This window comes from Aeromonas hydrophila subsp. hydrophila ATCC 7966 (assembly GCF_000014805.1).
In the GTDB taxonomy this organism is placed as follows: Bacteria; Pseudomonadota; Gammaproteobacteria; order Enterobacterales; family Aeromonadaceae; genus Aeromonas; species Aeromonas hydrophila.
In genome coordinates this window covers 4,455,001-4,510,095 of record NC_008570.1, presented here as the reverse complement: position 1 = coordinate 4,510,095, position 55,095 = coordinate 4,455,001, and the positions used below count along the sequence as shown (strand labels likewise).

At 60.5% G+C, this 55,095-nt stretch carries 54 protein-coding genes and 3 tRNA genes (2 of these 57 cut by a window edge); 43 read left to right on the top strand and 14 right to left on the bottom strand.

Annotation, left to right across the window (positions count from 1 at the left end):
* On the bottom strand, positions 1-290 hold the beginning of the coding sequence (locus AHA_RS20575; RefSeq protein WP_017409782.1) for an outer membrane protein assembly factor BamD. 466 nt of this gene lie to the left of the window's left edge; only the first 290 of its 756 coding nucleotides appear in the window; it begins with the start codon at positions 288-290; the stop codon falls past the left edge of the window.
* A 117-nt stretch (positions 291-407) separates the two neighbouring features.
* On the opposite strand from AHA_RS20575, the gene rluD reads away from it, so the two are divergent.
* From rluD to AHA_RS20555, 4 genes are all read left to right on the top strand, one after another.
* Complete coding sequence (gene rluD, locus AHA_RS20570; protein ID WP_011707736.1) at positions 408-1,388, top strand: 23S rRNA pseudouridine(1911/1915/1917) synthase RluD; 981 nt, start codon at positions 408-410, stop codon at positions 1,386-1,388.
* Between the two features lie 118 nt (positions 1,389-1,506).
* Positions 1,507-2,244, top strand: a complete 738-nt coding sequence (pgeF, locus tag AHA_RS20565; protein ID WP_011707735.1) for a peptidoglycan editing factor PgeF — start codon at positions 1,507-1,509, stop codon at positions 2,242-2,244.
* 171 nt (positions 2,245-2,415) lie between these two features.
* Positions 2,416-4,989 (top strand): ATP-dependent chaperone ClpB, encoded by a 2,574-nt coding sequence (gene clpB, locus AHA_RS20560; protein ID WP_011707734.1) that lies wholly within the window; start codon positions 2,416-2,418, stop codon positions 4,987-4,989.
* A 60-nt stretch (positions 4,990-5,049) separates the two neighbouring features.
* Positions 5,050-5,874: an MBL fold metallo-hydrolase gene (locus tag AHA_RS20555; RefSeq protein WP_011707733.1), complete on the top strand. Its 825-nt coding sequence runs from the start codon at positions 5,050-5,052 to the stop codon at positions 5,872-5,874.
* A 209-nt stretch (positions 5,875-6,083) separates the two neighbouring features.
* Here the strand turns inward: AHA_RS20555 and asnA are convergent, their stop codons facing one another.
* The gene (gene asnA, locus AHA_RS20550; protein ID WP_016352287.1) at positions 6,084-7,076 is read right to left on the bottom strand and encodes an aspartate--ammonia ligase; all 993 of its coding nucleotides are present in this window, start codon (positions 7,074-7,076) and stop codon (positions 6,084-6,086) included.
* 153 nt (positions 7,077-7,229) lie between these two features.
* Between asnA and asnC the strand changes: the two genes are divergently transcribed.
* Positions 7,230-7,691: a transcriptional regulator AsnC gene (gene asnC, locus AHA_RS20545; RefSeq protein WP_011707730.1), complete on the top strand. Its 462-nt coding sequence runs from the start codon at positions 7,230-7,232 to the stop codon at positions 7,689-7,691.
* A 94-nt stretch (positions 7,692-7,785) separates the two neighbouring features.
* Here asnC and AHA_RS20540 read toward each other — a convergent pair whose 3' ends face one another.
* Positions 7,786-8,550 (bottom strand): substrate-binding periplasmic protein, encoded by a 765-nt coding sequence (locus tag AHA_RS20540; RefSeq protein ID WP_011707729.1) that lies wholly within the window; start codon positions 8,548-8,550, stop codon positions 7,786-7,788.
* Between the two features lie 85 nt (positions 8,551-8,635).
* Between AHA_RS20540 and AHA_RS20535 the strand changes: the two genes are divergently transcribed.
* On the top strand, positions 8,636-9,172 hold the full coding sequence (locus tag AHA_RS20535) for a DUF2301 domain-containing membrane protein (protein WP_011707728.1): 537 nt from the start codon (positions 8,636-8,638) through the stop codon (positions 9,170-9,172).
* On the opposite strand, the gene AHA_RS20530 is transcribed toward AHA_RS20535, so the two are convergent.
* Positions 9,169-9,573 carry a CBS domain-containing protein gene (locus AHA_RS20530; protein ID WP_011707727.1) on the bottom strand — a complete coding sequence of 135 codons (405 nt, stop codon included), beginning with the start codon at positions 9,571-9,573 and terminating at the stop codon, positions 9,169-9,171. The two genes, AHA_RS20535 and AHA_RS20530, sit on opposite strands and share 4 nt — an antisense overlap.
* 119 nt (positions 9,574-9,692) lie before the next feature.
* Between AHA_RS20530 and AHA_RS20525 the strand changes: the two genes are divergently transcribed.
* On the top strand, positions 9,693-10,397 hold the full coding sequence (locus tag AHA_RS20525) for an SDR family oxidoreductase (protein ID WP_011707726.1): 705 nt from the start codon (positions 9,693-9,695) through the stop codon (positions 10,395-10,397).
* Between the two features lie 3 nt (positions 10,398-10,400).
* Here AHA_RS20525 and AHA_RS20520 read toward each other — a convergent pair whose 3' ends face one another.
* Positions 10,401-10,916 carry a 2-amino-4-hydroxy-6-hydroxymethyldihydropteridine diphosphokinase gene (locus AHA_RS20520; RefSeq protein ID WP_011707725.1) on the bottom strand — a complete coding sequence of 172 codons (516 nt, stop codon included), beginning with the start codon at positions 10,914-10,916 and terminating at the stop codon, positions 10,401-10,403.
* Positions 10,917-11,045: 129 nt separating this feature from the next.
* On the opposite strand from AHA_RS20520, the gene cydH reads away from it, so the two are divergent.
* From cydH to AHA_RS20500, 4 genes are all read left to right on the top strand, one after another.
* On the top strand, positions 11,046-11,138 hold the full coding sequence (gene cydH / locus AHA_RS20515) for a cytochrome bd-I oxidase subunit CydH (protein ID WP_017409791.1): 93 nt from the start codon (positions 11,046-11,048) through the stop codon (positions 11,136-11,138).
* A 98-nt stretch (positions 11,139-11,236) separates the two neighbouring features.
* Complete coding sequence (locus AHA_RS20510) at positions 11,237-12,637, top strand: sensor histidine kinase (protein ID WP_011707724.1); 1,401 nt, start codon at positions 11,237-11,239, stop codon at positions 12,635-12,637.
* 8 nt (positions 12,638-12,645) lie between these two features.
* Positions 12,646-13,161: a hypothetical protein gene (locus AHA_RS20505; protein WP_011707723.1), complete on the top strand. Its 516-nt coding sequence runs from the start codon at positions 12,646-12,648 to the stop codon at positions 13,159-13,161.
* Positions 13,158-14,438, top strand: coding sequence for a sigma 54-interacting transcriptional regulator (locus AHA_RS20500; RefSeq protein WP_011707722.1), 1,281 nt, complete (start codon positions 13,158-13,160; stop codon positions 14,436-14,438). The genes AHA_RS20505 and AHA_RS20500 overlap by 4 nt, the downstream gene beginning before the upstream one ends.
* A 72-nt stretch (positions 14,439-14,510) precedes the next feature.
* Here AHA_RS20500 and AHA_RS20495 read toward each other — a convergent pair whose 3' ends face one another.
* Positions 14,511-14,993, bottom strand: coding sequence for a DUF1097 domain-containing protein (locus tag AHA_RS20495; RefSeq protein ID WP_011707721.1), 483 nt, complete (start codon positions 14,991-14,993; stop codon positions 14,511-14,513).
* Positions 14,994-15,363: 370 nt separating this feature from the next.
* On the opposite strand from AHA_RS20495, the gene msrP reads away from it, so the two are divergent.
* Both msrP and msrQ read left to right on the top strand, forming a co-directional pair.
* A complete protein-coding gene (msrP, locus tag AHA_RS20490; protein ID WP_011707720.1) occupies positions 15,364-16,365 on the top strand; it encodes a protein-methionine-sulfoxide reductase catalytic subunit MsrP in 1,002 nt (333 codons plus the stop codon).
* 19 nt (positions 16,366-16,384) lie between these two features.
* Positions 16,385-17,017, top strand: coding sequence for a protein-methionine-sulfoxide reductase heme-binding subunit MsrQ (gene msrQ, locus AHA_RS20485; protein ID WP_011707719.1), 633 nt, complete (start codon positions 16,385-16,387; stop codon positions 17,015-17,017).
* A gap of 44 nt (positions 17,018-17,061) precedes the next feature.
* Here the strand turns inward: msrQ and AHA_RS20480 are convergent, their stop codons facing one another.
* Entirely contained in the window at positions 17,062-17,307 is a 246-nt protein-coding gene (locus AHA_RS20480) for a PepSY domain-containing protein (protein ID WP_010635834.1), read from the bottom strand.
* A 63-nt stretch (positions 17,308-17,370) separates the two neighbouring features.
* Here AHA_RS20480 and AHA_RS20475 point away from each other — a divergent pair, with 63 nt between their 5' ends.
* From AHA_RS20475 to AHA_RS20460, 4 genes are all read left to right on the top strand, one after another.
* Positions 17,371-17,703, top strand: coding sequence for a PepSY domain-containing protein (locus AHA_RS20475; RefSeq protein ID WP_011707718.1), 333 nt, complete (start codon positions 17,371-17,373; stop codon positions 17,701-17,703).
* An 86-nt stretch (positions 17,704-17,789) separates the two neighbouring features.
* The gene (locus AHA_RS20470) at positions 17,790-18,446 is read left to right on the top strand and encodes a response regulator transcription factor (RefSeq protein ID WP_011707717.1); all 657 of its coding nucleotides are present in this window, start codon (positions 17,790-17,792) and stop codon (positions 18,444-18,446) included.
* A 37-nt stretch (positions 18,447-18,483) separates the two neighbouring features.
* Positions 18,484-19,833 (top strand): sensor histidine kinase, encoded by a 1,350-nt coding sequence (locus tag AHA_RS20465; protein WP_005306363.1) that lies wholly within the window; start codon positions 18,484-18,486, stop codon positions 19,831-19,833.
* Positions 19,834-19,874: 41 nt separating this feature from the next.
* Positions 19,875-20,336: a hypothetical protein gene (locus AHA_RS20460; protein ID WP_010635837.1), complete on the top strand. Its 462-nt coding sequence runs from the start codon at positions 19,875-19,877 to the stop codon at positions 20,334-20,336.
* Between the two features lie 142 nt (positions 20,337-20,478).
* Here AHA_RS20460 and torA read toward each other — a convergent pair whose 3' ends face one another.
* Together torA and AHA_RS20450 are read right to left on the bottom strand one after the other, a co-directional pair.
* Positions 20,479-22,959: a trimethylamine-N-oxide reductase TorA gene (torA, locus tag AHA_RS20455; RefSeq protein ID WP_011707716.1), complete on the bottom strand. Its 2,481-nt coding sequence runs from the start codon at positions 22,957-22,959 to the stop codon at positions 20,479-20,481.
* A 22-nt stretch (positions 22,960-22,981) separates the two neighbouring features.
* Entirely contained in the window at positions 22,982-24,112 is a 1,131-nt protein-coding gene (locus AHA_RS20450) for a NapC/NirT family cytochrome c (protein ID WP_011707715.1), read from the bottom strand.
* Positions 24,113-24,476: 364 nt separating this feature from the next.
* On the opposite strand from AHA_RS20450, the gene AHA_RS20445 reads away from it, so the two are divergent.
* Positions 24,477-26,447: a DNA topoisomerase III gene (locus AHA_RS20445; RefSeq protein WP_011707714.1), complete on the top strand. Its 1,971-nt coding sequence runs from the start codon at positions 24,477-24,479 to the stop codon at positions 26,445-26,447.
* A 42-nt stretch (positions 26,448-26,489) separates the two neighbouring features.
* On the opposite strand, the gene AHA_RS20440 is transcribed toward AHA_RS20445, so the two are convergent.
* Positions 26,490-26,924 carry a DUF417 family protein gene (locus tag AHA_RS20440; protein WP_011707713.1) on the bottom strand — a complete coding sequence of 145 codons (435 nt, stop codon included), beginning with the start codon at positions 26,922-26,924 and terminating at the stop codon, positions 26,490-26,492.
* Between the two features lie 13 nt (positions 26,925-26,937).
* On the bottom strand, positions 26,938-27,471 hold the full coding sequence (locus AHA_RS20435; protein WP_011707712.1) for a carboxymuconolactone decarboxylase family protein: 534 nt from the start codon (positions 27,469-27,471) through the stop codon (positions 26,938-26,940).
* Between the two features lie 100 nt (positions 27,472-27,571).
* Between AHA_RS20435 and AHA_RS20430 the strand changes: the two genes are divergently transcribed.
* Positions 27,572-28,399 (top strand): helix-turn-helix transcriptional regulator, encoded by an 828-nt coding sequence (locus AHA_RS20430; protein WP_011707711.1) that lies wholly within the window; start codon positions 27,572-27,574, stop codon positions 28,397-28,399.
* A 27-nt stretch (positions 28,400-28,426) separates the two neighbouring features.
* On the opposite strand, the gene AHA_RS20425 is transcribed toward AHA_RS20430, so the two are convergent.
* Both AHA_RS20425 and AHA_RS20420 read right to left on the bottom strand, forming a co-directional pair.
* On the bottom strand, positions 28,427-29,782 hold the full coding sequence (locus AHA_RS20425) for a TrkH family potassium uptake protein (RefSeq protein WP_011707710.1): 1,356 nt from the start codon (positions 29,780-29,782) through the stop codon (positions 28,427-28,429).
* Positions 29,779-30,432, bottom strand: coding sequence for a potassium channel family protein (locus tag AHA_RS20420; protein WP_011707709.1), 654 nt, complete (start codon positions 30,430-30,432; stop codon positions 29,779-29,781). The genes AHA_RS20425 and AHA_RS20420 overlap by 4 nt, the downstream gene beginning before the upstream one ends.
* Before the next feature lie 127 nt (positions 30,433-30,559).
* Here AHA_RS20420 and murB point away from each other — a divergent pair, with 127 nt between their 5' ends.
* Positions 30,560-31,597, top strand: a complete 1,038-nt coding sequence (gene murB, locus AHA_RS20415) for a UDP-N-acetylmuramate dehydrogenase (RefSeq protein WP_011707708.1) — start codon at positions 30,560-30,562, stop codon at positions 31,595-31,597.
* Positions 31,594-32,559 carry a bifunctional biotin--[acetyl-CoA-carboxylase] ligase/biotin operon repressor BirA gene (birA, locus tag AHA_RS20410; RefSeq protein WP_011707707.1) on the top strand — a complete coding sequence of 322 codons (966 nt, stop codon included), beginning with the start codon at positions 31,594-31,596 and terminating at the stop codon, positions 32,557-32,559. The genes murB and birA overlap by 4 nt, the downstream gene beginning before the upstream one ends.
* 75 nt (positions 32,560-32,634) lie before the next feature.
* Here birA and coaA read toward each other — a convergent pair whose 3' ends face one another.
* Entirely contained in the window at positions 32,635-33,573 is a 939-nt protein-coding gene (coaA, locus tag AHA_RS20405; RefSeq protein WP_011707706.1) for a type I pantothenate kinase, read from the bottom strand.
* 261 nt (positions 33,574-33,834) lie between these two features.
* Here coaA and AHA_RS20400 point away from each other — a divergent pair.
* The 22 genes from AHA_RS20400 to gmhB all read left to right on the top strand — a co-directional run.
* Positions 33,835-33,919, top strand: a tRNA-Tyr gene (locus tag AHA_RS20400).
* 38 nt (positions 33,920-33,957) lie between these two features.
* Positions 33,958-34,032: transfer RNA gene (locus tag AHA_RS20395), tRNA-Gly, on the top strand.
* A gap of 171 nt (positions 34,033-34,203) precedes the next feature.
* Entirely contained in the window at positions 34,204-35,388 is a 1,185-nt protein-coding gene (tuf, locus tag AHA_RS20390; protein ID WP_011707694.1) for an elongation factor Tu, read from the top strand.
* Positions 35,389-35,441: 53 nt separating this feature from the next.
* Positions 35,442-35,518: transfer RNA gene (locus AHA_RS20385), tRNA-Trp, on the top strand.
* 60 nt (positions 35,519-35,578) lie between these two features.
* Positions 35,579-35,950 carry a preprotein translocase subunit SecE gene (gene secE, locus AHA_RS20380; protein WP_011707705.1) on the top strand — a complete coding sequence of 124 codons (372 nt, stop codon included), beginning with the start codon at positions 35,579-35,581 and terminating at the stop codon, positions 35,948-35,950.
* A 9-nt stretch (positions 35,951-35,959) separates the two neighbouring features.
* Complete coding sequence (gene nusG / locus AHA_RS20375; RefSeq protein ID WP_005306318.1) at positions 35,960-36,511, top strand: transcription termination/antitermination protein NusG; 552 nt, start codon at positions 35,960-35,962, stop codon at positions 36,509-36,511.
* Positions 36,512-36,644: 133 nt separating this feature from the next.
* Positions 36,645-37,073 carry a 50S ribosomal protein L11 gene (gene rplK, locus AHA_RS20370; protein ID WP_005318556.1) on the top strand — a complete coding sequence of 143 codons (429 nt, stop codon included), beginning with the start codon at positions 36,645-36,647 and terminating at the stop codon, positions 37,071-37,073.
* A 4-nt stretch (positions 37,074-37,077) separates the two neighbouring features.
* Positions 37,078-37,779, top strand: coding sequence for a 50S ribosomal protein L1 (rplA, locus tag AHA_RS20365; RefSeq protein WP_011707704.1), 702 nt, complete (start codon positions 37,078-37,080; stop codon positions 37,777-37,779).
* Positions 37,780-38,035: 256 nt separating this feature from the next.
* A complete protein-coding gene (rplJ, locus tag AHA_RS20360; RefSeq protein ID WP_011707703.1) occupies positions 38,036-38,536 on the top strand; it encodes a 50S ribosomal protein L10 in 501 nt (166 codons plus the stop codon).
* A gap of 51 nt (positions 38,537-38,587) precedes the next feature.
* A complete protein-coding gene (rplL, locus tag AHA_RS20355; protein WP_011707702.1) occupies positions 38,588-38,953 on the top strand; it encodes a 50S ribosomal protein L7/L12 in 366 nt (121 codons plus the stop codon).
* 224 nt (positions 38,954-39,177) lie between these two features.
* Positions 39,178-43,206, top strand: a complete 4,029-nt coding sequence (rpoB, locus tag AHA_RS20350; protein ID WP_010635847.1) for a DNA-directed RNA polymerase subunit beta — start codon at positions 39,178-39,180, stop codon at positions 43,204-43,206.
* Between the two features lie 91 nt (positions 43,207-43,297).
* Positions 43,298-47,602, top strand: coding sequence for a DNA-directed RNA polymerase subunit beta' (gene rpoC / locus AHA_RS20345; RefSeq protein WP_011707700.1), 4,305 nt, complete (start codon positions 43,298-43,300; stop codon positions 47,600-47,602).
* Positions 47,603-47,799: 197 nt separating this feature from the next.
* A complete protein-coding gene (locus tag AHA_RS20340; protein ID WP_005306294.1) occupies positions 47,800-48,516 on the top strand; it encodes a helix-turn-helix transcriptional regulator in 717 nt (238 codons plus the stop codon).
* A 25-nt stretch (positions 48,517-48,541) separates the two neighbouring features.
* Entirely contained in the window at positions 48,542-48,922 is a 381-nt protein-coding gene (locus tag AHA_RS20335) for a RidA family protein (RefSeq protein ID WP_011707699.1), read from the top strand.
* Positions 48,923-49,008: 86 nt separating this feature from the next.
* Positions 49,009-49,401 carry a sulfurtransferase complex subunit TusD gene (tusD, locus tag AHA_RS20330; protein ID WP_011707698.1) on the top strand — a complete coding sequence of 131 codons (393 nt, stop codon included), beginning with the start codon at positions 49,009-49,011 and terminating at the stop codon, positions 49,399-49,401.
* 9 nt (positions 49,402-49,410) lie between these two features.
* Entirely contained in the window at positions 49,411-49,767 is a 357-nt protein-coding gene (gene tusC / locus AHA_RS20325; protein WP_011707697.1) for a sulfurtransferase complex subunit TusC, read from the top strand.
* A gap of 7 nt (positions 49,768-49,774) precedes the next feature.
* On the top strand, positions 49,775-50,053 hold the full coding sequence (gene tusB / locus AHA_RS20320) for a sulfurtransferase complex subunit TusB (protein ID WP_164927761.1): 279 nt from the start codon (positions 49,775-49,777) through the stop codon (positions 50,051-50,053).
* Between the two features lie 183 nt (positions 50,054-50,236).
* Positions 50,237-50,611: a 30S ribosomal protein S12 gene (rpsL, locus tag AHA_RS20315; RefSeq protein WP_005306278.1), complete on the top strand. Its 375-nt coding sequence runs from the start codon at positions 50,237-50,239 to the stop codon at positions 50,609-50,611.
* Between the two features lie 93 nt (positions 50,612-50,704).
* Positions 50,705-51,175: a 30S ribosomal protein S7 gene (gene rpsG / locus AHA_RS20310; protein WP_005306266.1), complete on the top strand. Its 471-nt coding sequence runs from the start codon at positions 50,705-50,707 to the stop codon at positions 51,173-51,175.
* A 75-nt stretch (positions 51,176-51,250) separates the two neighbouring features.
* Complete coding sequence (fusA, locus tag AHA_RS20305) at positions 51,251-53,356, top strand: elongation factor G (protein ID WP_011707695.1); 2,106 nt, start codon at positions 51,251-51,253, stop codon at positions 53,354-53,356.
* Between the two features lie 54 nt (positions 53,357-53,410).
* Complete coding sequence (tuf, locus tag AHA_RS20300) at positions 53,411-54,595, top strand: elongation factor Tu (RefSeq protein ID WP_011707694.1); 1,185 nt, start codon at positions 53,411-53,413, stop codon at positions 54,593-54,595.
* 112 nt (positions 54,596-54,707) lie between these two features.
* Positions 54,708-55,095 carry the 5' portion of a D-glycero-beta-D-manno-heptose 1,7-bisphosphate 7-phosphatase gene (gene gmhB, locus AHA_RS20295; protein ID WP_164927760.1) on the top strand. The gene runs 155 nt beyond the window's last position, so the window shows 388 of its 543 coding nt (coding positions 1-388); the start codon lies at positions 54,708-54,710; its stop codon lies beyond the right edge, outside the window.

Below are 55,095 nucleotides of genomic sequence, written 5' to 3'. Positions count from 1 at the left end.
ATAAAACGGTCGATATTGGCGATCGCCTGGGCAGTATCATCCTGCTTGTAGTAGGCGTAAATGAGGTCGAGCTGAACCTGGTTGGAGTAGGCGCCGAAAGGATAGCGCGAGTCCAAAGCTTCCAGTAACTCGATAGCATTCAGGTAGTTACCGGCATCCAGCTTGAGGCGTGCTTTCTGGTACAGGGTCTCCGGCGGTTCGTCCGGTACCTTGGGTTTGGTGCTGGAACAGCCTGTGATCAAGGTAGCGACCAAGGCGAGCGACATCAGCAGGTGAGACTTCTTTCCCATCAACAACATCCGGTCCATTTCCACGAAATTGGCAAAGTATCCGTTATGCTTGGCTAAAAGAAAAGCTAGAATACCCGGATTATTTCGAATTGATACCCCCCGCTCAAGAGACCATACATGAGCCAGCATATTGAACTGACAGGCGAATTCCAGGATCACCAATTCGGGCAGCGACTCGACCAGGCCCTGGCCGAATTGTTTCCAGACTACTCCCGCACCCGCATCAAGGAGTGGATTTTACAGGACAGAGTGACCCTGGATGGTCAGGTTGCCAATACCCCGCGCGAGAAAGTGCTGGCCGGGCAGAAGGTACATGTGGATGTCGAGCTGGCGGATGATACCCGTTGGGATGCCCAGAACATCGAGCTCAACATCGTCTATGAAGATGAACACATTCTGGTGATCGACAAGCCGGCCGGTCTGGTGGTTCACCCGGGCGCTGGCACGCCGGATGGCACCATTCTCAACGCCCTGCTGCACCGCTACCCCGCCATCGCCGAGGTGCCCCGCGCCGGTATCGTGCACCGTCTGGATAAAGACACCACGGGTCTGATGGTGGTGGCCAAGACCATCCCGGCCCAGACCCACCTGGTGGAAGCGCTGCAGGCGCGCCAGATCACCCGTGAGTACGAAGCCATCGCCATCGGTCACATGACTGCCGGCGGTACCGTCGATGCCCCCATCGGCCGTCACCCGACCCAGCGTACCCACATGGCCGTGGTGCCCAATGGGCGCGAGTCCGTTACCCACTACCGGGTGCACGAGAAGTTCCGTGGCCACACCCGTCTGCGGCTGCGGCTGGAAACCGGTCGTACTCACCAGATCCGTGTCCACATGGCCCACATCAAGCACCCGCTGGTAGGGGATCCCGCTTATGGTGGCCGTCTGCGCCTGCTGCGCAACGCCACCCCCGAGCTGACCGAGGCCCTGCGTGGCTTCCATCGTCAGGCACTGCACGCCACCATGCTGAAGCTGGCGCACCCCATCACGGGTGAAGTGATGGAATGGCACTCCCCGACGCCGCAAGACATGCTGGACCTGATGGAAGTGCTGAGGGCGGATACCCTGGCCAATCCGGACGATCTGGTCTGGAACTGATGAAGAGGGCGGTTCTGCGACGATTCCTGCCGTAACCCGCCCTGCATGACCTGATATGGGGCCCCTTGACTGGTTGCAGCCAAGGGGCCCCGTTTTATATGAAGGAGAGGAGCCACAGATGAAATGGATCGAACCCGACTGGCCGGCACCGGCCAAGGTCAGCGCCCTGTCGACCACCCGTGACGGCGGTATCAGCGAGGGGGTCTTTGCCGGCCTCAACCTGGGGGCCCACGTGGGGGACGAGCCGGCCAGGGTCGAGGCCAACCGGACCCGGCTGCAGCAGGCAGCGGGGATCCCCGGCACTCTCAACTGGCTCAATCAGGTGCACGGCACCGCGGTGCATCCCGTCAGCAGCGACTATGGCTGTGCGCCGGATGCGGATGCCGCCTGTGCTCGTGAGGCGGGTCAGGCTTGCATCGTGATGACCGCCGATTGCCTGCCGGTGCTGTTCTGCGATCGGGCCGGTACTGTGGTGGCTGCCGCTCACGCCGGCTGGCGCGGGCTGCAGGGGGGCGTACTGGAGGCGAGCATCGCTGCCATGGGCTGCGAGCCGGGTGAGATCCTGGCCTGGCTTGGCCCGGCCATCGGCCCCACTGCGTTTGAAGTGGGCGGCGAGGTGCGCGAGGCCTTTATGGCCGAGCAGGCCGAGGCGGCGGCTGCGTTCGTCCCTTCGCCCAACGAAGGGAAATGGCTGGCGGATATCTACCAGCTGGCCCGGCTACGCCTCGCCCGCGCCGGTGTCACCGCCGTCTATGGCGGCGAACATTGCACCTTCAGCGACAGCGAACAGTTCTACTCTTATCGTCGCAACGGCCAGACCGGCCGCATGGCTTCGATTATCTGGCTGGCGCCCTGACAATGCTTCCCGCCCTGCATCTTGCCGGGCGGGGATCCTGCCTGCTTCCCGCTTTGCAGAAAAAATAACCAGCCCCGCCCCTTGAAATAGTCCGTACGGGCCTCATCTTTCATCTCAGAAAGTTATGTTGTTTGCCGCGCAAGCGGCGTCTGTCTTGAAAGGGGGAGTGCAATGCGCCTCGATCGCCTGACCAGCAAATTCCAGATTGCTATTTCCGATGCCCAGTCTTTGGCACTGGGTCGTGACCACCAATTCATCGAACCCGTTCACCTGATGACCGCCCTGGTCAATCAGGATGGCGGCTCCATCCGTCCGCTGCTCACCCTGACCGGGATGGACATCAATTCTCTGCGCTCGCGCCTCGGCGAAGAGCTGGATCGGCTGCCCAAGGTGAGCGGCGTGGAGGGCGATGTGCAGCTCTCCAACGGCCTCGGCCGGCTGCTCAACGTCTGCGACAAGCTGGCTCAGCAGCGCAAGGATCAGTTCATCTCATCCGAACTGTTCGTGCTGGCGGCCCTCGACGAGAAGGGGACGCTGGGTGAGCTGCTGCGTGCCCAGGGGCTGACCAAGGAGAAACTCGAAGCGGCCATCGACAAGGTGCGTGGCGGCAAGAAGGTGGAAGATGCCAACGCCGAGGAGAATCGCCAGGCGCTGGAGAAATACACCATCGATCTGACCGAGCGGGCCGAGATCGGCAAGCTCGACCCGGTGATCGGCCGGGATGACGAGATCCGCCGCACCATCCAGGTGCTGCAACGCCGTACCAAGAACAACCCTGTGCTGATCGGTGCCCCCGGCGTCGGCAAGACCGCCATCGTCGAAGGGCTGGCCCAGCGCATCATCAATGGCGAGGTGCCGGAGGGGCTCAAGAACAAGCGGGTGCTGTCGCTCGACATGGGGGCGCTGGTGGCCGGTGCCAAGTATCGTGGCGAGTTCGAAGAGCGGCTCAAGGCCGTGCTCAACGATCTGGCCAAGGAGGAGGGCAACGTCATCCTCTTCATCGATGAGCTGCACACCATGGTCGGCGCCGGCAAGGGTGAAGGCGCCATGGATGCGGGCAACATGCTCAAACCGGCGCTGGCCCGTGGCGACCTGCACTGCGTCGGCGCCACCACCCTGGACGAGTACCGCCAGTACATCGAGAAGGATGCAGCCCTCGAGCGCCGCTTCCAGAAGGTGCTGGTGGAGGAGCCGAGCGTGGAGGACACCATCGCCATCCTGCGCGGCCTGAAGGAGCGTTACGAACTGCACCACCACGTGCAGATCACCGACCCTGCCATCGTGGCGGCGGCCCAGCTGTCGCACCGCTACATCGCGGATCGCCAGCTGCCGGACAAGGCCATCGACCTCATCGACGAGGCGGCGGCCAGTATCCGGCTGCAGATCGACTCCAAGCCCGAGTCCCTCGATCGGCTCGAGCGGCGCATCATCCAGCTCAAGCTGGAGCAGCAGGCACTGATGAAAGAGGACGATGACGCCAGCCGCAAACGGCTCGAGCTGATCAATCAGGAAATCAGCGAAAAAGATCGGGAATACAACGAGCTGGATGAGGTGTGGAAGGCCGAGAAGGCCGCCCTCGCCGGCACCCAGCACATCAAGGCGGCCCTCGAGCAGGCCCGCCAGGATCTCGACGTGGCGCGCCGCGCAGGCGATCTGGGCCGGATGTCAGAGCTGCAGTACGGCCGCATTCCGGAACTGGAGAAACAGCTGGATCTCGCCACCCAGGCCGAGATGCAGGAGACCAGTCTGCTGCGCAACCGGGTCACCGACGTGGAGATAGCCGACGTCCTGGCCCGCTGGACCGGTATTCCGGTGGCCCGCATGCTGGAAGGGGAACGCGACAAGCTGCTGCGGATGGAAGATCAGCTGCACAGCCGGGTGATCGGCCAGGAAGAGGCGGTCGAGGCGGTTTCCAACGCCATTCGCCGCTCCCGCGCCGGGCTGTCCGACCCGAACCGCCCCATCGGCTCCTTCCTGTTCCTGGGGCCCACCGGGGTGGGCAAGACCGAGCTGTGCAAGGCGCTGGCCGAGTTCCTGTTCGATACCCAGGACGCCATGGTGCGGATCGACATGTCGGAGTTCATGGAGAAACACAGCGTGGCCCGTCTGGTGGGGGCGCCTCCGGGATACGTGGGTTACGAGGAGGGTGGTTATCTGACCGAGGCGGTGCGCCGTCGCCCCTACTCGGTGATCCTGCTGGATGAAGTGGAGAAGGCACACCCGGACGTGTTCAACATCCTGCTGCAGGTGCTGGACGATGGCCGCCTGACCGATGGTCAGGGTCGTACCGTCGATTTTCGCAACTCGGTGGTGATCATGACCTCCAACCTCGGGTCGGATCTCATTCAGGAGCACCACTCCGAGAAGGATTACGACGAGATGAAGGGCATGCTGATGGAGGTGCTGACCCGCAGCTTCCGGCCGGAGTTCATCAACCGGATCGACGAGACCGTGGTGTTCCACCCGCTCGGCGAGGAGCACATCAAGTCCATCGCCCGCATCCAGCTCAAGAGCTTGATGGGCCGACTGGAGGCTCAGGGTTACGAGGTGGAGGTGAGCGAGGCGCTGCTCGAGAAACTGGTGCACGCCGGGTTCGATCCCGTCTACGGGGCGCGTCCCCTCAAGCGGGCGATCCAGCACAAGGTGGAGAACCCGCTGGCGCAGGCGCTGCTCTCCGGCCGCATCGTGCCGGGCAAAAAGCTGGTGCTGGGGGCCGACAGCAACGGCCTCACCATGACCCAGTAACGGGATTGTCGATGAAAAACGCAGGCCTCGTGCCTGCGTTTTGTTTTCAGGGGAAGCGAGATGCTGAAGTTTTCCGTGCTGGTGGATGACGACGTTCATCTGCCTGGCTGTCTGCCCGAGCGAGGGTTGGCGCTGCTGCTTGAGTGTGACGGCCTCAGGGTGCTGTTCGACAGCGGCCGTGGCCGGGCGCTGTGCCACAACGCCGCCGTGATGGGGATCGATCTCGCCTCGCTCACCCATGTGGTGCTCTCCCACGGGCATTACGACCATGTGGGCGGGGTCGGCTCGCTGCCTGCCTATCCAAGACCCATCCCGCTCATCGCCTGTCCGGACGTGTTCTGCGAGCGGGGTTACTTCCTGTCGCTCCCCTTCTGGCGGCGCAACCTCTATCGCCTGTCGGGGGAGCTGGCTCGGGAGTCGCTGCCGGCCAGAGGCTTGCTTCCCCACTGCTCGGCCGAGCCGGTGTGGCTCTCGGATCGTCTGGTGTTCCTCGGCAGCATTGTGCGGCGCGACCGGGCTGCGCCTTCGCTGCTCGGCTACATAGTGCGGGGCGGACGGGTGGAGAAAGACCTTATCAGCGACGATTCGGCGCTGGCCTACAAGAGCGAGCAGGGGCTCATCGTCTTTATCGGCTGCGGTCACGCCGGGGTCGAGAACATCATCGAGCAGGCCAAGGAGGTGTGTGGTGACGAGCGGATCCACGCCGTCATCGGCGGCCTGCACCTGAAGTTTTCCGGCCCACAGCGGGCGGTGGCGCTCGGTGCCTATCTGCAGGAAGAGGCGGTGGATCAGTTGTTTGCCTGCCACTGCACTGGCAGCAGAAAGGCGGGGTTGCCGCGCCAGTGCCAGATCGGGGCAGGTTTTGAGCACAGGTTTTCGGTGTAAAAAAACGGCAATCCGAAGATTGCCGGGAGGAATGTAGTGAAGCGACCTGACGTGGGTTGAGCGGGTCGCAGGGGCAAGCCCCCGATTGCGAAGCGCGGCCACTGCTGGCCTCGCCTCTTACAGCCTGCCGGGGATGCGCTCGCTCAACCCCGATGGCCACCTGCCTGTTGCCATGCCGGCGGCGATGACGCCGGCATGACTTTCATTCGTTACAGCATGCCTTGCACGGCGGCTTTCATCTCGGCCGGCCAGACGCCGACCTGGACCTGGCCGATGTGCTCTTTTTGCAGCAGCAGCATGGCCAGACGGGATTGGCCGATGCCGCCGCCGATGGTTTGCGGCATCCGTGCGGCCAGCAGATCCTGGTGCCAGTCGTACTGCAGGCGATCCTCATCGCCGGTGATGGCCAGCTGACGGCGCAGCGCCTCGGCGTCGACCCGGATCCCCATGGAGGAGATCTCGAAGCTGTCTTGCAGTACCGGGTTCCACACCAGGATGTCACCGTTCAGACCGGCCAGACCCAGCTCGCTGTGGCTGCTCCAGTCGTCGTAGTCCGGGGCACGCACGTCGTGGCGCTCGCCGTGGGAGAGTGCACCGCCGATGCCAATCAGGAACACGGCCCCCAGCTCTTTGGCGATGGCCCGCTCGCGCCCCTTGGCATCGAGGTCCGGGTAGCGGGTCAGCAGCTCTTCGCTGTGCAGGAACTGGATCTCGGCCGGCAGGAAGGGAGTCAGCTCGTGCTCGGCACAGACCGCGCGCTCGGTGGCCTTGATGGCAGCCCAGATACCGCGCACGGTTTCCTGCAGGTAGGCCAGATCGCGGCGCTCGCTCGGCATCACCTTCTCCCAGTCCCACTGATCCACGTAGACGGAGTGGATGGGGGTGAGGCGATCCTCGTCCGGACGCAGCGCCTTCATGTGGGTGTAGATGCCTTCGCCCGGGCCGAAACCGAAGCGACCCAGGGTCTGGCGCTTCCATTTGGCCAGCGAATGCACCACTTCGTAGCTGTGTTCAGGCAGGGTCTTCACCTTGACCTGCACCGCATTCTCGTGGCCAGAGAGGTTGTCTTGAGTGCCATCACCGACCCGGCTCAGGATGGGGGCTTGCACCTCCATCAGACCCAGTTGCTGGGCGAGTTGGCGGGAGAACATCTCTTTGACGAAGCTGATCTGTTGCTGGCTGCGAATGTAGTGCTGTTTCATGCTGAATACCTGTCTTGAACCCGTTGGATGTGAGGATTCTTCAACAGATTGCCAACTAAATTCAATATTCGATAATAGAAATAGGCTTTGTGTATTTTTTTCTTCAAAATACACCGGCAATTAATGATGAATCATCAAAGGGAGTGCAAAAAAGTGCCGGAAAATTATCGGATCGATAATCTCGATCAGGCCATCCTCACCGCCCTGATGGAGAATGCGCGCATTCCCTATGCCGAGCTTGCCAAACAACTGCTGGTCAGCCCGGGCACCATCCATGTGCGGGTGGAAAAGATGAAGCAGGCGGGCATCATCGAGGGAACGCGGGTGCAGGTGAACCCCAAGAAGCTGGGCTACGACGTCTGCTGCTTCATCGGCATCAACCTCAAGAGCGCCAAGGATTACCCTTCGGCGCTGGCCAAGCTGCAGGCGTTGGACGAAGTGGTGGAGGCCTACTACACCACCGGTCATTACAGCATCTTCATGAAGGTGATGACCCGCTCCATCGACGAGTTGCAGACGGTGCTGATCCACAAGATCCAGACCATCGACGAGATCCAGTCCACCGAGACGTTAATCTCGCTGCAAAACCCAATCTTGCGGGATGTGAAGCCTTAAGGACTGAGGGACGCGGGAGTTCCATTTCACAGGCGAAACCCTGATTTCACTGCAGAGCCCGATCTTGCGAGACGTGCAGCCCTGACGGTCGGGATCAGGGCTCGATATAGGGGATGCCGTAGTGGTCGTAGATGGCCTTGAGCCGGCCGTCGCGCTTCATTCGCAGCAGTTCGGCGTCGTAGGCCGCCATCAGGGCCGGGGTAGTGGCATCGGCCCTGGCCTTGGTCCAGACGGTGTAGTAAGGACTGGCTTTGAGCGGCTTGGGCAGGTAATCGAGTTTGCCCTCCAGCCCCTCCTCCTTGATCTGGGCAAAGGCGGTGACCAGCGGCATGGGCACCACGTCGATACGCCCGGCGATCAGCTTGCGCAGTTGCAGCTGGTTGATGGGGATCTCCTGGAAGTGATAGGCCGGGTCGGCGAGGGCGGCGGTCAGCTCCGGGGTATAGGAGAAATCCTTGGTGATGCCGATGCGCCATGGTTTCAGATCGCTCAGCGTGTCGTAGCGGATCTTCAGCAGGTCGGCCTTGCGCACGAAGAAGTGCCAGCTGTGGCGCAGGTGAGCCTGCTGGGGGTAGAGCAGATAGCGCTCCCGCTCTGGCTTGTAGGAGTGGGTCATCACCAGGTCGTACACCCCGGTTTCGGCGTTGCGGGTCAGCCGGGCGCCGGAGTCGGTCAGCTCGATGCGGATGGGAATGCGCAGCTTGCCGAAGATGGTGCTGACCACGTCCACGTCCAGACCATGGGGAACGCCCTGCGCATCCAGAAACTTCAGCGGCGGCTCCAGGGTGCCACCGATGATCAACTCTTTGGCCTGCAGCCAGAGGGGGAACAACAGGCAGAGCAGAATGAATCTTCGCAAACCACATCTCCTGCACGGAATAGGGAATCGCTCGCGGGCATAATTCAAGTATATTGGCCCCTACCTGCAACAGAGGCGACCGCCGATGGCAAACCCTGAAATAGAAAGCGAGCTGGACGGCATCGACAGAGTGTCGGTCTGCCTCTATCGCCTTGGCTTGAGTCTGGCAGCCTTGCTGCTGCTGTGTCGAGGGGCAAGCCTGCTGCTCGGGCAGGATTTTTTGGCGCCGGCCAGCTGGCTGGTGGCGCTGGCCGTGGCCAGCGGGGTATGCGGGTTATGCCTGCATGTCTATGACAAGCGCATTCGCTTTGTGCTGCAGGGGCTGGGGTGGGGCGCCCTGCTGCTCAGTGCGAGCGGGGCACCGGATGTGCTGGTGCTGGGGGCGGCGTTGGCCACCCTGGCAGGGCTGGCCTGCAAGGAGCAGTTCTGCTTCGCCATTCCAGGGATCAGGGCGGTCCCTCTGTTGCTGCCCCTGTTGTGGCTGCTGGAGCTGGCCGGCATCGGCTGGGCCGCCGCCCTAGTGGCGCTGGTGTGCGGGTTGCTGCTCTGCCTGCTCTCCCTGGCCAAGTGGCGCATGCCGCTGCACTTCGATATCGGCGACAAGGAGCGCTACCAGATTTAGGTGGGCAGGCAGCCCTTCATCTGGGCGTTGAGGGCCTGCATGACCTGCCGGCGGCTGATGATGCCGACAACCCGGTTCCCCTCCAGTACCGGATAGACCTTGGGTCTGGCCTCGGTCATCTGGCGGGCCAGATCCAGTATGCTGTCATCCGGGTTGACCGAAAGAGGTGTCCGGCTCATCAGATCCTCGACCCGGGTGCGGGTATCGCAGTGATAGCTGCCGGTGAGCAGGCTCGGGATGCAATCCTGCTCGGAGAGAAAACCGATCAGCCGCTGCTGCGGGTCCAGCACTGGCAGGCCGCTCAGACCTGAGTCATGCAGCCGGTCCAGCGCTTCGGCCAGGCCGAGCTGCGGGGTGAGGGAGTGGGTCGAACGGCTCATGTGATCGCGGATCTGTAACATGGAAGTGGCTCCGTAAGGTGGCAATGGCGCCACTATGCCCGCCGGGTGGCGGCAACGGCCAATGGCTTGTGCCGTGGGGATCGATAGGTATTCCCCGGCCGGACAATCAAGGAGAGGGTATGCGTGCATTGGTGACGGGGTGTGGCCGCCGGCTTGGTTTCTATCTGTGCGAACAGCTGGTGGCGGCGGGTTGGCAGGTGACGGGCAGCTATCGCAGCGAGCGACCCGAGCTGGCGCGGCTGCGAGCGCTGGGGGTCGAGCTGGTGCAGGCGGATTTCGCGCGCGAGGAGGAGGTCGGCAAGCTGATCGAGGCGCTGGCCGTCCATCAGGATCTGGCGCTGGTGATCCACAACGCCTCGGCGTTTGAGCCGCAGGCGGCGGATCCGGCGGCGCAGCTGGCCCAGTTTGATCAGTTCTACCGGGTGCACATGGCGGCCCCCTTCCAGCTAAACCGCGCGCTGGCGTCCCAGCTGGCGCGCAACGCCAATGCCGGCATCATCCATATCACCGACATCTACATCCACGCGCCGGCACCCCAGTTTGCCAGCTATGTGGCCACCAAGGCGGGGGCCCACTCGCTGGCCATGAGCTTTGCCCGCGAGCTGGCACCCGCCGTCCGGGTCAATACCATAGAGCCGGGCCCCATCCTGTTTCTCGACGAACATGGCGATGCGTGGCGCCAGCAGGTGCTGGCGAAGACGCCGCTGGCGCGGGAAGGGGGGCTGGAGCCCATCTGGCAGGCAGTTCAGCTGTTGATGCAGAACGACTACATGACCGGGGCCAGCATCCGGGTGGATGGTGGCCGCGGTCTGGCCGTCATCTAGGGGTCAGCGCAGGAGCGCGGCCGGGGTCGCCATCTCCTGCTGCAGGGCGATGGGGGCGAGGCCGACCTGGCGCTCCTCGATCACCTTGCCCGCCATCAAGCGGGTGTGCAGCGGCAGGGTCACCTTGCGATCATGCACCTGGCCACGGCCATAGAGCTCCGCCAGCAGCTCGTCGAGATAGGCGTCGACCCGGGCGGTGGAGAAGTCATCGCTCTGGCTGCTGGCCAGGATGTCGATGTCCAGCGGCCGGTCCAGCACCTTGCAGCGCGGATCGCTGCGATCCCGGCCGTGGGCCAGCTCCATGGCGACGAAGTGTGCCTTGAGCTGGTGCGGTGCCAGCTCGCTCTCGGCGACGAACAGGCAGTTGAGGAAATCATGGCTGGAGTGCATCCCGACCGGCTTGGTCTGGATCACCGAGCTCAGCTGCAGGCGGCCAAAGTGAACGAGCAGCTCGCCGACCGCCTGACTGACGTGCTGATGGGGGTCAAGATTCGATCCAATGCTACACAGATAGAACATGTCACCGGTCCTTGGATGGGGCTCATCTGAAATTCATACACAGCTCACGGTTATCGGGTTAACTATGCATTAACATCGGTTTGTCTGTTGTGATCAGGCTCTATCATCTTGGCAAGAAAGGAGGTTTGCATGAGCGTGGAACTGAAATGGGCACTGCTGACCGCATCTGGCGCGTTGGCCATGATCCTGATTATCTGTGTGGCATCCGTCGGTCTGGCGTGATGCTCAAGCTGCAGCATGAACCGGCCCTCTGGCCGGTTTTGCTTTTTGGGGGAGTGCAGATATGCTGACCCACCCCTGCTGAATTGAGATAGTCCAAGATGACCAAGGTACGCCCACGCTCCCTGCTGCAAGTGGTATTGATGGGGTTCGTTCTGGTGTTGATGCCTCTGGGCGGCATGATCTGGCACGACAGCCAGTCCCTCGAACACCTCAGCCAGTTGACCAGCGACGAGCTGGAACGGGCGGTGCGCGACACCCGTCGAGCGACACTGCTGACCACCCAAGCCATTGATCTTGAACGTACTCTTCGTCGCTATGCGGTGCTGGGGGATGAGCGCATCCTGGCCAGTTATCAGCAGCAGCTGGCGAGTTATCGCAGCCTGCTGGCCGCTCACCAGAGTTCCATCCCGGACGCCGAGGCTTACACGGGTCTCGAGCAGGCGCTCGCCTGGCTCGACAGCCTGCAGGATCTCGCCCGCGCCAAGGCCGAGTCAAACAGCCCCAAATTTGATGAATTTAATCAGGTTAATCAGCAGCTTGAGATTATCACCCGCAGCCAGGTAGACGAGCATGTCAGCCGGGTGCGGGCGACCATCGCCGCCCTGATGACGGAGATCTGGTGGGTCAGCGGTTTCGTGGCGGTGCTCAGCCTGCTGCTGGTGCTGCTGTTTACCTATCTGATCATCCACCCGGTGCGTCAGATTGAGTCGCGGATCTTGAGTCTGGGGGCCGGCGTGGAACCGGACAAACGCCCGGTGGACGGGCCGGCCGAACTGGTATTGCTGGGGGAGCGGATCGTCTGGTTGCACGATAAATTGAAGGAGCTGGAGCAGCAGAAATACCAGTTCCTGCGCCACGTTTCCCACGAGCTGAAGACCCCGCTGGCGGTGCTGCGGGAAGGAGCGGATCTGCTCTCCGAGCAGCTTGTAGGGCCGCTCACCCCGGATCAGCAGGAGATCTGCCAGATGCTGGAGGAGAACAGCCGCCGGCTGCAGACCCTGATCGAGCGGCTGCTCGACTTCAACCGGCTCAGCCAGCAGGAGGTGTTCACCCTGACCCCGGTGGCGCTGGCGCCCCTGCTGTCAGAATTGTCTGCAGAGTACCGGCTGGCGCTGGAATCCAAACAAATCAGTGTACACTTGCCGACCGATCCGATCACCCTGCAGGCCGAGCCATATCGCTTGCGGCTGATCCTCGATAATCTGTTCTCCAATGCGGTCAGCTACGGTGCCAGCGGCGGGCAGATCTGGATCCGCGCCGGGCAGGATGGCAACGGCAGCTGGCTGGAGGTGGCCAACGAAGGGCCCGCGATTCCGCTGGCCGAGCGGGAGCGGATCTTCGAGCCCTTCGAGCAGGGCAGTATTGTGCGCCAGGGGCTGCTGAAAGGCTCCGGAATGGGGCTCTCCATCGCCCGGGAATCGGCGATGAGCCTTGGCGGCGAGTTGGTATTGGTTGAAGATGAACAGGCGGATGTCTGTTTCCGGTTGACGTTGAAGTGAAGCCCAAGATGAAACAATGTGTTGTTCCGGTATTGATGATGAGCCTGCTCACAGGCTGTTCCCTGCTGCCAGCGCGTGACCCGGCGGCGTCGCCGGATCTCGCCCTCGCCAAACGGATGGAGTTTGCCAACAAGGAGATGCAGGTGCGCCTGCAATACTCGGACTGGCTGCTGGCCAGCCATGCCCAGCAGCGGGCCCAAGAGCGCCAGCGCCTCAAGGGGGCGACCGATATCGAGAGCCGGGTCAGCCTGGCCATGGTCAACACCCACCCGTCCGAGTCGGTGGCCAGCCGGCGGGCCGGTCTGGACAAGCTCAAGAGCCTGCTGCCGGAGCTCGGGCTGGATGCCCAGGCTTTCCTGCGCAGCTGGATAGCCCTCGGCGAGGAGCTGCTGGCCCGCGACAGCCGGCGCGACGATCAGAGTCAGGAGGTGCAGCGTCTGCGCCGCCAGATCGAGCAACTCTCCGCCATCGATGATCAACTCAATCAGCGCAAGCTGAACGGCAATGGCGAGGCGCTGAAATGAGTCGCATCCTGCTGGTCGATGACGATGCCAGCCTGCTCAAGCTGATGAGCATGCGCCTGCGCAGCCAGGGCTATGAGGTGGATACCGCCGACAGCGCCGAAGGGGCGCTGGACCGGCTGCGCCAGCAACGGGCCGATCTGGTGCTGAGCGATCTGCGCATGGCCGGCATGGACGGGCTGGCGCTGTTCGAGCGGATCCAGTCCCAGTGGCTGGGGCTGCCGGTCATCATCATGACCGCCCATGGCACCATTCCCGATGCCATTCAGGCCACCCGCTCCGGGGTGTTCAGTTTTCTCACCAAGCCCATCGACAAGGATGAGCTGTTCGCCACCATAGAACACGCGTTGAGCCTGACGCGCCCAAAGCAGCGACAGGATTGGCAGTCGCTGATCCTGACCCGCAACCCGCAGATGGAGCAGTTGCTGATCCAGGCTGGCAGCATCGCCGCCATGGAGGTGCCCGTGCTGATCATGGGCCCTTCCGGTTCCGGCAAGGGCGTCATGACCCAGGCGCTGCACCAGGCCAGCAGCCGGCGTGACAAGCCACTGCACGTCATCAACTGTGCCGCGCTGCCGTGGGCGGCGCTGGATCTGCAGCTGTTTGGCGAGGATGGCCAGTCCGGCCTGTTTGAACAGGCCAAGGGAGCGACCCTGTTTCTCGACGAGATAGGGGACCTGTCGGAATCGCTGCAGGCCAAGCTGCTGCAGGTGTTGCAGGAGTACGGCCAGGGCACGCCCGAGGTGCGGGTCATCAGCTCCAGCCATCAGGATCTGGTGGCGGCGATGGAGGAGGGGCGCTTTCGGGAAGATCTCTTCTATCGGCTCAACGTGGCCAACATCACCTTGCCCCCCCTCAGCGCCCGCAGCGAAGACATTCCGCTGCTGGCCAGGCAGGCGCTGGATGACTATCGCAGCCGCCATGGCGACTGCGCCGCCCTCGGCTTTTCGCCGGAGGCGCTGGCCCTGCTGGCGGCGGCGGGTTGGCCCGGTAACGTGCGCCAGCTCTGCAGCGTGGTGGAGCAGCTGGCCAGCCTCTGCTGCAGCCCGGTGATCGGTGCCGCCATGGTGGAGTCGGCGCTGAGCGGCGGCAGTGGCGGCATCCCTTCGTTCAACGAGGCACGGGCCGAGTTCGAGAAGGAGTATCTGATCCGGCTGCTGCGCACCACCGAGGGCAATGTGACCCTGGCAGCCAACATGGCGGGCAGAAACCGCACCGATTTCTACAAGCTGTTGAATCGGCACGGCATCGAAGCCGCGAACTTCAAGTCGAAGGGATAAATGACAGAGGGGCGGCCCGTCGATGACGGACCGCCCCTCTTGTTTCAGACCGGCTCGGTCACATCGCCGGGATCAGGCCGGGTCGGTGACGCCAGCGGTGGCCTGGGTTTTCTGGGTTTTGTGGGAGAGCCAGAGTCCGCTCGCCTTCATCAGGTAGCCGAACAGCGCACCAATCACCAGTGACGGCAGGATCAGCCGCCACTCTCCCGCCGCGCCGAAGGTGGCGCAGCAACCGGCGAAGGTGCCGGGAATGTAGCCGAGCCACTGCTGCTTGGCCTGCACGCACATCAGAGTGGCCACCACCCCGGTCATCAGGTAGCCCGCCACGCCGGCGCCCCACCAGGCGTCGCCATGGATCAGCAGCAGGGCCCACAGCATGCCGCTGGCATTGCACAGCAGGGTCTGCAGCAGCGCCTTGTAGCCACCGCTGGAGGCAAAATAGCTGGTGCAGCCGAGGAAGCCGACCCAGGAGATGAGGCCGAGGGTAACGGCGACCCAGCCCCAGACGGCGGAGAGGATCCCGGTCGTGATGGCGATGGCGATCAATGGGCTCATGGCGTGACTCTTCAGTAGTGAAATTCGGAAAAAAGGGAGCCTACCCCGCGCAAGAGGGGCGGCAAGCAGGGGCGGGATTGTGTGTGATCTGCATCACTCATTTCAACTCAGGAATACGCTTGCGCTCGCGAAAATATTTCATGGTGAGGCGCTGGCCCCTACTCCATAGTTAGAGGCCCTGTCCTGCTCATGGAGTGAGTCTGATGGTGCCAAATGTGATCGTTCCCCTGTTGGTGTTCGTAGTGCTGTTTCTGGTCGGAACCATGGCCAAGGCACTGCCCCTCTATCAATTCATGTAATTTTCCGTGAAATAAAACTCGGCCGGGGCGGGTCTTATGATTGTTACCCTCATCGCCCCGGGAGTTTTTCCATGTTGCTCAAGCGCCTCTCTGCCCACCACCTCACCGAACAGGACGTCACGCCGGAAGCCGTCTATCAGGATCGCCGCCTGATCCTGAAAGGACTGGGGCTCGGCGCCGCCACCCTGGCGTTTCCGACCCAGGCCGGGGTGCTCGATCTCTTCTCTGGCGACAAGCCGGCGCCGGTCGCCACCCGGGCGCTCAACATCCACGCCGCCGCCCGGCCGGAGGGGCTGATCCTCACGCCGGAGGAGAAGGCCACCACCCACAACAACTTCTACGAGCTCGGTACCGACAAGGGGGATCCGGCCCGCAACGGCCACTACCTCAAGCCCGAGCCCTGGACTCTGAAGGTAGAGGGGGAGGTGGCCAAGCCGTTTACCCTGGACGTGTGGGATCTGATCAACAAGAGCACGCTGGAGGAGCGCATCTACCGGCTGCGCTGCGTGGAGGCCTGGTCCATGGTGCTGCCCTGGAGCGGCATCGCGCTGGCGGATCTTATCCGCCGGGCGGAGCCCACCAGCCGCGCCAAGTTCGTGGCGTTCGAGACTCTCTATGATCCGGAACAGCTACCGGGACAGGCGTCGCGTTCCCTCGGTGGCGGTATCGACTACCCCTATGTCGAGGGGCTGCGCCTCGACGAGGCGATGCACCCGCTCTCCTTCCTGGCGATGGGGCTCTACGGCAAGGCACTGCCGGCCCAGAACGGTGCGCCGATCCGGTTGGTGGTGCCCTGGAAGTACGGCTTCAAGAGCATCAAGAGCATCGTCTCCATCCGGCTGGTGGAGGAGATGCCGCCCACCACCTGGAACCTGCTGGCCCCCAACGAATACGGCTTCTACGCCAACGTCAATCCGGCGGTGGATCACCCGCGCTGGAGTCAGGCCAGCGAGCGTTTCATCGGCGAGGGGGGCATCTTCGGGGCCAAGCGCCAGCCGACCTTGCCATTCAATGGCTATGCCGACGAGGTGGCGTCCCTCTATCAGGGCATGGATCTGCGCAAGTGGTATTGAGACGAGAGGAGCTGACACCATGACTCTACGACTGACGGCGCGTCACATCACCCTGCTGCGGGCGCTGGTACACCTCGCCTCGCTGGGGTTTCTGCTCTGGCTGCTGGTGGCCGTGCCCGGCGGCCTGCTGGGAGGGGATCCGGTACAGGGGCTGACCCACTATCTCGGCAAGGGGGCGCTCAACTTGCTGCTGCTCACCCTGCTGGTATCGCCGCTGGCCAAACGCTGGCGGCAGGGGCAGCTCATCAAGCTGCGCCGCCCGCTCGGGCTCTGGTGCGCGGCCTGGGCCGGTCTGCACTTCATGGTCTGGCTGGGGCTGGATCTGCAGTTCGACTGGGGGCTGATTGGCGGCGAACTGGTCAAGCGCAGCTACATAGTGGTGGGGATGGTGGCGCTGCTGTTGCTGCTGGCGCTCAGCCTCACCTCGATCCCGGCCCTGCTGCGGCGCATGGGGCCGGCCTGGCAGCAGCTGCACAACTGGATCTACGCGGTGGCCCTGCTGGTGCCGGTGCACTACTGGTGGTCGCTCAAGAGCGGCTGGCAGGAGCCGCTCATCTATCTGCTGCTGGCCTGTGCTCTGCTGGTGCCGCGCCGTGACAAGCTGCTGCGCCCCTGGCGCCGGCTTCGGCCGCAGAAACTGAGGGAGGCATGAGACCGGCAGTGCGTCGCCCCGACAACCCGCAATAAAAAAGAGGCCTAGTCGGCCTCTTTTTTGATGTCACCCGTATGGGCGTCCACCAGGAGTCGTACCCGTTGCCCCTGGGCATCCAGGGTTTCCACCTCGAATTTGTCCCCTTCCAGCTCCACTTCCCGAATGTCGTGATACCCTTGGGCCACCAGCAGTTTGACCAGCCCGGCCATGTCGAGACGGCTCTCGGCCGCCCAGCCGAGGGTGGAGAAGAGGCAAAGGATCAGCAGGAAACTGCGTCGGATCATATTCATTCCGGATTCATGGCTGGCAGACTATAAACGGCATTATGTTAGGTTTTGGGAGATGAATCATCCATGAATAGAGCCCTGTCTCTGCTTGGGTTGCTGCTGCCGGCACTGGCACAGGCGGCCACGCCGAACGAGGCCTTGCTGCAGCAGGCGGTCAGCGAGGGACGGGTGCGCCCCTTTCATGAGGTGATGGAGGTGGCTTCCCGCCTGCCGGTACGGGTGCTGCGGGTCGATCTGGGGGAGGAGGACGGCATCTGGCTGTACGAACTCAAGCTGATCGACAGCGAGAACAGCGTCATCAAGGTGGGCTATCGGGCCGACAACCTGGAGATGGTGTGGCTCAAGGGCCATCATCTGGAGCGGCTGTTCGAACCGCGTCCGCCTCCGGAAGAGGAGTGATGGAGTGAGTCCGCGAACGCGCCGCCATCCGGTTCGTTCCCCAACCGCCGCCGGTACCGGCACAACCCTGCTTTGGATACCCATTTATGCGAATTCTGATAGTTGAAGATGAGAAGACCCTGGCGGGCCAGCTGGCGGAACAGCTGCGCCTGTCCGGTTTCGTGACCGACCTCTGCCACGACGGCAACGAGGCCGGCTTTCTCGGCGAGACCGAGCCCTACGACGCCATCATTCTGGATCTCGGTCTGCCGGGCCGCGACGGCCTGAGCGTGCTGAAGGAGTGGCGCAGCAAGGGGATCGACACCCCGGTACTGGTGCTGACCGCCCGTGGCCAGCTGCACGAGAAGATCGAGGGGCTCAACGCCGGGGCCGACGACTACCTCACCAAGCCGTTCCAGGTGGCCGAGCTGGTGGCCCGGGTCCATGCCCTGGTGCGGCGGGCGGCGGGCAACGCCAGCTCGATCCTGGAGATCGGCGGGGTGCGGCTCGATATGGCGGCGTCCCAGGTGTGGTACGAAGGTACCCCCATCAAGCTGACCGCCCACGAGTTCCGGGTGCTCGGCTATCTGATGCAGCACAGGGGCAAGGTGGTGTCGCGCAGCGAGCTGATCGACCACATCTACGCTCAGGATTTCGACCGCGACTCCAACACGGTAGAGGTGTTCATCGGCCGGATCCGCAAGAAGACCCACTCCGATCTCATCGAGACGGTGCGCGGTCTCGGCTATCGGATCAACGAATGAGCCGGCTCTTGATGCCCTCTTGTACCGGAGCGGCTGAATGAGGCTGGTGCGTACCCTGCGGGGGCGGCTGGTGGTCATCGCCATGGTCTGGTGCGGGCTGTTCCTGTTCGCCACCGGCTTCAGCCTGCAGACCATGATGCGCAACTACTGGCAGGAGGCGGAGGCCGACGGCCTGCGCCTGCAGCTCTACGATCTGCTCTCCCGCCTCGAGATCCAGCCGGATGGCCTGCCGGTGGTCACCGAACCCATGGCCGACCCCCGCTTTCGCCAGCCCTACTCCGGTTACTACTGGCAGCTGGAGCTGGGGGAGAGCGTGGTCAGCCGCTCCCGCTCCCTGTGGGATGTGCACCTCGACGTGCACGGCCTGAAGTCGGCCTTCGGCGATCCGGATCTCTTCGTCGGCAAGGGGCCCAACAAGGAGCCGCTGCTGATCATGACCCGCACCGTGCTGCTGCCCGGTTCGGATCGGGTGTTCACCCTGGTGATGGCCAAGGACAGCAGCGCCCTGACCCAGACCCTGAAGAAGACCCGCATCAGCCTGTTCCTCGGCCTTGGCTTTGCCGCGACCGGGCTGGTGCTCGGTTTCATGTTCCAGATCGTCTACGGCCTGCGGCCACTGCACCTGTTGCGCCGCGAATTGAGCCGGGTCCATCAGGGCCATCAGGAGGGGTTCCGGCTGCGCTATCCGCTGGAGATCCAGCCGCTGGTGGAGGACATCAACCGGCTGCTGCACCACTACGGTGAGCTGCTGCAGCGGGCCCGCTCCCACACCGGCAACCTGGCCCACGCCCTCAAGACGCCGCTCAGCATCATGCGCAACCAGGTGGCCCAGCTGCCGCCGGAAGATCAGGCCGCCCTCGGCGAGCAGCTCGATCAGATCCAGCGCCACATCGACTACCACCTCGGCAAGGCGCGGGTCACCGGCGCCGCCAAGATCCTCGGGGTGTCGACCCCGGTGCGGGCGCGGGTGGAATACATCTGCCGCGCCTTCTCCCGCCTGTATCCGGGCCGGGAAGTGGACCTGCAGGTGCCGGCCACCCTGGCGGTCGGGGTGGAGGAGCAGGACTTCGACGAGATGGTGGGCAACCTGCTGGAGAACGCCTTCAAGTGGTCGGCCGGCCGGCTGCGCATCTCCAGCGCCGAGCTGGGGGGCTGGATCACCCTGCGCATCGAGGATGACGGTCCCGGCATGAGCGAGGATCAGATCGCCAAGGCGGTGCTGCGCGGGGTGCGCCTCGACGAGAAGGTGCCGGGTTCGGGTCTGGGCCTCAACATCGTCTCCGATCTGGCGGAAGCCTACCGCGGCAGCCTGATCATGGGGCGCGCCGAGCTCGGCGGGCTGGCGGCTTCTCTCTCGCTGCCCAAGGTGGCAAGAGTAGAGAGCTAGGCATAAGATATGGCACCTGTTTTAGCCTGAGGAAGAGAACCATGACCGATGATCCATGGGCACTGTGTCACCTCGACGATTCGTTCGATGCCTCCGTGCTGGGCACCAAGGGGGCCCAGATCCAGTGGTTTGAGGATCGCGACAGCCTGATTGCCTTCCTGCTGGAAGATTTCGTCGACCTGCTGGCCGACGTGGGCGAGCTGGATGAGGATCAGACCGAGCGGGCGCGCGAGCGCTTCACCCTGCTGGTGGAGCAGAGCTTCGACGATCGCGGCCTGATGGACGCCATCAACGATCTCGCCTCCGGCCTGCGCCGCATCGCCTGGTTGGGACCGCTCTCCGAGCTGGCCGAGCTGAGTGATGACTTCGCCTCCGGCCTGCGCCGCTATTTCTGGAGCCAGTACGACGGGGATGAAGATGACCCGGATGCCTGGGTGCCGGAAGAACTCTGGCCCCAGCTGGTGGAGTGTGCGGAAGAGTACATGGTGGAAGGGGACTTCTAAGCCACCTAGTCCGCGCTCTGGCTGCAAAGCGGGTGGAGTGTCCGGAAGAGTAGATGGTTGAGGGTGACTTCTGAGTCACACCACAAACCGAGATAAGAAAACGGCGCCTTGATGGCGCCGTTTTTGTTGCTCACTCCTCTGCTCAGGCGTTGGCCGGCACCGCGTGGGCGGTGTTGACCGGGGCCGGGCCCTGGTACTTCTCGATCTGCAGCTGGGCCATGTGACCGCAGTTGCCCTGCGCCAGGCTGGAGGTGCCTTCGTCGAAGGTGAGGCAGTTGACGTTACCGTTCTTGCACAGACTCCCTGCCTCGCCCGGTTTGGCCGGATCGAACCAGGCCCCTTCGCAGACCCGCACCACCCCGGGGCGGATGTCGGTCGAGAGCAGGGCCCCCACCAGGATCTGGCCGCGGTCGTTGAAGGCGCGCACCAGATCGCCATCCTGGATGCCGCGCGCCTTGGCGTCGTCCGGGTGGATCAGGATCGCCTCGCGATCGGCGACGGCGAACTTGTCCCGCAGCGGGGTGTTGTCGAGCTGGGAGTGCAGCCGCTGGGTCGGGTGGGAGGTATTGAGCGACAGCGGATAGCGGGTCGCCTCTTTGCTCTTGATCCACTCCTTGGGCTCATACCACTTGGGATGGCCGGCGCAGTCGGCATAGCCCATGCCGGCCACCGTGCTGGAGAAGATCTCGATCTTGCCGGACGGGGTCCCGAGCGGGTTGAGCAGCGGGTTCTCGCGAAAATCGGCGTGACGGATCCACTGGCGGTTCGCCTCGGGCACCGGGAAGCGGATGTAGTTGTTGGACTCCCAGAACATGTTGAATGGCGGCAGCGCCACCCGGGCGCCACGGGCCTGGGCGGCCATGCCGTCATACATCTGCTTGAGCCACAGCATCTCGTCCTTGCCTTCGGTGTACTGCTCCTGCAGGCCCAGCTTGGCGGCCACGTCGCGGAAGATGTCGAAGTCGTTGCGCGCCTCGAACTGGGGCGGCACGCACTGGTGCATCGGGAAGACGTAGCGCTGGGAGTAGTCGCCGCCCATCTCCAGATCGTTGCGCTCGTAGCTGGTGGTGGCCGGCAGCACGATGTCAGCGTGCTTGGCGGTGGCGGTCCAGTAGGGCTCGTGCACGATCACGGTCTGCGGCTTGCGCCAGGCCTTGACCAGGTTGTTGGTGTCCTGGTGGTGGTGGAAGGGGTTGCCGCCCGCCACGTAGACCAGCTTGATGTCCGGGTAGGTCACCTTGCGGCCGTTGAAGTCGATGGTCTTGCCGGGGTTGGCCAGACAGTCGGCGATGCGGGCCACCGGGATCGGCGCCGGCCCGTTCTTCGGCGCATTGCCGGCGGAGATGCCCGCCAGGATGCCGCCCTTGGCGGTGGGGCTGCCACCGGAAGAGTAGTGGTAGCTGAAGCCGTAACCGCCGCCCGGCAGGCCGATCTGGCCCAGCATGGCGGCCAGGGTGACCAGCATCCAGTTGGGCTGCTCGCCGTGCTGCTGTCGCTGCATGCCCCAGCCCGCCATGATCATGGTGCGCTTGGACGCCATGTCGAGGGCCAGCTGGCGGATCACCTTGGCATCGACGCCGCAGATGGTGCTCGCCCACTCGGCGCTCTTCGGCTGGCCGTCTTCCTTGCCGAGCAGATAGGCGAGGAACTTGTCGAAGCCGGTGGTGTAGCGGTCGAGGAAGGCCTGATCGTGCTTCTGCTCGCTGTAGAGGGTGTGGGCCACCCCCAGCATCATGGCCACGTCGGTGTAGGCGTTCGGTGCAATCCACTCGGCCCCCGCCAGCTTGGCGGTTTCGTTGTAGACCGGGTCGATGCTGATGATGCGGGTGCCCTTCTCCTTGAGCGCCTTGAAACCGGCCTGACCCTCGTGATCCGGCATGTTCCAGCTGTTCTTCAGGGTGACCTGGGCGTTGACCCCCCACAACACCACCAGTTCGGCGTGCTCGATGACGTTGGGCCAGGCGGTCTGCTGCTCATACACCTCGATGGAACCCATCACGTGGGACATGATCACCTGGGCAGCGCCGGCGGAGTAGTCGCCGGCATAGCCGGTGAAGCCGCCCGCCAGGTTCATCAGGCGGTGCAGCAGGGTACGGCTGTTGTGGAACATGCCGACGCTCTTCCAGCCGTAGGAACCGGCGTGGATCGCCTGCGGGCCGAAGTCGCTCTGCACCCGGCCTATCTCGCCGGCCACCAGGGCGATGGCCTTCTCCCAGCTCACTCGCACCCACTCGTCGGCGCCACGCAGCTCGGGCTTGGCGCCCGGGCCGTGCTCCAGCCAGCTCTTGCGCACCATGGGGTACTTGATGCGGTTCTTGGCGTGGACCTGGAACGGCGCCATGTCGATGAGATCGTTGGGGGCCGGATCATCGGCCACCGGCTGGACCCGTACCATGCGGCCATCTTCGACGATGGCCTCGAAAGCCCCCCAGTGGGCGCCGGTCAGGATGCCTTTTTGGGCCGGTACCAGGGTCGGGAACTGTTCCAGCGCCGTGCTGATGGCCTTGGCCAGGGCACTTTTCGGGAAGATGCCGGCCAGCAGCGGCAGGGCCGCGCAGGCGCCCAGCCCCTTGAGCAGGTTGCGGCGGGACAGATTGGTTTTCTTATCGGTAAAAAAAGTCATGACGATTTCCTCTGTGCCAGCCTTAGTGCGTCGCGCTCATGTCACTGGCATGTTTCTGGACGTATTGGGTCAACATGCGAGCCTGTTCCGGGGTCAGGGAGGTACGGGATTCCATCCCCTTGATGACGCCGATCCACTGGTTGGCATTGAAGTGATCCAGCGCGGTGAGGCCGTGGCAGCCGGTACAGTTGTTGGACATCAGGGTGGAGGCGTACTGCCACAGCTTGCCCTGATCGCCGATGAGCTGGCTTTGATCCACCCAGGCGGTCAGGCTGACCTGATGCCAGGTGAGGTTGGTGGCGCTGTCGGTTTCGCTCTTGCCGGTGGTGAGCTGCGCCTTGGCCTTGTCGCCGAGCAGGGTACTCAGGATGCGCTTGCCGGGGGCGGCGTAGAACACCTCGCTCACCCCGTCCTGCTGCCAGCCGTCGATGCGCACCTGGGCGCGGCCGTTGTCGTTGGCCAGCACTTCCACCTGGGTGGAGGGCATCAGGGTGCCTTCGTCGGTCTTGGCGTTGGCATCCAGATAGAGCGGGGTGGTGGCGATGGCGTAACGGGTGGTGACGTTGGCCGGGGTCTGGGCGGCGGCTTGCGCCAGCTCGCTGGCACCGGCGGCTGCCAGGCCGCTCATGTCGGGCATGATGTGGGCGACGCCGCGGTGGCAGTCGATGCAGGTCTGGCCCTCCTTGATGGCGACCGGGTGCTCGGCACGGGCGTTGGGGCGCTGGGCCAGGATGTCCATCGCCGCGTAGCTGTGGCAGCTGCGGCAGGTGGCGGAGTCGTTGGCCTTCAGCTCGTCCCACACCGACTGCGCCATGCGCAGCTTGTGAGCCTCGTATTTCTCTGGCGTATCGAGGGTGCCGATCGCCTCGTGATAGATGTCCTTCACGGCGCGGATCTTGGTCCACAGATAGGAGGTGGGATCACCCGGAATGTGGCAGTCGGCGCACTCGGCACGGATGCCCTTCACGTTCTGGAAGTGGACGCTGCCCTGATACTCGGCCAGCGGGGTCTGCATGGAGTGACAGGAGACGCAGAACTCGGTGGCGCTGGTCTTGTGCATGACGGTCACCGTGACCCCCAGCGCTGCAACGCCCAAGAGGGCCCCGAGCAGCAGTAGCCAGAACCAGGTTTTTCTCAACAATTTTCCAAGCATGACGGCGTTTTCCTACGATCAAATATTACCAATATAGTAGTATCCATTGAGAGGTAGTTGATTGACCTCTATCATGATTTATATTTTGCATTGTTATTTTAAATACATTTATTATTTTGTAATTTATCATTTAATTGAATTTAATTTAACTTCCTGCGATTTTATCGTCTTTTTTGTCCTCGTTTGAGGCATGGCCAGCCGGGGCCTGCCATCCACCACCTGGCGGAGTTGTGCACCCGCCCGCCACCCCCTCTCAATCGATCCTGCCTCGGCAAGGGCCTGTCGCCTCGCGCCCGCGGAGGGCTTGGGCTTTGCCCGGGGCCCGTTATATACTGTTCACATATACAGTATTCAGGTGTTTGCCATGCGACTCTTCATCGCCGAGAAGCCCAGTCTGGGACGTGCCATTGCCGACGTGCTGCCCAAGCCCCACAAGAAGGGGGACGGTTTTATCGAAACCGCGCAGGGGGATGTGGTGACCTGGTGCATCGGCCATCTGCTGGAGCAGGCCGAGCCGGATGCCTATGACGCCGCCTACAAGCAGTGGCGCATGGAGTCGCTACCCATCGTCCCGAGCCAGTGGCAACTGGTGGCCAAGCCGAAGACCAAGACCCAGCTCACCGTCATCAAGCGCCTGCTCAAGCAGGCCGACTGCGTGGTCAACGCCGGTGACCCGGACCGGGAGGGGCAGCTGCTGGTGGACGAGGTGATCGATTTCCTCGGCTACGGCAAAACCAGGCCGGTGCTGCGCTGTCTCATCAGCGATCTCAACCCACCGGCGGTGCGCCGTGCCCTCGACAAGCTCAGGGACAACAAGGAGTTCGTGCCGCTGGCGGTGTCGGCGCTGGCCCGCAGCCGGGCCGACTGGCTCTACGGCATCAACATGACCCGCGCCTATACCCTGCTTGGCCGCAAGGGGGGTTGCAGCGAGCTGCTGTCGGTCGGTCGGGTACAGACGCCGCTGCTGGGGCTGGTGGTACGGCGGGATCTCGAGATAGAAGCCTTCGTGCCCAAGCCCTTCTTCGAGGTGCTGGCCCATCTACAGACCGAAGGCAACGAGCGTTTCAGCGCCAAGTGGCTGCCTTCCGAGGCCTGTCTGCCCTGGCAGGACGAGGAGGGTCGTGTGCTCAACCGGGCGCTGGCCGCCAAGGTGGTGGAGCGGATCCAGGGTCAACCCGCACTGGTGGAGGAGGTGGAGGAGCAGGCCCGCAAGCAGGCGGCGCCGCTGCCCTACAACCTCTCCAGCCTGCAGATCGATGCCGCCAAGCGGTTCGGCATGGACGCCAAGCGGGTGCTGGACGTCTGCCAGGGGCTCTACGAGCGCCACAAGCTGATTACCTACCCGCGATCCGACAGCCGTCATCTGCCGAGCGATCACTTCAACCGGGCCGGCCAGGTGCGGGAGGCCATCGCCAGCACGGCGCCGGCGCTGGCCAAGGCGGTGAGCGAGGCGGACGGCAAGATCCGCAGCAAGGCGTGGAACGACGGCAAGGTGGACGCTCACCATGCCATCATCCCCACCGAGAAGCAGGGCAACCCGGCCACGCTGGGGGCTGACGAGGCGAAGCTTTACGGCCTGATTGCCCGTCAGTACCTGCTGCAGTTCTACCCGCCGTTCGAGTACAACGACAGCAAGGTGCTGCTGCGCATCGCCGGCGGCCTGTTCCAGGCCAAGGCGCGGCGGATCCTCAAGGCGGGCTGGAAGGCCCTATTGGGGGTGGAAGAAGATGACGACGAAGAGAAAGCCGGTACCCTGCCCGCCCTGAAAGAGGGGGAGCAGCTGCTGTGCGAGCGGGGGGCGCTGCTGGAGAAGATGACCCAGGCACCCAAGTCGTTCACCGATGCCACCCTGCTGGCCGCCATGACCGGCATCGCCCGCTACGTGCAGGACCCCGAGATCCGCAAGACACTGCGCGAGACCGACGGTCTCGGCACCGAGGCGACCCGGGCGGGCATCATAGATCTGCTGTTCAAGCGCCGTTTTCTGGTGCGCCAGGGCAAGAGCATCAAGGGCACCCCCACCGGACGGGCGCTGATCCTGGCGCTGCCTGCCACCGCCACCACGCCGGACATGACGGCGTTGTGGGAGCAGCACCTCGGCCGGATTGCCGAGCGGCAGACGAGCTATCAGCAATTCATGGGGCCGCTGACCGAGCAGTTGAACGGCCTGATCGACGGCGCCAGACAGGATTCGGGGGCCAGCTTCAGCGCCCTGCCCAAGGCGGTGCCCGGAGCCGACAAACGCCGCTTCACCAAGCGCAAGCGCAGCACGGCGGCTGGTGGCACGAGCGGGACAGCCAAGCGGGGGAGCAAGCGGCCGGCCAAGGCTGCCTGATAAAAAAAAGCGCCCCTGTCGGGGCGCAAAAAGGCATTGTCGTCAGGCGTCGGCCAGTCTGGCGCGACTCAAATTGAGGTAATGCCAGGCAACGCCGAGCAGTACCAGATCCTTGAAGATGAAGAACTCGGTGACCGGCACTCCGTCGACCAGCTTCCAGACGTCCGGCAGGGTCAGCAGAAAGCTGAGGGTCACGAGGAAGGTCAGGATGGCCCCCAGGCTGCTCCAGTAGCCCAGACGTGGTCGCCACAGGCCGGCAATCAGACCGCCAGCGATCAGGATCTCGACCAGTCCGATCAGATTGGAGACGGCTTGCTCCGAGAGCACGGCATAGAGCCAGCTCATCAGCGGGTGGCTTGCCACCAGCGGCCGGATGGCCGCCGCCTCGGTCGGCGTGAACTTGAACACGCCGATCCAGAGCAGGGTCAGTACCACCCCGGCGAGGGCGATCAGAAAACCTCGGTCATGGCGTTCCATTCATGCTCCTTTGTCAGGGGGTGAGAGTGACCGGCGGGAAGTCGATGTCGGTTGCCGCCAGATGATTGCCGTAGTTGGTCAGGGTATTGATGACCACCTGTCCCAGTACCTCCATTGCCAGCTCATCATCCACGCCCGCGGCACGGGCTGCGGCCAGCTGTTGATCGCTGATGACACCGCGCTGGGTAACCAGGGCGACCGCCAGCTGCAGCAGGGCGTGATCGAGTGGATCCGCCGCCTGGACCAGACGGGCAGCCCGGATGGCGTCGTCATCGAAACCGGCCCGGCCAGCCAGCAGGGTGTGGGCCGACAGGCAGTATTGGCAGGCGTTGGCCTGGCCGATGGCCAGTGCCAGCAGCTCCCGCTGGCGGGCACTGAGCCGCCCTTTGCCCAGCGCATCGGCAAAACCGAGCAGGCCGTTGAGCACCACGGGTGAATGGGCCAGGGTGGCGTAGAGGTTGGGAACCTTGCCAAGGCTGCTTTTGAGGGCGGCGAAGGTGGGGGCGGCAGCCGGTTTGGGCTGGCTCACGGGGTGAATGCGACTCATGATGTGCTCCTGTTTGGGTTGGGTACGGGAGACACTATGCCGGTTTTAATGGTACGGTTTATCACCCATAGTCCACTATTGGCGACTTATCGTCTCAAACATGGATCCACTTTCGATACTGCTGGCCCATGCCGCGCCCCGGGCCAACCTCTTCTTTGCCGGCAACCTGTGCCAGCACTCCCACAGCCATGACTATCCGGCTGGTGGCCACCTGCACCTGCTGCGCCGTGGCGAACTGTTGCTGCGCGAGGAGGGGGGCGAGCCCCTGCTGCTGACGGAACCGACCCTGATCCTGTTTCCCCGTGGGCGGGGACACAGGCTCGAGCCGCGTCAGCTGGCGGGCTGCGATCTGGTGTGCGCCAGCGTGTCGTTCGGACCGACCGGTGACTCACCATTGCAGCTGGCACTGCCGGATACCCTGGTACTGCCGCTGCAGACGATTCCGGCCATGGCGCCGGTGCTGACCCTGCTGTTCGAGGAGGCCTTCGCCGACCGCTATGGCCAGCCACCGATCCTCTCCCGCCTGCTGGAGGTGCTGCTGATCCTGCTGTTGCGCCATCTGGTGGAACAGGGGCACTGCCGGCAGGGGATGCTGGCTGCGCTTTCCGACCTGCGTCTGGCGCGGGCCGTCACGGCCATGCATCAGCGGGGAGACGAGCCCTGGACGGTAGAGACGCTGGCACGGGAGGCGGGCATGTCGCGCGCCCGCTTCGCCGCCCATTTCCAGGCGCTGACCGGGCAGACGCCACTGGGCTATCTGACGCGCTGGCGCATGATGCTGGCCAGTCAGCAGCTGCTGGCAGGGGAGTCCATCACTCAGGTGGCGCTGGGGGCGGGGTACAGCGGCGGAACTGCCTTTGGGCGGGCGTTTGAACGGGAGTTCGGCATGAGCCCGGGACGCTGGCTCAAGACGCGGCAGCGCGAATGACCGGGGCCGCGGCGGGCCCCGGTGTCATCAGCCGGTGTAGACGGCTTCTTCCGGATACTTGATGCGGGTCTCGCTCGGGCGGGCCAGCATGAAGGCCAGGGTCAGCGGGCCGAGACGGCCGCAGATCATCACCAGCACCAGGATCAGCTTGCCCGGTTCGCTCAGACCGGCGGTGATGCCGGTGGAGAGCCCCACGGTGGCAAACGCCGAGATGGTCTCGAACATGATCTTGTCGAAGGACTGCTGCTCGGTGAGCATCAGCAGGAACATGGCCAGCATCAGCACCATGGTGCTGACGATGATGATGGCCAGCGATCGGGTCACTATCTGGGGTGACAGGGTGCGGCCGAAGGCGGTGACGTGGGGGCGCTTGGTCAGAAACGCCTTGGTCGCCAGCAGCACCACCGCGAAGGTGGTCACCTTGATACCGCCACCGGTGGAGGTGGCGCCGGCCCCGACAAACATCAGCATCATCATGAACAACAAAGAGGCGGGCACCATCTGGCCGATGTCGATGGAGTTGAAGCCGGCGGTACGGGCGCTGGTGGACTGGAAGAAGGCCGCCAGCCACTGACCGCCGAAGGAGGCCTTGCCGAGGGTGCCCGGGTTGTTGTGCTCCAGCAGCCAGAACATCAGGGTACCCAGCAGCAGCAGGCCCGGGGTCATGATCAGCATCAGCTTGCTGTGCAGCTTGAGCTTGCGCCAGCGGCGATTGCGCACCAGGTCGACGATGACGGTGAAGCCGATCCCCCCCAGAATGATCAGCGCGGCTATGGTCAGGCTGATGATGGGGTCGTCTCTGTAGTCCATGAGATTGTTGGCAAACAGCGAGAAGCCGGCGTTGTTGAAGGCCGAGACCGCGTGGAAGAAGCTGACGTAGAGGCCGCGCTCCCAGCCGAGCTCGGGCACCCAGCGGATGGCCATCAGGCCGGTGCCGATGAGCTGGGCGATGAAGGCGAACAGCACGATCCGCTTCACCAGCTGGATGATGTTGACCGACCCCTCCTGGCCCAGCGCCTCCTTGGCCAGCACCTGCTGGCGCAGACCGACCCGCTTGCTGAACATGGCGATCAGCAGCAGGGTCATGGTCATCTGGCCGAGGCCGCCAATCTCCATCAGCATCAGCAAAAAGATCTGCCCCTGCAGGGTGAAGGCGGTGCCGGTATCCACCACCCCGAGCCCGGTCACGCTGATGGCCGAGGTGGCGGTGAACAGGGCGTTGATGAAGCTCACTTCGCCGTTGTGGCTGGAGGGCTGCACCAGAAACAGGGTGCCGACCAGCAGGATGATCAGGAAGCTGCCGAGGATCAGCTTGGCTTCGCTCCAGCGCGACTCGTCGTCCCGGTGCAGGGCGAAGGCGTAGTTGCTACGCCAGCGGGTCATAGGGTTTCCAGCCAGTGGTCGATGGCGTGCTTGTTGCCCGCCAGGATCAGGATGTCACCCAGTTGCAGCTCCATCTTGCCGGTCAGCACGTTGTGCAGCACCTGGCCGCGCTTGATGGCCAGCAGTTGCAGTTCGGTCTGTTGCAGCAGATGCAGGTCGGCGAGGGTGCGGCCATTTTGCGGCAAACCGATGACGAACTCGGTCAGCACCATGTCGTGGCCCAGCTCCAGATAGTCGAACAGCCGGTTGTCCAGCATGCTCTGGGCGACCCGGCGGCCCATGTCCCACTCCGGGTTGATCACCTTGTCGGCCCCCACCTTCTGCAGGATCTTGGCGTGGAACTTGTCGCGCGCCTTGACCCACACCTTCTTCACGCCGGCTTCCTTGAGGACGAGGGTGGTAAGGATGCTGGTCTCGAGGTTGTCACCGATGGCGACGAAGACGATGTCGAAGTCGGCCAGCCCCAGCTCGGCCACTGTGGCCTCGTCGGTGGCATCGGCGACGATGACGTGGTTGCAGAGGGTGGCTATCTGACGGGTCTTGCTCTCGTCGATGTCTATCGCCAGCACCTCGGCATCCTGCCGTTGCAGCTCTTCACACAGGGCGCTGCCAAACAGTCCCAGGCCGATGACGGCAAATTGGTTGTTCATGAGTACTTCCTCAAGCGTCGGAGCCGGATACTCTACTCCTGCGGCATGAGTCCGAAAAGGGGGGCGGATTTTTCGTCCGGCGGCAATATAAGGTAGACTGCCCGCTTGCCATTGTCGGGACACGCAGATGAAACTCACCCCTTACGCCTCCTTGTTGACGCTCAACACCCTCGCCCTCGATGCCCATTGCCGCTGGCTGGCCGAAGTGGAACGGATCGACGATCTGCCGCAACTGGTGGCCAACCCCGAGCTGGCCGGCCTGCCGCGGCTGGTGCTGGGCGGTGGCAGCAACGTGCTGTTTTGCGATGACTTCGCCGGTGTCGTAGTGCTCAACCGGCTCAAGGGGATAACGCTGCACGACGAGGGGGATCACTGGTTGCTGCACGTGGCGGCCGGCGAGAACTGGCATGAGCTGGTGTGCCATAGCCTGCAGCAGGGCTGGTTCGGGCTCGAAAACCTGGCGCTGATCCCGGGCACGGTCGGAGCTGCCCCGGTGCAGAATATCGGCGCCTACGGGGTCGAGCTGGCCAGCGTCTGCGCCTATGTGGAGACGTTCAACTGGCAGAGTGGCCAGCTGGAGCGCATCGAGGCGGCCGCCTGCGGGTTCGGCTATCGCGACAGCATCTTCAAGCACGCCTGTCAGGACAGCCACTTCATCACCGCCGTCGGCCTGCGCCTGCCCAAGGCCTGGCAGCCGGTGGCGGGGTATGGCCCGCTGGCCGCGCTCGGTGAGCAGCCCACGGCGCAGGCCATCTTCGACACCGTCTGTGCCACCCGCATGGTCAAGCTGCCGGATCCGGCCGTGCTCGGCAATGCCGGCAGCTTCTTCAAGAACCCCGTGGTGACGGCGGCGCAGGCCGATCAGCTCAAGCAGCAATATCCGCACCTTCCCTGTTACCCGACCGCTGACGGGCAGGCCAAGCTGGCCGCGGGCTGGCTCATCGATCAGTGCGGCCTCAAGGGGTTTGCCATCGGCCGCGCCGCCGTGCATCAGGAGCAGGCCCTGGTGCTGGTCAACCTGGGCGGTGCCAGCGCCATGGAGCTGATCGCCCTGGCGGCTCACGTACGCGACAGCGTGGAGCAGAAGTTCGGCGTGCTGCTGGAGCACGAGGTGCGCTTCATGGGGCGCAGCGGTGAAACCTGGCTCGACGAGGTGCTCTCATGACCCTGACCCCCATCAGACAGACCCTGATCACCCTGCTCAGCGACGGCCAGTTTCACTCCGGCGAACAACTGGGTGAGCAGCTTGGTATCAGCCGGGCGGCGGTCAGCAAGCACATGGCCGCGCTCAAGGAGCTGGGGCTGGACTTGTTCAGCCTGACCGGCAAGGGTTATCGGCTGGCGGTGCCGATGGCGCTCTATGACGAGGTGCAACTGCAGGCGTTGGCGCCGATGGCGCCGGTACACTGCTTTCCGGTCATCGACTCCACCAACCAGTACCTGCTGGAGCGGGTCAACCAGCTGAGCTCCGGCGAGAGCTGCCTGGCCGAGTGCCAGACCGCCGGTCGTGGCCGGCGCGGCAAGCCCTGGGTCTCCCCCTTCGGGTGCCAGCTGATCCTCAGCATGTACTGGCGGCTTGAGCAGGGCATGGCGGCCGCCATGGGGCTGAGTCTGGCGGTCGGCGTGGCCGTGGTGCAGGCGCTGGAATCCCTCGGTTATCCGGGGGTGGAGCTGAAATGGCCGAATGACCTCTATTATCAGGGCCGCAAACTGGCGGGCATTCTGGTGGAGATGAGCGGCAGTGCCGGTGCCAGCTGTCATCTGGTGATCGGCGTCGGCCTCAATCTGGCGATGCCGAGCCGGGAGGGGGAGCGGATCGATCAGGCCTGGTCCGAACTGCGCCACATCCAGCCGGAACTGGTGGATCGCAATCTGCTGGCCGGCCGGGTGCTCGATCACCTGCAGCAGGCCATGCTCACCTTCGAACAGAGTGGTCTCGCCAGCTTCGTGGCGGACTGGAACCGGCTCGATCACTTCGCCGGCCGACCGGTGCGGCTGCTGATGGGTGAGCAGGAGATCCGCGGCGTGGCGCGTGGCATCGATGATCGCGGCGCCCTGCGGCTGGAGACCGCAGAGGGGATCAAGTTCTACCTGGGCGGTGAGATCTCCCTGCGCCGGGGCGACTGAAGGCGGTGGCGATCGTCATGAATAGAAGAGGGGGCCTGCGGGCCCCCTCTTCATGTTGATTCGTGTTGGTAGCCGCTACTTGCGCAGCTTGATCTGCTCGATGGCGTGCTCGTTGCCCTTGGTCAGGATCAGGTTGGCCCGCTCCCGGGTCGGCAGTATGTTCTCTTTCAAATTCAGATAGTTGATATCTTGCCAGATATTGTTGGCAATCTTGGTCGCTTCGCTCTCCGCCAGCTTGGCGTAGTGGTGGAAGTAGGAGTCCGGATCCGAGAAGGCGCCACTTCTGAACTTGAGGAAGCGCTCGATATACCAGGTGCGCAGCAGCTCGGCCTCGGCATCCACATAGATGGAGAAGTCGACGAAATCGGAGACGAAGACTCTATGGGGCTCCTGCGGATAATCCATGCCGCTCTGCAGTACATTGAGCCCTTCGAGGATCAGGATGTCCGGCTGCTCCACCACCTTCTTCTCGTCAGGGATGATGTCGTAGATAAGGTGGGAGTAGACGGGCGCCTCGACCTTTTCGTGGCCGGCGCGGATGTTGGCGACAAATTCCACCAGATGACGGATGTCGTAGGATTCCGGGAAGCCCTTGCGGCGCATCAGGCCGCGCTCTTCCAGCACCTTGTTGGGATAGAGAAAGCCGTCGGTGGTGACCAGCTCCACCCGCGGGTGCTCCGGCCAGCGTTCCAGCAATGCCTGCATGATGCGCGCCGTGGTGCTCTTGCCCCCCGCCACGCTGCCGGCGATGCTGATGATGTAGGTACCCTTGCCGCGGGACTGACCGAGAAACTGTTCCAGTACCCGGCTGCGGCGCTGCTTGGCCTTGACGTAGAGGTTGAGCAGGCGGGAGAGGGGCAGGTAGATCTCTTCCACCTCCTGCAATGACACCTTTTCATTGATCCCGCGCAGGGTCTGCAGATCGTGCTCGGTCAGGGTCAAAGGGACCGAGTCGCGCAATAACGCCCATTGTTCGCGGGTGAATTGCAGATAGGGGTTATGCTCTGTCGTCATGGTGTCATCACTGTTTCTTGGGCAGGGCGACCATACACCAAGGGGTGGGGAGCGACAAGAGAAGCGACGGTTTCGAGCGGAGAGTGAGTCCTTTTTTGCCTGGTTCCCGGCAATAATGCACATTTTGCAAGGCGCAATGGTTGCATCCCCAAAATGCTTACCATAAAATGCGCGACGCTTAGATGTCTGTCGTCTATTTGCTCGGCAAAAGCGATAAAACAACGGGTGCAAGCAGAATTACCGTTGTGGCATTTATGTAGCGGAGGGGTTCCCGAGCGGCCAAAGGGATCAGACTGTAAATCTGACGGCTCTGCCTTCGAAGGTTCGAATCCTTCTCCCTCCACCATATTTCTCTGCGGTTTGAGTTCTTTGGGTTAGAGAAATGCGGGCATCGTATAATGGCTATTACCTCAGCCTTCCAAGCTGATGATGCGGGTTCGATTCCCGCTGCCCGCTCCAAGATGCTGATACGGCTCAGGCGATAGCAGAGCCACACCTTAGGGTGAGTTCGGCAATCGAACCTGCCTGTCAGCACCAGCCTCTCTTCCCCACCAGATTCAAATCCATCATATAAACTGTTCTGTGGTTAGCTTGCCACCGCGTACTCAGCGTTAGTTTAGAGGGACGATCATGTCTAAAGAAAAATTTGAGCGTAATAAACCGCACGTTAACGTGGGTACCATCGGCCACGTTGACCACGGTAAAACCACCCTGACTGCCGCTATCACCAACGTGCTGGCCAAGCACTTCGGTGGTAAGGCTTTCGCCTTCGACCAGATCGACAAGGCACCGGAAGAGCGTGAGCGTGGTATCACCATCAACACCTCCCACGTAGAATACGACACCGCCACCCGTCACTACGCGCACGTAGACTGCCCGGGTCACGCCGACTACGTTAAAAACATGATCACCGGTGCTGCCCAGATGGACGGCGCGATCCTGGTAGTAGCAGCGACTGACGGCCCGATGCCGCAGACTCGTGAGCACATCCTGCTGGGTCGTCAGGTAGGCGTTCCGTACATCATCGTGTTCATGAACAAGTGTGACATGGTAGATGACGAAGAGCTGCTGGAACTGGTCGAGATGGAAGTTCGCGAACTGCTGTCCGAGTACGACTTCCCGGGTGATGACCTGCCGGTAGTCCGTGGTTCTGCACTGAAAGCGCTGGAAGGCGAAGCTCAGTGGGAAGAGAAGATCCTGGAACTGGCTGGCCACCTGGACACCTACATTCCGGAGCCGGAGCGTGCCATCGACCTGCCGTTCCTGATGCCTATCGAAGACGTATTCTCCATCGCTGGCCGCGGTACCGTAGTGACCGGTCGTGTAGAGCGCGGTATCGTCAAAGTTGGTGAAGAAGTGGAAATCGTTGGTATCAAAGATACCACCAAGACCACCTGTACCGGCGTTGAAATGTTCCGCAAACTGCTGGACGAAGGTCGTGCAGGCGAGAACATCGGTGCACTGCTGCGTGGCGTGAAGCGTGAAGACGTAGAGCGTGGTCAGGTACTGGCCAAGCCGGGCACCATCAAGCCGCACACCAAGTTCGAATCTGAAGTGTACGTGCTGTCCAAAGAAGAAGGTGGTCGTCATACCCCGTTCTTCAAAGGCTACCGTCCGCAGTTCTACTTCCGTACTACCGACGTGACCGGTACCATCGAACTGCCGGAAGGCGTAGAGATGGTAATGCCGGGCGACAACATCAAGATGGTTGTTACCCTGATTGCGCCGATCGCGATGGACGACGGCCTGCGTTTCGCCATCCGTGAAGGTGGCCGTACCGTAGGTGCTGGTGTTGTAGCTAAAGTTATCGCTTAATCTTTGGCTTACATAAATAAAGCAAAGCCCCTATAATAGGGGCTTTCTTATGCAGGGGCGTAGTTCGAATTGGTAGAACAGCGGTCTCCAAAACCGATGGTTGCGGGTTCGAGTCCTGCCGCCCCTGCCATATACCTCGTCTCGTACGGGGCTTTTGTGTCTTTGGTTACGTCAGATACAGGTGGGTTGTATGAGTGTTAGTTCTGAGAGCCAGGGCGGAAGCAAGGATACCCTGCTTTGGGGCCTGGTTTTCATTATCCTGGCGGCCGCTGTAGTGGGTAATTACCTGCTCAACGATGTCGTCGCTGCCGTCCGCGCCCTGGGTGTGGTCGTTGTCATTGCTGCTGCCGGTGCAGTAGCCCTGCAAACCACCAAGGGAAAGGCGACACTGGCATTTGCCCGTGAGTCTCGCCTGGAAGTCCGCAAGGTCGTATGGCCGACCCGCCAGGAAGCCATTCAGACAACCCTGATTGTGCTGGCGGTGACTGCCGTGATGGGGCTGTTGCTGTTCATTCTGGACGGTGCCTTGGTCTGGTTGGTCAACCTGATTACCGGTGTGTAAGGATAAGCCATGACTGAACAACGTGAACAACGTATGAGATGGTATGTGGTGCAGGCGTTTTCCGGCTATGAAGGCCGTGTTGCTAAATCCCTGCGTGAACATATCAAGATGCATGGCATGGAAGACATGTTCGGTGAAGTGCTGGTCCCGACCGAAGAAGTGGTCGAGATGCGCGCTGGCCAGAAGCGCAAGAGTGAGCGCAAGTTTTTCCCGGGTTACGTCCTGGTTCAGATGATCATGGATGAGACCACGTGGCACCTGGTACGCAACGTACCGCGCGTCATGGGCTTCATTGGTGGCACCTCTGATCGTCCTGCTCCTATCTCTGATAAAGAAGCGGATGCCATCCTCAATCGTCTGCAAGATGCCCACGACAAGCCGCGTCCGAAAACCCTGTTTGAACCGGGTGAAATGGTGCGGGTTGCCGATGGTCCGTTCGCTGACTTCAACGGTACCGTTGAAGAGGTGGACTACGAAAAGAGCCGCGTGAAGGTCTCCGTTTTGATCTTCGGTCGTTCTACACCGGTAGAGCTGGATTTTGGTCAGGTCGAAAAGGGCTGATTAAACTCTGTTCGTTAACGGTTGTCAGGGGCAGCGAATGTCATTATAATTCGCTGCCCCTTTATTAGTTGGGGAGCCGTTTGCAGGAGCATGTCTCCGAGGCGTTAGAACCCATTTCTGAGGTATTTTTGTAATGGCTAAGAAAGTCACAGCTTATATCAAGCTGCAAGTTAAGGCTGGCAGTGCTAACCCCAGCCCTCCCGTTGGTCCTGCTCTGGGTCAGCACGGTGTGAACATCATGGAATTCTGTAAGGCATTCAACGCCCGTACAGAAAAGCTGGAAAAAGGCTCACCGACTCCGGTCGTGATCACCGTTTACAGCGACCGTTCCTTCACCTTCGAAACCAAGACTCCGCCCGCTGCCTTCCTGCTGAAGAAAGCTGCTGGTATCCAGTCTGGTTCTGCCAAGCCGAACAAAGACAAGGTTGGTAAGGTGACTGTGGCTCAGCTGCAAGAAATCGCCAAGACCAAAGAGCCGGATATGACCGGTGCCGATCTGGATGCAAAAGTACGTTGCATCGCCGGCTCCGCTCGTTCCATGGGCCTGGTAGTGGAGGATTAAGACAATGGCAAAACTTTCCAAGCGTATGCGCGTTATTCGCGAAAAAGTTGACGGTACCAAAGAGTACTCCATCAACGAAGCCATTGCCCTGCTGAAAGAACTGGCTACTGCCAAGTTCGTTGAAAGCGTTGACGTTGCCGTTAACCTGGGTATCGATGCTCGTAAATCCGACCAAAACGTACGTGGTGCAACTGTACTGCCGCACGGTACCGGTCGCGAAGTGCGCGTAGCCGTATTCACCCAAGGTGCCAACGCCGAAGCTGCCAAAGCTGCCGGTGCTGAACTGGTTGGTATGGACGATCTGGCCGATCTGGTCAAGAAAGGCGAGATGAACTTCGACGTAGTTATCGCATCCCCGGATGCCATGCGCGTTGTTGGTCAGCTGGGTCAAATCCTGGGCCCGCGCGGTCTGATGCCGAACCCGAAAGTTGGTACTGTAACTCCTAACGTTGCCGAAGCCGTCAAGAACGCCAAGGCTGGTCAGGTTCGTTACCGTAATGACAAGAACGGTATCATTCACACCACCCTGGGCAAGGTTTCTTTCAATGAAGTTCAGCTGAAAGAAAACTTGGAAGCTCTGCTGGTTGCCCTGAAAAAGGCCAAGCCGTCTTCCGCCAAGGGTGTATTCATCAAGAAAGTCAGCATCTCCACCACCATGGGTGCCGGTGTTGCCGTAGACCAAGCTTCTCTGGAAGCTCAGGCCTAATTGATGGATTTTACAAGGCGCAAAATTTAATCTATAATTTTGCGCCTTGATTGGTTGGGGGCTTCGACCTCCGTCCAAGACCGCAGGAGGCTGTAAGGCCTTAATACTTCCTGCGTAGACGGTGCCGGAAACCCAGCGAGAAAGATTCTTTCTCTTCTGGAATCCTGCTACCGCATCGTTCCCCTCTGTTGTAAAGGTAGGGGGGATGTGTCAGTACTGGGTCATTTGACCCGGATTCAATCCAGGAGTTAAGCCAATGGCATTGGGACTCGAAGACAAAAAGGCAATTGTTGCTGAAGTCAACGAAGCTGCCAAAGGCGCTCTTTCTGCAGTGATTGCCGATTCTCGCGGCGTGACTGTAGACAAGATGACCGTCCTGCGTAAAACCGCTCGTGAAGCCGGTGTGTACATGCGCGTTGTGCGTAACACCCTGCTGCGTCGCGCGGTAGAAGGTACCGAATACGAGTGCCTGAACAACGCATTTACCGGTCCGACCTTGATTGCTTTCTCTAACGAACACCCGGGCGCTGCCGCTCGTCTGTTCAAAGAGTTTGCCAAAGCGAACCAAAAGTTCGAAATCAAGGCTGGCGCTTTTAACGGTGAGTTTATCGCCGCAGCACAAATTGATCGTCTGGCCACGCTGCCGACTTACGAAGAAGCAATTGCGAAGTTGATGGCTACCATGAAGGAAGCCTCTGCTGGCAAGCTGGTTCGTACTATCGCTGCTGTTCGCGACCAGAAACAAGCTGCTGCTTGATTCTCGCCTATCTAGGCTGTTTGAGTTTATTCAACATCAGGAATTTTTGTCATGTCTATCACTAAAGACCAAATCATCGAAGCCGTTGCTTCCATGTCCGTAATGGAAGTTGTTGAGCTGATCGAAGCTATGGAAGAGAAGTTCGGTGTTTCTGCCGCTGCTGCCGTAATGGCCGGCCCGGCTGCTGCTGAAGCAGTAGAAGAGAAGACCGAGTTCGACGTAGTTCTGACTGCTGCCGGTGCCAACAAAGTTGCCGTCATCAAAGCCGTTCGTGGCGCCACCGGTCTGGGCCTGAAAGAAGCCAAAGACCTGGTAGAAGCTGCTCCGGCTAACCTGAAAGAAGCCGTCTCCAAAGACGAAGCTGAAGCTCTGAAGAAAGAGCTGGAAGCTGCCGGTGCTTCTGTTGAGATCAAATAATCTGCATTTATGTAGATTAGCCTGATAAAACAGGCTAGGGCTGGTGAATTTTTGTTCACCAGCCTTTTTGCGCTGTAGACTGAGAGCATTTCACACCGTTTACGACTCTCGGTGCACCAGCAATCCGGACTGTTTTCATTCGTCCGGGCCAACACAAAACGGTGTTGAGACAGAGCTGTCCCGTGGGACAGAGTGGGTCACTTATCAGCGAGCTGAGGAACCCTATGGTTTACTCTTATACCGAAAAAAAACGCATTCGTAAGGACTTCGGTAAGCGAGACCAGGTACTGGACACGCCTTATCTGTTGTCCATTCAGCTGGACTCCTTCAAGCAGTTCATCGAGGCTGACCCGGAAGGTGAATATGGCCTAGAGGCCGCTTTCCGTAGCGTTTTCCCGATCACCAGTTACTCCGGTAGTGCTGAGCTTCAGTATGTCAGCTATCGCCTGGGTGAGCCGGTATTTGACGTAAAAGAATGCCAGATCCGTGGAGTGACCTACTCCGCGCCGCTGCGTGTCAAGCTTCGTATGGTTCTGTACGACCGTGAAGCAGCTGCCGGCACCGTCAAAGACATCAAGGAACAAGAAGTATACATGGGCGAAATTCCGCTCATGACCGAGAACGGCACCTTTGTTATCAATGGTACCGAGCGGGTAATCGTCTCCCAGCTGCATCGTAGCCCGGGCGTCTTCTTCGACCACGATAAAGGCAAAACACATTCATCCGGTAAGGTGCTGTATAACGCGCGCGTTATTCCCTACCGTGGCTCCTGGCTGGACTTCGAGTTCGATGCGAAAGACAACCTGTTTGTCCGTATCGACCGTCGTCGTAAACTGCCGGCATCCATTATTCTGCGTGCCCTGGATTTCAGTTCCGAACAGATTCTGGCCACCTTCTTCGAAACCATCGGTTTCGAAGTCAAAGATGGCAAGTTGATGATGGATCTGGTGCCGGAGCGCCTGCGTGGTGAAACTGCGACCTTTGACATCGTGGCCAATGGCGCCGTGGTGGTTGAGACCGGTCGTCGAGTGACTGCGCGTCACATCCGTCAGTTGGAAAAAGATTCCGTTACCCAGATTGAGGTACCGGTTGAGTATGTTGTTGGCAAAGTTGCTGCCAAGGACTACGCACATCCGCAAACTGGCGAGATGGTAGTGACTGCCAACCAGGCGCTGAGCCTGGAAGCGGTAGCCAACCTCTCCCAAGCCGGCTTCAAGCACTTCGAGGTTCTGTTCACCAACGAACTGGATCACGGTGCCTACATGTCCGAGACCCTGCGTATCGACTCCAGCTCCAGCCGCCTGGAAGCGCTGGTCGAAATCTATCGCATGATGCGTCCGGGTGAGCCGCCGACTCGCGAAGCCGCAGAACAGCTGTTCGAGAACCTGTTCTTCTCTTCCGAGCGTTACGACCTGTCTACCGTAGGTCGGATGAAGTTCAACCGCCGTCTGGCTCGTGAAGACGAGACCGGCGTGGGTACTCTGACCAAAGACGACATCGTCGATGTGATGAAGCGCCTGATCGACATCCGTAACGGTAACGACGAAGTGGACGATATCGACCACCTGGGCAACCGTCGTATCCGTTCTGTCGGTGAAATGGCTGAAAACCAGTTCCGCGTCGGTCTGGTGCGTGTCGAGCGTGCGGTCAAGGAGCGTCTCTCCCTGGGCGACCTGGACACCCTGATGCCGCAGGATCTGATCAACGCCAAGCCGATCTCCGCCGCAGTCAAAGAGTTCTTTGGTTCCAGCCAACTGTCCCAGTTCATGGACCAGAACAACCCGCTGTCCGAAGTGACCCACAAGCGCCGTATCTCCGCGCTGGGCCCGGGTGGTTTGACTCGTGAGCGTGCCGGCTTTGAAGTTCGAGACGTACACCCGACCCACTACGGTCGTCTGTGCCCCATCGAAACGCCTGAAGGTCCGAACATCGGTCTGATCAACTCTCTGTCCGTGTACTCTCGTACCAACGAGTACGGTTTCCTCGAGACTCCGTACCGCAAGGTCATTGACGGTGTGATCACCGACGAAGTGGACTATCTGTCTGCTATTGAAGAAGGCAAGTACGTGATCGCACAGGCTAACGCCGCGACCACCGAAGATGGCCGTCTGAAAGATGAATTGATCCCGTGCCGTCACAAAGGTGAATCCACCTTTATGAACGCCGACCAGATCCAGTATATGGACGTGAGCCCGCAGCAGATCGTATCTGTGGCAGCGGCCCTGATCCCGTTCCTGGAACACGATGACGCGAACCGCGCATTGATGGGTTCAAACATGCAACGTCAGGCTGTACCGACTCTGCGCGCCGACAAGCCGCTGGTTGGTACCGGTATGGAACGCGCTGTGGCCGTTGACTCCGGTGTTACCGTAGTGGCCAAGCGTGGCGGCATGATCGACTACGTTGATGCCTCCCGTATCGTTATCAAGGTCAACGAAGATGAGCTGCTGCCTGGCGAAGCCGGCATCGACATCTACAGCCTGACCAAATACACCCGTTCCAACCAGAACACCTGTATCAACCAGCGTCCGTGCGTGATGTTGGGCGAGCCGGTGATGGCGGGCGACGTGCTGGCTGACGGCCCGTCCACCGACCTGGGTGAACTGGCGCTGGGTCAGAACCTGCGCGTCGCGTTCATGCCGTGGAACGGTTACAACTTCGAAGACTCGATCCTGGTGAACGAGCGTGTTGTTCAGGAAGATCGCCTGACCACCATTCACATCCAGGAACTGGCCTGTATCTCCCGTGACACCAAGCTGGGTCCGGAAGAGATCACTGCTGACATCCCGAACGTGGGTGAAGCCGCTCTGTCCAAGCTGGACGAGTCCGGTATCGTCTACGTGGGTGCCGAAGTGAAGGGCGGCGACATTCTGGTCGGTAAGGTAACGCCGAAAGGTGAAACCCAGCTGACGCCGGAAGAGAAGCTGCTGCGCGCCATCTTCGGTGAGAAGGCGTCCGACGTGAAGGACTCTTCCCTGCGTGTGCCGAACGGTGTGTACGGTACTGTGGTTGACGTGCAGGTCTTTACCCGCGATGGCGTGGAAAAAGACAAGCGCGCCAAAGAAATCGAAGAGATGCAGCTGAAGGAAGCGAAGAAGGACTTGACCGAAGAGTTCAAGATCCTGGAAGACGGCATTTTCGGCCGCTCCCGCAACCTGCTGCTGGCCGCCGGCTACAGCGAAGACCGTCTGAACAAGCTCGATCGCTCCAAGTGGTTTGAACTGGCCATCGAAGATGAAGCCAAGCAAATCGAGCTGGAACAGATCGCTGAACAGCACGTTGAGCTGAAGGCTGAGTTCGACAAGAAATTCGAGAACAAGCGTCGCAAGATCATCCAGGGCGATGACCTGGCGCCGGGCGTACTGAAGATCGTCAAGGTCTATCTGGCCGTCAAGCGTCGCATCCAGCCGGGTGACAAGATGGCGGGTCGTCACGGTAACAAGGGTGTTATCTCCAAGATCTGTCCGGTCGAGGATATGCCCCATGACGAGTACGGCCGTCCGGTCGACATCGTTCTGAACCCGTTGGGCGTACCGTCCCGTATGAACATCGGTCAGATCCTCGAAGTGCACTTGGGCCTCGCGGCCAAGGGTATCGGCGAGAAGATCGACCGCATGGTCAAGGAACAGCGCGAACTGCACGAGATGCGTGACTTCCTGCAACAGGTCTATGACCTGGGCGAGAAAGACACTCAGCAAGTGAACGTGGCCGAGCTGTCCGACGACGACGTACGTACCCTGGTTGGTAACCTGCGCAAGGGTCTGCCGGTCGCTACGCCGGTCTTTGATGGCGCCAAAGAGCGTGAAATCAAGGCCCTGCTGAAGCTGGCCGACCTGCCGGAATCCGGTCAGATCGCCCTGTTCGACGGTCGTACCGGTAACGCCTTCGAGCGTAAGGTCACCGTGGGTTACATGTACATGCTGAAGTTGAACCACCTGGTAGACGACAAGATGCACGCGCGTTCTACCGGTTCTTACAGCCTGGTTACCCAGCAGCCGCTGGGTGGTAAGGCACAGTTCGGTGGTCAGCGTTTCGGTGAGATGGAAGTGTGGGCCCTGGAGGCTTACGGTGCGGCATATACCCTGCAGGAGATGCTGACCGTCAAGTCTGACGATGTGAACGGCCGTACCAAGATGTACAAGAACATCGTGGATGGCGACCACCGTATGGAGCCGGGCATGCCCGAATCCTTCAACGTATTGCTGAAGGAAATCCGCTCTCTGGGTATCAACATCGAGCTGGACGAAGAGTAAGAGCTCGCTCTTATTGTTCGAGAATTGACGTGGGCGCCCCGCTGTTTCGGCAGTAGGGGCGCCGAGGTTAGACTCCTGACAGGGGAAACACGTGAAAGACTTACTCAAGTTTTTGAAGGCTCAGACCAAGACCGAAGAGTTTGACAGTATCAAGATCGGTCTGGCCTCTCCTGACATGATCCGCTCCTGGTCATTCGGTGAGGTCAAAAAGCCTGAGACCATCAACTACCGGACTTTCAAGCCGGAACGTGATGGTCTGTTCTGCGCCCGTATCTTCGGACCGGTGAAGGACTACGAGTGTCTGTGCGGCAAGTACAAGCGCCTGAAACACCGTGGTGTGATCTGTGAGAAGTGCGGCGTAGAAGTGACCCAGACCAAGGTCCGTCGTGAGCGTATGGGCCACATCGAGCTGGCCAGCCCGACTGCCCACATCTGGTTCCTGAAGTCCCTGCCGTCCCGTATCGGTCTGCTGCTGGACATGACCCTGCGTGACATCGAGCGCGTGCTGTATTTCGAATCCTATGTAGTGATCGAACCCGGCATGACCAACCTCGAGCGCAGCCAGATGCTGTCCGAAGAGCAGTACCTGGACGCACTGGAAGAGTGGGGCGACGAATTCGACGCCAAGATGGGTGCCGAAGCAATCCTGGCATTGCTGCGCGCCATCGATCTGGAAGGCGAAGTGCGCACCATGCGCGAAGAGCTGGATCAGACCAACTCCGAGACCAAGCGCAAGAAGACCACCAAGCGCCTGAAGCTGATGGAAGCCTTCCTGCAGTCCGGCAACAAGCCGGAGTGGATGATCATGACAGTGCTGCCCGTGCTGCCGCCGGACCTGCGTCCGCTGGTACCGCTGGACGGCGGCCGTTTCGCGACCTCCGATCTGAACGATCTGTACCGTCGCGTGATCAACCGTAACAACCGCTTGAAGCGCCTGCTGGACCTGGCGGCTCCGGACATCATCGTGCGCAACGAAAAGCGCATGCTGCAAGAGTCCGTCGATGCCCTGCTGGACAACGGCCGTCGTGGCCGTGCCATCACCGGCTCCAACAAGCGCCCGCTGAAATCCTTGGCCGACATGATCAAGGGTAAGCAAGGTCGTTTCCGTCAGAACCTGCTCGGTAAGCGTGTCGACTACTCCGGTCGTTCCGTTATCACCGTAGGTCCGACTCTGCGTCTGCATCAGTGCGGTCTGCCGAAGAAGATGGCGCTGGAGCTGTTCAAGCCGTTCATCTATGGCAAGCTGGAATCCCGCGGTCTGGCGACCACCATCAAGGCCGCCAAGAAGATGGTGGAGCGCGAAGAAGCTGTCGTTTGGGACATCCTGGACGAAGTGATCCGCGAACACCCGGTTCTGCTGAACCGTGCACCGACTCTGCACCGTCTGGGTATCCAGGCGTTTGAGCCGACCCTGATCGAAGGCAAGGCCATCCAGCTGCACCCACTCGTCTGTGCCGCCTATAACGCGGACTTCGACGGTGACCAGATGGCGGTCCACGTACCGCTGACCCTGGAAGCCCAGCTGGAAGCGCGTGCGCTGATGATGTCCACCAACAACATCCTGTCGCCTGCCTCCGGTGAGCCGATCATCGTTCCGTCTCAGGACGTGGTCTTGGGTCTGTACTACATGACCCGTGCCCGTATCAACGCCAAGGGCGAAGGTATGGTGCTGTCCGGCCCGAAAGAAGCCGAGAAGGTATACCGCGCCGGTCTGGCCGATCTGCATGCTCGCGTGAAAGTTCGCATCACCGAATACCTGCGTCAGGAAGACGGTTCACTGCGTGCTCACACCGAGATGAAGAACACCACCGTTGGTCGTGCGATCCTGAGCCTGATCCTGCCGAAAGGCATGGAATACGCGCTGATCGACGAGCCGAAGGTGCTGACTGCTGCAGAGCAGGCTGACCTGGATGCCAACCCGCAGAACTGGATCAAATCCGTATCCAACAAGGCGCTGGGCAAAAAGCTCATCTCCCGTCTGCTGAACACCTGCTATCGCAAGCAGGGCCTGAAGGACACCGTCATCTTCGCTGACCAGCTGATGTATACCGGTTTCCACTACGCGGCCCTGTCCGGTGCTTCCGTTGGTATCGATGACATGGTCATCCCGGATGCCAAGAAAGACATCATCGCCGCTGCAGAAGCCGAAGTTGCCGAGATCCAGGACCAGTTCCTGTCCGGTCTGGTGACCGCGGGCGAACGCTACAACAAGGTTATCGATATCTGGGCCAGCGCCAACGAGCGCGTCTCCAAGGCCATGATGGAGAACTTGTCCAAAGAGCGTAACGTCAACTCGCTGGGTGAAGAAGAAGAGCAAGCCTCGTTCAACAGCATCTTCATGATGGCCGACTCTGGTGCGCGGGGTTCCGCAGCCCAGATCCGTCAGCTGGCCGGTATGCGTGGCCTGATGGCCAAGCCGGATGGCTCCATCATCGAGACCCCGATCGTCGCGAACTTCCGCGAAGGTCTGAACGTATTGCAGTACTTCATCTCCACTCACGGTGCTCGTAAGGGTCTGGCGGATACCGCACTGAAGACTGCGAACTCCGGTTACCTGACTCGTCGTCTGGTTGACGTGGCACAGGACATGGTGATCACCGAGGACGATTGCGGCACTACCGAAGGTCTGTGGATGACTCCGCTGATCGAAGGTGGCGACGTGGTCGAACCGCTGCGTGAGCGCGTGCTGGGCCGTGTGGTTGCCGATGACGTGATCAAGCCGGGTACTGAAGACGAAGTGCTGGTAGCACGCAACACCCTGCTCGACGAGCAGCTGTGTGACCTGCTGGAGCGCAACTCTGTTGACCGCGTGAAGGTACGTTCTGCCATCACCTGTGAGACGGACTTCGGTAACTGTGCTCACTGCTACGGCCGTGATCTGGCCCGTGGTCACCTGGTTAACAAGGGTGAGGCTGTCGGTGTTATCGCCGCCCAGTCCATCGGTGAACCGGGTACCCAGCTGACGATGCGTACCTTCCACATCGGTGGTGCCGCATCCCGTGCCGCTGCCGAGAGCAGCATCCAGGTCAAGAACACCGGTAGCATCAAGCTGCAGAACGCCAAGTTCGTTCACAACAGTGACGACAAACTGGTTATCACCTCCCGTTCTACCGAACTGACCATCATGGACGAGATGGGCCGTACCAAGGAAAGCCACAAGCTGCCTTACGGTTCCGTGCTGGAAGTGAAAGATGGCCAGGCCGTGAACGCCGGTGAAACCGTCGCCAACTGGGATCCGCACACTCACCCGATCATCACCGAAGTGGCAGGTCGTCTGCACTTCGAACACATGATCGATGGCGTGACCATTACTCGTCAGACCGACGAGCTGACCGGTCTCTCCTCCATCGTCGTGCTGGATGTCAACGAGCGTCCGAGCGCCGGTAAAGAGATGCGTCCGACCGTTAAACTGGTCGACCTGAACGGCAAGGACGTGATGATCCCGGGTACCGATGTAGCTGCCCAGTACTTCCTGCCGGGCAAGGCGATCGTAAACCTGGAAGATGGTGCCAACGTGGGCGTGGGTGACGCGGTAGCGCGTATCCCGCAAGAGTCCGGCGGTACCAAGGACATCACCGGTGGTCTGCCGCGCGTTGCGGATCTGTTCGAAGCACGTCAACCGAAGGAACCGGCAATTCTGGCCGAGATCTCCGGTACCATCTCCTTCGGGAAAGAGACCAAGGGCAAACGCCGTCTGGTCATCACCCCGACCGATGGTGGCGATGTCTACGAGGAGATGATTCCGAAGTGGCGTAACCTGAACGTGTTCGAAGGTGAAAAAGTTGAGAAGGGTGAAGTGCTGGCGGACGGTCCTGAGTCTGCTCACGACATTCTGCGTCTGCGCGGTATCAGCCCGGTCGCCAACTACATCGCCAACGAAGTGCAGGACGTTTACCGTCTGCAAGGCGTTAAGATCAACGACAAGCACATCGAAGTCATCGTGCGTCAGATGCTGCGCAAGTGCGAGATCCTGAGCGCTGGCGACACCGACCTGATCGAAGGCGAACAGGTTGAAGTGGCTCGCGTGAAGATTGCCAACCGTAAGCTGGTTGCTGAGGGCAAGACCCCGGCCACCTTCCGTCACATCCTGATGGGTATTACCAAGGCATCTCTGAGCACCGAGTCCTTCATCTCCGCGGCTTCCTTCCAGGAAACCACCCGTGTTCTGACCGAAGCGGCCGTTGGCGGCAAGCGTGACGAACTGCGTGGCCTGAAAGAGAACGTGATCGTGGGTCGTCTGATCCCGGCTGGTACCGGCTTTGCCTACCACCACGGCCGGATCAACCAGCGTGCCGCTGCAGCCCGTGCTGTTGGCGTACCGCAGGTGACTGCCGATGAAGCCCAGCAAAACCTGGCGGATCTGCTCAACGCAGCCGGCAGTTTTGACGAAGAGTAATCTTCCGCTGTAGCGATTGAAAAGGGCCCCTTCATGGGGCCCTTTTTTATTGTCGATTTTCTCGTCAAAGCCAGACGCCACGCGGATATTCGGATGATCCAGAGCAAGGTTGCAGAGTAAAAAATCAAAAAAAGTTGACATTGCCTCCTCGCAACTGAAAACTCGGGAAAGTTGAATGGGTATTACAGGGGTAGAACATGACTGTCGGTATCGAGGAAGTGATGCTTCCCGAAGAGCAGCTGATCGGTCGCACTTTTACAGACGAAGACAGGGAATTGTTGCGCTCATACGATGGGCTGATCGATGGCTTGGCCGAGTTGTTCGGCAAGCACTGTGAAGTGGTGCTTCACTCCCTGGAAAATCTGCACGAGTCCGTGATCAAGATTGCCAACGGGTTCAATACGGGACGGAATGAGGGGGCCCCCATTACCGATCTCGCGCTGCGTATGCTCAAGGACATCGAGAATACCGGCCAGGATTACACCCAGAGCTATTTTGCTCGCAGCCGTACCGGTGCCCTGATGAAGTCGAGTACCATCGCCATTAGGAACAGCGACAAGCAGGTGATCGGCCTCATCTGTATCAATCTACACATCAACGCACCTTTTCACGAGTTCGTCGCCGAATTTTTCCCGACGCCGCAACAAGTTGAGCGTCAGTCGCCAGAGACCTTTGCCAACAGTGTGGAAGAGCTGGTTGCCCAGACGGTGGACAACACCATTGACGAGATCAACCGCGATCCGACCGTTGCCAACAATGCTAAAAACAGGTTTATCGTGACCCAGCTGTTCGAGAAGGGCATATTTGATATCAAGGACTCGATCAACCTGGTCGCCGACAAGCTGAACATTTCCAAACATACCGTTTATCTGTACATCCGACAGCGCAAGCAGGGTGAAGACGAAAACGAGTAAGCGCCATAGAAGGGGATAGACAAGAATGGCTAAAGAAGTTATTGCAACCGACAAGGCTCCTGCCGCAATTGGCCCGTATGTTCAGGCCACCAAACTGGGCGAGCTGGTCTTCACCTCCGGGCAGATCCCGCTCGATCCGGCCACCATGGAGATAGTGGCTGGCGGTATCGAAGCGCAGGCCGAGCAGGTGATGAAGAACCTGGTTGCAGTATTGAAGGAAGCGGGAGCCGATACCGGCAAGGTACTGAAGACCACCTGCTTCCTCAGCGACATGAACAACTTTGTTGCCTTCAACCAGGTTTATGCCCGTTACTTCGGTGACGCCGCTCCTGCCCGCTCCTGCGTGGAAGTGGCGCGTCTGCCGAAGGATGTGCTGGTTGAAGTCGAAGCCATCGCTTACGTCTGATCCAAGGCTGCACGAAGAGCCCCTCCCAGGAGGGGCTTTTTTGTGTTTGGCGTAGAATGGACGAACACATGCGCAGGAGTCCGGATATGAGTCTGAATTTTGCCCTGCTGGTAACGGGGCCCGCCTATGGCACCCAGTCGGCCAGCACCGCCTATCGTTTTGCCTTGAGCCTCATCGAGCAGGGCTATCGCTTGTCTCACCTGTTCTTCTACCAGGATGGGGTCTGCAACGGCAACGGGCTGCATGCTCCCGCCTCCGATGAGAGCAACCTGGTCGCCCTGTGGCGTGAACTGGCCAACCAGCAAGGGATCCGTATCGATGTGTGCGTCGCGGCCGCCATGCGGCGCGGTGTGCTGGATGAGCAGGAGGCCAAGGGGCTGGGCAGGGCACACTTCAACCTGGAGCCGCCATTTTGCCTGAGCGGGCTGGGTCAGCTGGCGGAGGCCAGTCTGACCGCCGATCGATTCGTCCAGTTTTAGGAGGCAGCCATGCACAAGATAGCGTTTATTTGCCGGCGCGGGCCGCATGGTACCGCCGCCGGGCGGGAAGGTCTGGATGCCCTGCTGGCCACTTCGGCCATGACCGAGTCGCTGGCCCTTTTCCTCATCGGGGATGGTGTGCTGCAACTGCTCAGGGAGCAGCAGCCGCAGGCCATCTTGCAACGTCACTATGCGCCGACCTTCAAACTGCTTGAGCTCTACGACATCGAGGAGGTCTATGTGTGTACCGACTCGCTGGCCGAGCGTGGCCTGACGGTGGCTGATCTGCTGATCCCCGTGACTGGTCTGTCCCGTAACGACATCCGGCACCAGTGGGATGCCTGTGCGACCCACATCTGCTTTTGAGGTGACCATGATACAGCTGATATTGACCTCTCCCTTCCAGAGCCAGGACCTGGAACAGGCGCTGACCTATCGTCAGCCGGAGGATGTGCTGGTGCTGATGCAGGATGCTGTCGTCGCTGCCACGGCCCCTCAGTGGTGTGCACGGTTGTCCGGAGTGCCGCTCTACGTCATGCGGGAAGACCTGCAGGCGAGGGGGTTGCAACAACGGATCGGGTTGGATCTGGACATGGCCGGCTTGGTGGCACTGATCGCGGAAAAAGGCTCGCCGCAGACCTGGGCTGGCTAACTACCAGTTTTATCTAATCATTTCAGGCGGTTAGCGATATTTGCCAAGGCCTCTTCACTGCCTTTCCTGGCTCGGATTGTATAAATCTTGACTCCCTTGACAACAGGGCATAAAATTTCGCGTCCCCGTATCTGCGGGGAGGATTTTTCACATGTTTATGAAGTCATTATCAGGAGCCTTTTGATGGCAACTATTAACCAGTTGGTTCGCAAGCCACGCATCAAGCTCGTTGTGAAAAGCAACGTGCCGGCGCTGGAAGCGTGCCCTCAGAAGCGTGGCGTGTGCACCCGTGTATACACCACCACCCCGAAGAAGCCTAACTCTGCACTGCGTAAAGTATGCCGTGTACGTCTGACCAACGGCTTCGAAGTCACCTCCTACATCGGCGGTGAAGGTCACAACCTGCAAGAGCACTCTGTTGTTCTGATCCGTGGCGGTCGTGTAAAAGACTTGCCAGGTGTTCGTTATCACACCGTTCGTGGTGCGTTGGACTGTGCCGGTGTTAAAGACCGTAAGCAGGCTCGCTCCAAGTATGGCGTGAAGCGTCCGAAAGCTTAATGGTTCTCCGTTAAGTAAGGCCAAACGTTAATTCGTTTCTAGTTAGATAACTTTCTAGTTTTGGGTAACCCCTGAAGTTACGGAGAATTTGAAATGCCAAGACGTCGTGTTGTTGGTCAGCGTAAAATCCTGCCGGATCCCAAGTTCGGATCAGAGCTGCTGGCTAAATTTGTCAACGTAGTAATGGTTGACGGTAAGAAATCTGTTTCCGAAGCCATCGTATATGGCGCGCTGGACATCATTGCCACCAAGACTGGCAAAGAGCACCTGGCCGTATTCGAAGAAGCCCTGGACAACATTCGTCCGGCCGTCGAGGTTAAATCTCGTCGTGTCGGTGGTGCAACCTATCAGGTACCGGTAGAAGTTCGTCCGGTTCGCCGCAATGCCCTGGCAATGCGCTGGTTGGTTGATGCCGCTCGTAAACGTGGTGAAAAATCAATGGCTCAGCGTTTGGCTGGCGAGCTGCTGGATGCCGCTGACAATAAGGGTTCGTCTGTCAAGAAACGTGAAGACGTACACCGTATGGCTGAAGCGAACAAGGCTTTCGCTCACTTCCGCTGGTAATCCGCTTGCGCAGGGTCTTTTGGCTCTGCGCACCTTTAATTATCTGGGGACAAGTGCCCTAGTAAGAGGATGACAATGGCTCGTACAACCCCCATTGAGCGTTATCGTAATATCGGTATCTCCGCTCACATCGACGCCGGTAAGACTACTACTACCGAGCGCGTTCTGTTTTACACCGGTGTAAGTCACAAGATCGGTGAAGTTCACGATGGCGCCGCCACCATGGACTGGATGGAACAGGAACAAGAGCGTGGTATCACCATCACCTCCGCCGCGACCACCGCTTTCTGGTCCGGTATGGGCAAACAGTTCCAACCGCACCGTATCAACATCATCGATACTCCGGGCCACGTTGACTTTACTATCGAAGTAGAGCGTTCCATGCGTGTTCTGGACGGCGCCGTGATGGTGTACTGTGCCGTAGGTGGCGTACAGCCACAGTCTGAAACCGTATGGCGTCAGGCTAACAAGTACAAGGTTCCCCGTATCGCGTTCGTCAACAAGATGGACCGTACCGGTGCCAACTTCCTGCGCTGCGTTGAGCACATCAAGACCCGTCTGAAAGGTAACCCGGTTCCGCTGCAACTGAACATCGGTTCAGAAGAGAACTTCAAGGGCGTTATCGACCTGGTCAAGATGAAAGCCATCAACTGGAGCGAAGCTGACCAGGGCGTATCCTTCGATTACGAAGACGTCCCGGCTGAGCTGCTGGAAAAAGCGCAAGAAATGCGCATGACCCTGGTTGAAGCCGCTGCTGAAGCGTCTGAAGACCTGATGGAAAAATACCTGGGTGGTGAAGAACTGACCGAGGAAGAGATCAAGAAAGCTCTTCGTCAGCGTGTTCTGAACAACGAAATCATCCTGGTTACCTGTGGCTCCGCGTTCAAGAACAAGGGCGTACAGGCCATGCTGGATGCCGTGGTTGACTATCTGCCGGCGCCGACCGACGTAGCAGCCATCGACGGTCTGAAGCTGGATGGCGAGACCAAAGACGAGCGTCATGCTTCTGATGACGAGCCGTTTGCTGCTCTGGCATTCAAGATTGCTACCGACCCGTTCGTAGGCAACCTGACCTTCTTCCGCGTTTACTCCGGTGTGGTTAACTCCGGTGACTCCGTGCTGAACTCCGTTAAAGAGAAGCGCGAGCGTTTTGGCCGTATCGTTCAGATGCACGCCAACAAGCGTGAAGAGATCAAAGAAGTTCGCGCAGGCGACATCGCTGCCGCCATTGGTCTGAAAGACGTGACCACCGGTGACACCCTGTGTGACGAAAAAGCGCCGATCATCCTCGAGCGTATGGAATTCCCGGAACCGGTAATCTCCATCGCAGTTGAGCCGAAAACCAAGGCTGACCAAGAGAAGATGGGCCTGGCTCTGGGCCGTCTGGCTCAGGAAGACCCGTCCTTCCGCGTATGGACTGACGAAGAGTCTGGCCAAACCATCATCGCCGGTATGGGTGAGCTGCACCTGGACATCATCGTTGACCGTATGCGTCGCGAGTTCAAGGTAGAAGCGAACGTAGGTAAGCCGCAGGTTGCCTACCGTGAAACCATTCGTAACACCGTCAAGGATATCGAAGGTAAGCACGCCAAGCAGTCCGGTGGTCGTGGTCAGTACGGTCACGTTGTGATCGACATGTACCCGCTGGAAGAAGGCAAAGCCTACGAATTCGTCAACGACATCAAGGGCGGCGTCATTCCTGGTGAGTTCATCCCGGGTGTTGACAAGGGTATCCGCGAGCAACTGAAGTCCGGCCCGCTGGCAGGTTATCCGGTTATGGATCTGGGCGTGCGTCTGCACTTCGGTTCCTACCACGATGTCGACTCTTCCGAACTGGCGTTCAAGATCGCTGCTTCCATGGCCTTTAAGGCTGGCTTCATGAAGGCCAACCCGGTTCTGCTCGAACCGATCATGAAAGTAGAAGTCGAGACTCCGGAAGACTATATGGGCGACGTGATCGGTGACCTGAACCGTCGTCGTGGCCTGATCGAAGGTATGGAAGATGGCCCGTCCGGCAAGATCGTTCGTGCCCTGGTGCCGCTGGCCGAGATGTTCGGTTACGCTACCGCCCTGCGTTCTGCTACCCAGGGTCGTGCTTCCTACGCCATGGAATTCGCCAAGTATCACGATGCCCCGACCAACGTCGCCCAGGCCGTGATCGAAGAGCGCAAATCCAAGTAATTTAAGATTCCCCGCCTACGACGGTAGGCGGGTTTAACCTAGAAGGACTACGTCGTGTCTAAAGAAAAATTTGAGCGTAATAAACCGCACGTAAACGTCGGCACCATCGGCCACGTTGACCACGGTAAAACCACCCTGACTGCCGCTATCACCAACGTGCTGGCCAAGCACTTCGGTGGTAAGGCTTTCGCCTTCGACCAGATCGACAAGGCACCGGAAGAGCGTGAGCGTGGTATCACCATCAACACCTCCCACGTAGAATACGACACCGCTACCCGTCACTACGCGCACGTAGACTGCCCGGGTCACGCCGACTACGTTAAAAACATGATCACCGGTGCTGCCCAGATGGACGGCGCGATCCTGGTAGTAGCAGCGACTGACGGCCCGATGCCGCAGACTCGTGAGCACATCCTGCTGGGTCGTCAGGTAGGCGTTCCGTACATCATCGTGTTCATGAACAAGTGTGACATGGTAGATGACGAAGAGCTGCTGGAACTGGTCGAGATGGAAGTTCGCGAACTGCTGTCCGAGTACGACTTCCCGGGTGATGACCTGCCGGTAGTCCGTGGTTCCGCACTGAAAGCGCTGGAAGGCGAAGCTCAGTGGGAAGAGAAGATCCTGGAACTGGCTGGCCACCTGGACACCTACATTCCGGAGCCGGAGCGTGCCATCGACCTGCCGTTCCTGATGCCTATCGAAGACGTATTCTCCATCGCTGGCCGTGGTACCGTAGTTACCGGTCGTGTAGAGCGCGGTATCGTCAAAGTTGGTGAAGAAGTGGAAATCGTGGGTATCAAAGATACCACCAAGACCACCTGTACCGGCGTTGAAATGTTCCGCAAACTGCTGGACGAAGGTCGTGCAGGCGAGAACATCGGTGCACTGCTGCGTGGCGTGAAGCGTGAAGACGTAGAGCGTGGTCAGGTACTGGCCAAGCCGGGCACCATCAAGCCGCACACCAAGTTTGAATCTGAAGTGTACGTGCTGTCCAAAGAAGAAGGTGGTCGTCATACCCCGTTCTTCAAAGGCTACCGTCCGCAGTTCTACTTCCGTACTACCGACGTGACCGGTACCATCGAACTGCCGGAAGGCGTAGAGATGGTAATGCCGGGCGACAACATCAAGATGGTTGTTACCCTGATTGCGCCGATCGCGATGGACGACGGCCTGCGTTTCGCCATCCGTGAAGGTGGCCGTACCGTAGGTGCTGGTGTTGTAGCTAAAGTTATCGCTTAATCGATACTTTAAATACGCACATGAAAGGGGTGGCTTCGGCCACCCCTTTTACTTTTGGGGCTTTAAATGGCCTGTGAGATACTTTGCGAAATCATTGATAGAGGTCGTTTCTGTGAGCAAACCAGCCATTTTTCTGGATCGTGATGGTGTCATCAACGAAGACACCGGTTATGTCAGCAAGGTAGATGACTTCCACTTTTTGCCCGGGGTCATCGAAGCCCTGCAGCTGATGAAGAAGAAAGGGTATCTGCTGGTCGTTGTCACCAATCAGTCTGGTATCGCCCGCGGTTATTTCAGTGAAGATGATTTCATGAACCTGACCGAGTGGATGGATTGGTCACTGGCCGATCGTGACGTGGACCTCGATGGTATCTACTTCTGTCCTCATCACCCGGAGCATGGTGCTCCCTGTGACTGCCGCAAACCAGAACCGGGAATGTTGCTGCTTGCCAAGCAAGAACTGAACATCGATATGAGTCGTTCTTATATGGTGGGCGACA

What these genes read in the sequence shown, in the direction of transcription:
- AHA_RS20460 (WP_010635837.1), top strand. Translation starts at nt 19,875, where the DNA reads ATGACCGATGATCCATGGGCACTGTGTCACCTCGACGATTCGTTCGAT.
- AHA_RS20500 (WP_011707722.1), top strand. Translation starts at nt 13,158, where the DNA reads ATGAGTCGCATCCTGCTGGTCGATGACGATGCCAGCCTGCTCAAGCTG.
- rluD (WP_011707736.1), top strand. Translation starts at nt 408, where the DNA reads ATGAGCCAGCATATTGAACTGACAGGCGAATTCCAGGATCACCAATTC.
- tusB (WP_164927761.1), top strand. Translation starts at nt 49,775, where the DNA reads ATGATACAGCTGATATTGACCTCTCCCTTCCAGAGCCAGGACCTGGAA.
- clpB (WP_011707734.1), top strand. Translation starts at nt 2,416, where the DNA reads ATGCGCCTCGATCGCCTGACCAGCAAATTCCAGATTGCTATTTCCGAT.
- AHA_RS20465 (WP_005306363.1), top strand. Translation starts at nt 18,484, where the DNA reads ATGAGGCTGGTGCGTACCCTGCGGGGGCGGCTGGTGGTCATCGCCATG.
- birA (WP_011707707.1), top strand. Translation starts at nt 31,594, where the DNA reads ATGACCCTGACCCCCATCAGACAGACCCTGATCACCCTGCTCAGCGAC.
- AHA_RS20495 (WP_011707721.1), bottom strand. Translation starts at nt 14,993, where the DNA reads ATGAGCCCATTGATCGCCATCGCCATCACGACCGGGATCCTCTCCGCC.
- AHA_RS20425 (WP_011707710.1), bottom strand. Translation starts at nt 29,782, where the DNA reads ATGACCCGCTGGCGTAGCAACTACGCCTTCGCCCTGCACCGGGACGAC.
- AHA_RS20510 (WP_011707724.1), top strand. Translation starts at nt 11,237, where the DNA reads ATGACCAAGGTACGCCCACGCTCCCTGCTGCAAGTGGTATTGATGGGG.
- msrQ (WP_011707719.1), top strand. Translation starts at nt 16,385, where the DNA reads ATGACTCTACGACTGACGGCGCGTCACATCACCCTGCTGCGGGCGCTG.
- nusG (WP_005306318.1), top strand. Translation starts at nt 35,960, where the DNA reads ATGACTGAACAACGTGAACAACGTATGAGATGGTATGTGGTGCAGGCG.
- murB (WP_011707708.1), top strand. Translation starts at nt 30,560, where the DNA reads ATGAAACTCACCCCTTACGCCTCCTTGTTGACGCTCAACACCCTCGCC.
- msrP (WP_011707720.1), top strand. Translation starts at nt 15,364, where the DNA reads ATGTTGCTCAAGCGCCTCTCTGCCCACCACCTCACCGAACAGGACGTC.
- coaA (WP_011707706.1), bottom strand. Translation starts at nt 33,573, where the DNA reads ATGACGACAGAGCATAACCCCTATCTGCAATTCACCCGCGAACAATGG.
- AHA_RS20335 (WP_011707699.1), top strand. Translation starts at nt 48,542, where the DNA reads ATGGCTAAAGAAGTTATTGCAACCGACAAGGCTCCTGCCGCAATTGGC.
- AHA_RS20520 (WP_011707725.1), bottom strand. Translation starts at nt 10,916, where the DNA reads ATGTTCTATCTGTGTAGCATTGGATCGAATCTTGACCCCCATCAGCAC.
- AHA_RS20505 (WP_011707723.1), top strand. Translation starts at nt 12,646, where the DNA reads ATGAAACAATGTGTTGTTCCGGTATTGATGATGAGCCTGCTCACAGGC.
- rplJ (WP_011707703.1), top strand. Translation starts at nt 38,036, where the DNA reads ATGGCATTGGGACTCGAAGACAAAAAGGCAATTGTTGCTGAAGTCAAC.
- tuf (WP_011707694.1), top strand. Translation starts at nt 34,204, where the DNA reads ATGTCTAAAGAAAAATTTGAGCGTAATAAACCGCACGTTAACGTGGGT.
- AHA_RS20440 (WP_011707713.1), bottom strand. Translation starts at nt 26,924, where the DNA reads ATGGAACGCCATGACCGAGGTTTTCTGATCGCCCTCGCCGGGGTGGTA.
- tusC (WP_011707697.1), top strand. Translation starts at nt 49,411, where the DNA reads ATGCACAAGATAGCGTTTATTTGCCGGCGCGGGCCGCATGGTACCGCC.
- rplL (WP_011707702.1), top strand. Translation starts at nt 38,588, where the DNA reads ATGTCTATCACTAAAGACCAAATCATCGAAGCCGTTGCTTCCATGTCC.
- AHA_RS20535 (WP_011707728.1), top strand. Translation starts at nt 8,636, where the DNA reads ATGGCAAACCCTGAAATAGAAAGCGAGCTGGACGGCATCGACAGAGTG.
- rpoB (WP_010635847.1), top strand. Translation starts at nt 39,178, where the DNA reads ATGGTTTACTCTTATACCGAAAAAAAACGCATTCGTAAGGACTTCGGT.
- rplK (WP_005318556.1), top strand. Translation starts at nt 36,645, where the DNA reads ATGGCTAAGAAAGTCACAGCTTATATCAAGCTGCAAGTTAAGGCTGGC.
- rpsL (WP_005306278.1), top strand. Translation starts at nt 50,237, where the DNA reads ATGGCAACTATTAACCAGTTGGTTCGCAAGCCACGCATCAAGCTCGTT.
- pgeF (WP_011707735.1), top strand. Translation starts at nt 1,507, where the DNA reads ATGAAATGGATCGAACCCGACTGGCCGGCACCGGCCAAGGTCAGCGCC.
- torA (WP_011707716.1), bottom strand. Translation starts at nt 22,959, where the DNA reads ATGACTTTTTTTACCGATAAGAAAACCAATCTGTCCCGCCGCAACCTG.
- AHA_RS20470 (WP_011707717.1), top strand. Translation starts at nt 17,790, where the DNA reads ATGCGAATTCTGATAGTTGAAGATGAGAAGACCCTGGCGGGCCAGCTG.
- AHA_RS20475 (WP_011707718.1), top strand. Translation starts at nt 17,371, where the DNA reads ATGAATAGAGCCCTGTCTCTGCTTGGGTTGCTGCTGCCGGCACTGGCA.
- cydH (WP_017409791.1), top strand. Translation starts at nt 11,046, where the DNA reads ATGAGCGTGGAACTGAAATGGGCACTGCTGACCGCATCTGGCGCGTTG.
- AHA_RS20525 (WP_011707726.1), top strand. Translation starts at nt 9,693, where the DNA reads ATGCGTGCATTGGTGACGGGGTGTGGCCGCCGGCTTGGTTTCTATCTG.
- AHA_RS20435 (WP_011707712.1), bottom strand. Translation starts at nt 27,471, where the DNA reads ATGAGTCGCATTCACCCCGTGAGCCAGCCCAAACCGGCTGCCGCCCCC.
- AHA_RS20555 (WP_011707733.1), top strand. Translation starts at nt 5,050, where the DNA reads ATGCTGAAGTTTTCCGTGCTGGTGGATGACGACGTTCATCTGCCTGGC.
- AHA_RS20450 (WP_011707715.1), bottom strand. Translation starts at nt 24,112, where the DNA reads ATGCTTGGAAAATTGTTGAGAAAAACCTGGTTCTGGCTACTGCTGCTC.
- AHA_RS20340 (WP_005306294.1), top strand. Translation starts at nt 47,800, where the DNA reads ATGACTGTCGGTATCGAGGAAGTGATGCTTCCCGAAGAGCAGCTGATC.
- AHA_RS20430 (WP_011707711.1), top strand. Translation starts at nt 27,572, where the DNA reads ATGGATCCACTTTCGATACTGCTGGCCCATGCCGCGCCCCGGGCCAAC.
- rpsG (WP_005306266.1), top strand. Translation starts at nt 50,705, where the DNA reads ATGCCAAGACGTCGTGTTGTTGGTCAGCGTAAAATCCTGCCGGATCCC.
- secE (WP_011707705.1), top strand. Translation starts at nt 35,579, where the DNA reads ATGAGTGTTAGTTCTGAGAGCCAGGGCGGAAGCAAGGATACCCTGCTT.
- AHA_RS20480 (WP_010635834.1), bottom strand. Translation starts at nt 17,307, where the DNA reads ATGAATATGATCCGACGCAGTTTCCTGCTGATCCTTTGCCTCTTCTCC.
- fusA (WP_011707695.1), top strand. Translation starts at nt 51,251, where the DNA reads ATGGCTCGTACAACCCCCATTGAGCGTTATCGTAATATCGGTATCTCC.
- rplA (WP_011707704.1), top strand. Translation starts at nt 37,078, where the DNA reads ATGGCAAAACTTTCCAAGCGTATGCGCGTTATTCGCGAAAAAGTTGAC.
- AHA_RS20530 (WP_011707727.1), bottom strand. Translation starts at nt 9,573, where the DNA reads ATGTTACAGATCCGCGATCACATGAGCCGTTCGACCCACTCCCTCACC.
- tusD (WP_011707698.1), top strand. Translation starts at nt 49,009, where the DNA reads ATGAGTCTGAATTTTGCCCTGCTGGTAACGGGGCCCGCCTATGGCACC.
- AHA_RS20420 (WP_011707709.1), bottom strand. Translation starts at nt 30,432, where the DNA reads ATGAACAACCAATTTGCCGTCATCGGCCTGGGACTGTTTGGCAGCGCC.
- AHA_RS20445 (WP_011707714.1), top strand. Translation starts at nt 24,477, where the DNA reads ATGCGACTCTTCATCGCCGAGAAGCCCAGTCTGGGACGTGCCATTGCC.
- asnA (WP_016352287.1), bottom strand. Translation starts at nt 7,076, where the DNA reads ATGAAACAGCACTACATTCGCAGCCAGCAACAGATCAGCTTCGTCAAA.